The sequence below is a fragment of the Spiroplasma poulsonii genome (assembly GCF_009866525.1).
Lineage (GTDB): Bacteria > Bacillota_I > Bacilli_A > Mycoplasmatales > Mycoplasmataceae > Spiroplasma > Spiroplasma poulsonii.
In genome coordinates this window covers 1,888,351-1,938,611 of the sequence record NZ_CM020866.1, presented here as the reverse complement: position 1 = coordinate 1,938,611, position 50,261 = coordinate 1,888,351, and the positions used below count along the sequence as shown (strand labels likewise).

The following is a 50,261-nucleotide window of genomic DNA, read 5'->3' as shown; positions in this document are numbered from 1 at the left end:
TATTTCATCTCCATTAGTTTTTATCTTATTAATTATAAATAAAAGATGTGGAAAAGTCGCAAAAAATAATTTAATTTAAGAAATATTAAGGGTTTTCCACATATAATATTTTTTTATTTTTTTATAAAACGCTTATTTTTATTGAATAATTATATCTTTTTCCACATTATTAACAATTTTTGTGATTTAAAATTTTTCTTTGTGGAAAACAATTTAAATGTAGATTTTGTTGGTTCCTTTCTAATTTTTTGTTATAATCAATATAATTTAATACTATAATATATTTTCCTATATATACTAGAAATATGGTCTGGTGTCTCTACAGTTAACCCTAAATTAATTAACTATAGGTCTTAATTTATTTTTAATTTGTTAAGATCATGTTTCTTTTATTCAATTTTGTATTAAATCTTTTGGAGGAGAAAAACATGCAAATTAAAAAATCTTATACTTTTAATGATTTATTATTAGTTCCACAAAAATCAGATATTTTACCTTATCAAATTGATTTAAGAACTAAAATAACAAAAAATATTGAATTAAATATTCCCTTTTTATCTTCAGCAATGGATACGGTTACTGAATCAAAATTGGCAATTGCAATTGCTCGTGAAGGTGGAATTGGAATTATTCATAAAAATTTATCAATTGATGAACAAGCGGCAGAAGTTGAAAAAGTAAAACGAAATGAATCAGGTTTTATTATTAATCCAATTACTTTAAAACCAACAATGACTGTTCAAGATGCTGAAAATATTATGGCACAATATCGCATTTCAGGATTGCCAATTGTTGATGAAGAAAATAAATTATTAGGGATTATTACAAATCGTGATATTCGAGCTTGCCATGATTTATCAGCACCAGTTGCTGATTTTATGACAGTAAAAAATTTAATTACAACTCATGAAAAAATTAATTTAGAGCAAGCAAAAGAAATCTTATTAAATAATCGAATCGAAAAATTACCGATTGTTAATGCTAAAAATATTTTAAAAGGATTAATCACAATTAAAGATATTAATAATCGTGATGAGTATCCTAATGCTTGTAAAGATGATCAAGGACGGTTACGAGTGGGCGCTGCTGTTGGAATTGATGAAAACACTTTGTTACGAGTTGAAAAACTGGTTGCTGCTGCTGTTGATGTGATTGTTGTTGATTCTGCTCATGGGCATAGTCAAGGAATTATTACGATGGTCAGCAAAATCAAAAAGGCTTTTCCAACCCTGGAACTTATTGCTGGAAATGTTGTGACAGGAGCGGGAGCACTAGATTTAATAGCTGCTGGTGCTGATGCAATTAAAGTAGGAGTAGGGCCAGGAAGCATTTGTACAACTAGAATTGTTGCTGGTGTTGGAGTTCCCCAAATTACAGCTATTAATGATGTTTATGAAGTTTGTGCCCCAAAAGGGGTTCCCATTATTGCTGATGGTGGTATTAAATACTCTGGTGATGTTGTTAAAGCTTTAGCAGCTGGCGGTGCTGCGGTTATGATGGGGTCAGTTTTTGCGGCAACTCTGGAGGCACCTGGTGAAGAAATGATTGTTGAAGGTAAAAAATATAAAACATATATGGGAATGGGTTCTTTAACAGCAATGAAAAAGGGTAGTGCTGATCGTTATTTTCAAGATAAGAACCGTAAATTAGTGCCCGAAGGGGTTGAAGGTCGTGTTTTATTAAAAGGAAAATTAAGTGATATTCTTTTCCAATTTATTGGTGGGTTACGAAGTGGGTTTGGTTACTGTGGTGCCAAAAATATTGCAACATTACAAAAAACAGCACAATTTGTTGAAATCTCAAATAATGGTTTAAAAGAGTCACATCCCCATGACATTGCAATTACAAAAGAACCACCAAATTACACAAAATAAGATTAATTTTTAAAACCTGATTTTTTTAAATCAGGTTTTAAAATATCTAATATTTTTAAAAAAATATTATTTTAATTGATATTTCTTTTTAATTCATATATTATTTATATGATATCTTAATAATTTGTATCATAAGGAGGTGCTAGCAATGAAAAGAACATGACAACCAAGCAAAATTAAACATAAACGGACACATGGCTTTCGAGCAAGAATGCAATCAGCTTCAGGCCGTAAAGTTTTAAGTAGAAGAAGAGCGAAAGGAAGAAAATTATTATCAGCTTAATTTAGTTGGTAAGATACTTTATTTTTCTATTTGTGTAAAAATGTGAAAAAAAAAATTATTGTTAAAAAGAATTATGAATTTCAAAAAATAATAAATAATCGTTCTTTTATTAAAACTAACACTTATTTTATTTATTTTAAAAAAAATGATCTTAATTATCATCGTTTTGGAATATCCGTTGGTAAAAAATTAGGAAATGCTGTTGTTAGAAATAAAGCAAAAAGACAAATTAGAACTATGCTATCATTTGATTTTTCAACTACAGAAGGTTATGATCAAATTATTATTGTTAGAAAACCATATTTTAGTAGTAGTTACTTAGTTAATAAAAAAGTTTTATTAAACCAAATCAAGATGTAAAAAGGAGGCGTAATAGTGAACTATCGTGATTATATTTTCTCAGATGGGAAAAGAACACGAAAACCTTGATATTCAATTGCCTTAAAATGAACAAAATTAATTTTGTATCTTTTTTTAATTATATCAATGTTATGAGGCTGTGGACAAATGATGGTTCCTAAGTTTGGAACAGCCCAAATTTTAGATGTTTCTGGCCAAAGAGTATATAAACCAGGAGTTTTTTTTGAAATTATTTTAGGAAAAACTAATGTCGGAAAAGAACACTTTTTTCATTTTGAAAATGGACAATTATTTGAATATCCTTATTTAGCTATTAGAACATGGGCTGATGCTTTTGTAAAAACAACGTCACCGTTTTATGGTTGTTTTGTTTTTCCAATTGCCTGAATTTTAGTTAATTTAATTTATGGATTTGGTGGTTTAGATAATGGAGCTGGAATCATTGGAACACTTTTCTTAACTTCGTTAATTGTTCGGTTAATTACTTTAATGTTTAGTTGAAAAGCCCAGCGTAATCAAGATAAAATGCAGTTAATGCAAATTAAACAAGCAGAAATCCAAGCAAAATATAAAGGTTCAAAGGATTCTGCTGCTAAACAAAAACAACAAATGGAAATGATGCAATTATATCGGAAGGAAGGAGTTTCCCCCTTATCCACAATTGGTTCGTCATTCTTATCGATTCCATTTTTAATTGCGATGTATACCGTTGTGCGAGCAACTCGCGAGTTAAAAATGGCAACAATTGGGCAAATTTCTTTAATTGAAAAGCCCTGAGATATGATTACGAGTGAAAATTATGTCTATTTAGCGTTATTATTTGTTTATTTACCAATTCAAGTTGTGTCAATGATCTTACCAACGATTTTAAACCTTCGTAAAACAAAAGTTATTACAAAAGAACAGAAAAAGGCCCGTAAGCGTCAGTTTATCATGCAAGGGGTAATGATTATTGTTTTCTTTGTAGTTACAATTTCGATTGCGTCAGGGGTTGCTATTTATTGGATTTTCTCTGCGGTAATTCAAATTTTACAGACTTTAGGGTTTCATTTCTTACGAATTAAAAAACGTGGCAAAAAAAATAAAAATAGTGAATCAGTATGACAAAAAATTAAGAATTTATTTATTCGTAAACCAAAATTAACAACAATTGGTAATGCAGAAGTTGTTGAAGTAACAAAAACAAAACCAACAAAAACAAGTGAAGATAATAAAGTTTCTTATAACCCAATAAAAACAAAACCAAAAAAATCAAAATTCTCTTTACATAGTAAGAAGAAAAATAAAGAATAATGCTTTTTGTTAAAGAATTTAAATCACAAAAAAAATTCAAAAAATTTTTAAATAGTTCATCGAAAACATATTTTTATAAAACAGAATTATTTACAAAAAACATTTTTTTTGAACGATTACATGTAACTCTTTTTGAGATTGATGATATTATTACTTTTTGTGAAGAGCGTTTAAAAATTATCATTGAAGATATCTTATTATCAAAAGATTATGAGATGTCTTTTTCATATCATAATAAACAAATTCTAATTATGTTAGATGTCAAAGATTTAACCCTTAATATTAATGTCTTTGAGTTTATTTTTATCTTAGAAAATCTATTACATACATATATTAGTCGAAAATTTCAAAATAATTTTAAAATTACGATTGCTTTTAACTACAATGAATCAATTCTACTTGAAAGTCTTCGCAAGATAATTAATAAAGTTTAATTATCAAAAAAGATTATATTTTACCTGTTATGAACAAAAACCAACAAAAGTTAGTTCATAAAACTATTTTAAAGTTGCAAAATTTAATTTCAAAATCAATTGGGCCAGAAAATGCCCGTCAAATTGTTATTAAATATAGCAATAAGAAATAATGGTTAGGTTCTGTTATAAAGTTTGATATAATTTAGCACAGCAAAGAGGAGTTTTAAAAAAATGTTTGAAGATACAATAGTTGCCCCAGCAACGGCGATGGTAAAACAAGCAATTTCAATTATTCGCATGTCAGGGCCTGATAGTTATAAAATTATTAATAAAATCTTTTTAAAAGCAGTAGTTCCTAGTGGAAACCAGGTTTACTATGGTTACTTAATCGATGGTAAAGAAACAATTGATCAAGTTATTTTAGTTTGTTTTGAAAAGCCAAATTCATTTACTGGTGAAGATATTATTGAAATTAATTGTCATGGGGGTGTTTTGGTTACTAATAAAATTATTAAGTTATTGTTAAAGAATGGGGCACGATTAGCTAACCGCGGGGAGTTTTCCCAACGAGCTTTTTTAAATGGGAAGCTTAATTTAGTCCAAACCGATGCAATTAACGATTTGGTTAACGCGACAAATGATACGAGTGCTAAAATAGCTTTAAATAATTTACAGAATAAAAATACACACTTAATTAGTGCTTATCGTGATGAATTATTAGATATTATTGCCAACATTGAAGTAAATATTGATTATCCAGAGTATGATGGAGTTGGTGACTTAACAACACAAGAATTAAATCAACGGTTATTTGTTTTAGAACAAAAAATCAATGATTTAGTTAAAATTAGTAAAGTTGGGAAAATTATTAATCAGGGAATTAATGTGTTAATTCTTGGAAAATCAAATGTGGGAAAATCCTCATTACTAAATTCTTTAATGAATGAAGATAAAGCGATTGTTTCTGAGATACCAGGAACAACAAGAGATATTGTAGAAGGAAAAATTAACTTAGGACCGCTAACATTAAACATTATTGATACTGCTGGATTACGTGAAACAGTTGATAAAATTGAACAAATTGGAATTGAAAAAGCACGACAACAAGTTGAAAATGCTGATTTAGTCTTAGTTGTTGCCGATAATGTTTTGGATTTAGTTGAATTAGATGCTGACGTCAAAGCATTAATTAAAAACAAAGAGTATTTATTAGTTTTAAATAAAATTGATTTACCTAATGTTAATAAACCCAACGTAGATAAGCATTTAGTTGGTATTTCTGCTTTAAACCGGGATATTAAAGCATTAATTGATAAGATTTTAATATTATATAACACTGAGCATCTTATTAAGGATGATCAGTTAGTTTTGTCAAATATAAAACAAATTTCTTTGTTAGAGAAGGTAGCAAATTCAATAAAAAATGCATATAATAATACTACGAGTGGATTTCCGGTTGATATTATTAATGTTGACTTACATGAGGCTTGGGAAATATTAGGTGAGATTCTAGGCGAAAATTATGAAGATGATTTATTGACAACAATTTTTAGTAGATATTGCCTAGGAAAATAGGAGGAAAATATGCAAGGAATCTTTGATACACACTGTCATTTAATGTCACATGAATATGAAAACGAAGAGACTTCAGCAATAATTGCTGATGCCAAAATCAGTGGTGTTTACTGGCTTAATAATGTTGGATATGATTTAAAAACGAGTAAAGCAGCAGTTCGCCATGCAATGCAATATGATAATGTTTTTGCAACAATTGGAATTCATCCAACAGGTGTTGCTGAATATGGTGCGACAGATTTAACAAAATTAGATCAGTTATTAAATAGCGATAAAGTAATTGCTGTTGGTGAAATTGGATTGGACTATTACCATAAGAATGTTTCACCAGACTTGCAAAAACATTGATTTATCAAACAACTTGAATTAGCAAAGGAGCACAACCTTCCTGTAGCAATTCACTGTCGTGATGCTTATGAAGATTGTTATGAAATATTAAAAACACAAAAAATTAAAAATGGTTTGATGCATTGTTATAATGGAACAATTGAAATGGCAGAAAAATTTTTAGATTTAGGATTTTATCTTTCATTTGCAGGAAATATTACTTTTAAAAATGCCGACCGGTTACGTGAAGTTGCTAAAATGGTACCATTAAATAAAATTTTGGTTGAAACAGATGCGCCATATTTAACTCCTGATCCATACCGTGGGCAAAAAAATTATCCTAAATTCATTATGTATACAGTTAAAAAACTAGCAGAATTAAAAAGTATGCCAGTTGAAGAAATGATTCGTATTACGAATAAGAATGTCCGTAAATTATTTAATCTTGAATAATTTTTAAATAACAAAATTGAAACAAAAAAATATTAGATTGCTCTAATATTTTTTTGTTTCAATTTATTTTCTTTTTTTACCTAATGATGATAATAATCCTTTTTCTTGGAAATTATACAAACCATTTTCGATATTTTTCTTAATTGTTTTTTCGAAGATTTTTGTTCCTTCAATAACACAATTTAATGGATCTGAAGCAGTTTTTGTTGGTAATTGGAAGATATCAAAGAAGTATTTATCAATATTTCTAATTAATGCTCCTCCACCACAAACTGTAATTCCATTTCTCATAATGTCTCCTGCTAATTCAGGTGGTGTATTTTCTAATAGTTCAATTACTAAGTCTGTAATTTTAGAAAATGCATTTAATAAGACATTTCTGATTTCTTCTGAACTAATTTTTGCTTCTTTTGGTAATCCTGAAACAATATCACGTCCATAGATTTGCATTGATCTTTCGTTATGGTATTTAACTAATGAACCAATGAATTTTTTAACATCTTCAGCTGTTTTTTGCCCAATAGCAATGTTGTATTCTGAACGAATGTATTTACGAATATCATCGTCAAAGTGGCTTCCAGCAACTTTAATTGATCTTGAAACTACGATATCACCTGATGAAATAATAGCTAAGTCAGTTGTTCCCCCACCAATATCAATGATTAAGTGTCCTTGAGGTAATTCAATATTAATTCCTGCTCCTAAAGCGGCCATTTTAGCTTCCTCTTCGATAATAACTAATTCAGCACCCATTTCTTTAGCAACATTTTTTAAAGCTTCTCTTTCAAGTTCTGTAACTCCACTTGGACATGCTAATAATACAATAGCATTTTTTCAAATGTTCATCATTTTCATTCTTGAAAAGATGTGTTTTAATAAATCTTGTGCAGCTTCCATATCTGCGATAACTCCATCTACTAATGGTGTTACCATTCTAATATCCCCGTGTGTTTTTCCAACCATATCATAGGCAGCTTTTCCTAAGGCAATTAAACTATTAGTTTTATTGTTATAAGCCATTAATGATGGTTCATTGTAGACTACACCTTGTCCTGAAACATACGCTAAAACATTAGCAGTTCCTAAGTCAAGAGAAATAAATGGTCTAGTTTCTGGTCTCACGTTTTTGTCCTCCTTAACAATTTAATAACTATTCATAGTTATATTAATAATAACTTATTAATAGCCTATTTTAGTAATTTAATTCTTTTACATGCATTGATTCTAATCTTAAGATATCAAAGATGTCTGATTCGAATTTTTTAGTTCCATTAATAACGGCTAATAATGGTTGTTCACCGATTTTTGATGGTAACTGTAATGTATCTGTAAAGTAACGATCAATTCCTTTAATTAAGGCTCCACCCCCACAGATTGTAATTCCATTACGGAAAATGTCTCCTGCTAATTCAGGCGGTGTTTCTTCTAACACTTGTACTGTTAGGTCAATAATTCTTGACACAGGTACTTTTAATACTTCTCGGATTTCTTCTGGTGTTACTTCGATTTCTCTTGGTAATCCTGAAACTACATCACGTCCGTAAACTTTCATTCTTCTTTCATCAGGATATTTCGATAATGATCCGATTTCAATTTTAATTTGTTCAGCTGTTTTTGATCCAATTTCTAGACCATATTGTGAACGGATGAATTTTTGTACTTCATCGTTTAAATAGTTTCCAGCAACTTTAACTGATTTAGATAATACGATGTCTCCTGAGGCCATAACAGCAATATCTGTTGTTCCTCCACCCATGTCAACAACTAAGTTTCCAGCAGGTTTGTAAATATCAACACCTCCACCTAAAGCAGCCATTTTAACTTCTTCTTCAACGAAAACTTTAGATGCTCCTAAGTTCATTGCAATTTTTTTCAAGGCAGCTTTTTCTAATTCAGTAATAACTGATGGACAAGCCAATAACATAATTGAATGTTTTAATTGTTTTGTAATACGTAGTTTTGTAAAAATATATCTTAATTGTGCTTCTGTTGCACGAATATCGGTAATAACTCCATCAACCATTGGTCTAACAATACGAACTGACTTGTTTCCTTTTCCAATCATTTTGTAAGCTTCTGCACCTACAGCAATAATTCTGTTTTCTTTAATTCTGTAAGCAACAATTGAAGGCTCGTTATAAATGATTCCTGAACCCGAAACATACACCAATGTATTAGCAGTTCCTAAGTCCATAGAAACGAAAGCTGGTTTCTTTGTGCTATTATTAAATAAAGCCATGTAATTTTGTCCTCCTGTTTCTTCTTAATTTATTTCGTTAGATTAATATATTTGATTAATCAGTAAAAATGAATTGCAATTCTGTATTTGATTGTAAATAAAGAATACAATACAAAATAATTATAACATATTTTTAAACTTTTCTTTCAAAAATATTGTGATCGTTAGTTTTAGTAACGATTAGTATTAATGTTTAAGGGAACAACAAAAGTAGGGGACATAATTGTTAAAATGCGAATTAAAGTATTAACTAAATTTTTAATTCGTTGTTTTGCTTCTTCAATTGGTAAAAAATATGGAATTAATTTTAGATATTTAACTTGAACAGTTTCTTTATAAAAAGTAGTATATGTTTTGTTTAATGTTTCAATAGACTTCTTGCGATACCCTTTTTTATTAAAATATTATTATAAAATATAATTTATGAGGACATAAAAATATGAACAATAATAAATTTAATACTCTTAATGATAGAGAATGGTTAAGATTAACAGGAATAAAAAAATCCACTTTTAATAAAATGTTAGATATTTTAAAAGTTGCTGAAATAGAAAAATTTAAAAAAGGTGGTAAAACTAATAAATTATCATTAGAAAATAGATTATTGATGACTTTATTATATTGACGAGAATATCAGACTTATTTTCATCTTGGTAAAAGTTTTGATATTAGTGAGGCTAATTGTTATCGTAATATTAAGTGAATTGAAGATATTTTAATTAAAAACTCTGATTTTCAACAACTTGCTGGTAAAAAAGCACTAATAAATGATTATTTTAATGATAAAACTATTATTATTGATGCTACCGAAACTCCAATCCAACGCCCAAAAAAAGACAAAAACAATCTTATTCTGGTAAAAAGAAAAAACACACGATCAAAACACAAGTAATTATCGAACAAGAAACCAAAAAAATTATTGCAACAAGTTTTTCGCTCGGAAAAAAACATGATTATGCTTTATTTAAAGAATCAAAAATCCCAATTTTAAAAAATACCAAATTAATAGTTGATAGTGGTTATCAAGGAATACAAAAAAATCACAATAATGTTCTAATACCTACAAAGAAAACAAAGAAAAACCCTTTAAACAAAGAACAAAAGCAATATAATAGACTAGTTTCAAAAATGAGAATTATTATTGAAAATATTTTTGCTATTCTTAAAAAATTTAAAATTATTACAGAAAAATATCGTAATCGAAGAAAAAGATTTGGTTTAAGATTTAATTTAATTGCCTCAATTTATAATTTACAATTATTATATTTAACATAAAATATTTATTTAAAATTAAATAATAAATTAATTTTTCGTTGTGGAAAAATATTAAATTTTTAAATAAAAAACATAATTAATTAAAATTATATTTTTCTATTAGTATCTTTTTTACAAATATTTGCAATTTTTTAACAAGTAATGCAAGAAGTCTATTATACCGATGAATTTAAACAACAAATTGTTAGTCTTTATAAAACAGGTAAAACAGCAAAACAATTGTCCAGTTACTATCAGGTCGGTAAATCAACAGTTTGAAAATGAATTCATGAATTCAATAATTCTGGTTCATTTAAAGCAAAAGATAATCGAAGCCCAGAAGAAAATGAACTAATTCATCTAAGAAAAGAAATTAAACAATTACGAATGGAAAATGATATTTTAAAGCAAGCCACACTGATAATAGGCAAAAAATAGTAATTATTAAAAACAACAAAGAAAAATATGCAATTACTAATTTATGCAAAACACTAAAAGTTCCTAGATCAACGTTTTATTATCAATTGAAATCAAATAATCCTAAATCAAACCATACTATTGATAATGCTGTTATCAGTATTTTCTTAAAAAGTCGTAAAAATTATGGCACAAGAAAAATTAAAGTTATGTTAGCACAACAAAATATTTTATTATCACGAATAAAAATTAGTAAAATAATGCAAAGATATAACTTAATTTCCAATTATACAAAACTTAAATATAAATATCAAAGTAACAAAAACGCTACATACAAATATCATAATTTGTTAAATCAAGAATTTAATAATTATAAACTAAATGAAGTTGTTGTCAGTGATTTAACACAAGTTGCTATCAATAGCAAATGATATTATGTGTGCTTTCTAATTGATTTATTTAATCGTGAAGTTATTGGTTATGATGTTAGTTCTCATAAAGATGCCAAATTAGTTGAAAATACTTTTAAAAAGCTTAGTTTTTCTTTAGATAATATTAAAATATTTCACACTGATCAAGGCAGCGAATTTAATAACAATATCATTTACAATCTTTTAGCTAAAAACAATGTTGCAAAATCTTATAGTAAACCAGGCTGTCCTTATGATAATGCTGTTTCTGAATCAATCTATAAAATTTTAAAAACAGAATTAATTAAAAACAGAAAATTTAAAAATATTGAACAATTTAAATTAGAATTATTTGACTATGTTAATTGATACAATAATGTACGAATTCACAGCAAATTAAATTATTTAACATCAATTGAATATAAAAATCTTTACTCTACATAAAATTTGTCCAAAAAATCCTTGCCATTCCAATAATTGATAAATTTATATTATGTTTTCAATAGTTTCCTCAAGATATGGGCATTTACGCTTATATTATTATACTATAAATAAAAATTATTTCAAAATTAATACTTATTAAATAATTTTTTATCTTCGGCGACTCTTTTTATAACGATATTTATTTCATAAATAAGTCCCTAAACAAGATATCCCAACAGCACCAGAAGTACCTAAAAACACATAACCCAAAACTTTTGCAACAACCATGTCTTTTGGCTTAACAACTGGGTCAGGGATAATTGGTGGATTATAAATTTGAAATATAAAAGAACCCTCATTGTTATTAACAAAAATATTGGCATTAGCATCAACAGCAATGGTTTGAACTTCTCGACCAAATAAATTAGTTTTAATAACTTGGTCTGCTCCCTTTTTTAAAAAATAAACACCATCTAAAAAACTGCAATAATAAATATTATCATTAGCATCAACAGCAATTGAATATATACTTCGATCCCGTAAATTAATTTGATTTAACTCATTTGTTTTGGTTTGATAAATGTAATTCCCTAAATAAATATTATTGGTTTGGTCAATTGCCATTGTATAAATTAATTCATTTAAATTTTGAATCAACACTAGTGGGTCTTCTTTATTTCGTTGGTAAGAAAAAAAATCTCGTTTATTAGTTGTAAAATAAACATCATCTTGATCATCAATTATTAATGCAAAAATAACATAATCTCCTCAACTAACTTTTTCAACAACAGTTTCCCCTGCTGGTAAATAATAAATTCCAGCAAGCGTTCCCAAATATAAGTTATTCATACTATCTAAAGCAAGCGCAGTGACATCAGCCCCAGCCTCAACCCCTTCAATTTTAACAATTGAAGTATCATTCTTATAAATAAAAATATCATTATCTTCTGTTGCAAAATAAATGTTATTATCTTGATCAATTGTTAAAAAAAGGACTTTATCATCAATACCTTTAATTTTAGTTGCCTTAATATCATCGGTCGTTAAAGCATAAAGACCCCGTGAAGAACCAAAATAAGTTTTTTCCTTCCCAAAGGTAATTTGCATTTCGAAAAATATTATCAAGCCCTTCAATTCTCGTTCAAACATACTGTTTATTATTAAAAGAAAATGGAACATTTTGAAGAATATTATTTGAGTGTATAAAATTATGAAAAAAAACAGAATTTATAACTACTATCCATACAACTATTTTTCTCATTTTACCCCTGCCCACTTTTTTAATAGCATTTTAATCAGAAACTACTTTATAACAATAACTATATAATTAGTTTAGCAAAAAATAAGACATAATCTAAAATTTAATAACTTTTTAATAAAAAATGTTATCCATTTTTTAAATTGGATAACATTTAGTTTTACTCTGATGTAATATTTGTTAGTTTATTTTTCTTAATTTTTCAAATTCCAACCGTAATAACTAATAATAGAATTATTCCAATTGCTGCTGTTGCAATTGAAACAACATAAGCAGAAAAGGAAGGTATTAACAATATTCCGGTGCTTTTAAAGACAACATTAGCAATTAAACTCCATAATAACTGTGCAATCACGTAACTTAAGATATAACCAATAATGATAGCTAATAAATAAAATCCTAGCACAATTGAAATAATTTTTCATGTTGGATATCCAAGCACTTTTAAGGTCAATATTGTTCGTCGGTTTTCATCAAGCACCATTGAAATTAAAACAGCTAGAATTAAAGCAACAATAACAATCGTTAGTCCCTCTAATACATTAAGAACATCACGGACGGTTCGCATTCCTTGCGAATAATTTTCTCGTAATGTATCAAACGGTCAAATCTTATGCAACCCATTTAATAATTTTAAATTTGTTCTTAAATCCAGTGCATTAGTAAAATCAATCTTTTTATTATTATCAAACATTGTAAAATCATAATTATCTGTTAATGAAAACGAGGACATAATACGATAAGGTTGTAAAGCCATTCCGCTCGGACTGGCACGAGAAGCAACAACATTATAATATGAACCAAGTGGGAACACGATTCCCTTCCTTGTCACATTAACTCATTGGTTCATAACAGTAACTAACGAATCTTGATTCATATAAATATTCCCCGAACTAATATCGGCATCATCTGAACTAACCACTTTAAAAGCAACCGGAACATAGCCAATCGCATTTGTGATTCGGACATTTAATTTAAAAATATCTCCCGGATTAATATCCATTGATTGATAAACTCGTTTTGCTAAAATAACTGGGATTGGTTCATTAATTGTCATATTTAAATCATAATTTACTGGGTTGTCACTAATTTTATAACCAAAAACTTCTTTTTGGGCAACATCAACTGGCGTATTTTGAGAGCGATAGTTCAACAATTGATTTCGTTGTGTTTCATCACTTGATAAACCAACAACATTTAATTGTGAAACAGGATTTTTAGCATTTTTTACATCATCTGGACTTCAACCGGCCGTTAGAAAGACATACGGGAAATCATAAGCTAAATCATACACCATATATGGTCCTAAGTAAATATCAGGGTACTGACCATTAGTTGATGAACCCAAACTATTAATCATATTAATTCCAGTAATAATAGTTTGAATATCTGCTTCGGATAGACCTTGACTAATTAAACTTGGTTTTATAATATTTATTATTTCAATTAACCGATCTCATCCATTAATTCATTCCCCAGTTTTATTATCTTTAACTTTATAGTTAACAATTGCCTTAACTGTTTCAGAATTTAAATAAGGATATTTGTTAGTCTTAGCATCATATTTAATCTTACTTTCAACAAGATTTGGCCCACTTGGATCACCAATAATATTTAGTAAATCACCACAACTTTGTTGTGCCCTAGCGGAATTAGGACTTGATAATTTTAAGAAACACATTAATGGATCTGGAAAATTAAAAGTTTTATCACCCTCTAAGACTTGTGCTCGATAATAATATTGATCACGTTCATTGGTTGTAATTCAATTATAAGGTTTACTATTGTTTGCTTCTTGGGCAATATCTTGTTGATCAGAAGATGCAATTAAATACGATTTTATATCATCTTTAAAATATCGGAAAGAATCACCAACAATGCCTTGGGCCATAACACCAGCATCTAATTGGAAAATTAATAAGAAGGATGAAAAAGCTAAAACAACTAATACCATTACTCATTTTCCGAATGATTTTAAAGCAAAGGTAAATGATAAATGAATATTAAAGGATAATCCAAAGTGGACATATTTTCTTCCTTTTCTTACTCTTTTAGCACGGAAATTTAAATTTGACCCTTTTAAATCATAAATTAAATCTAAAGCTGTTCTGCTTAAAAGAACAAATGAAATTAAAAACGCCATCGCAACAAAGATAAGGGGAATAATAATTGTTGCGGTAATAAAAATAACTGGATTAAAATAAAAGAGTGACAATGGTAGACCAACTGAATATAAGTTTGAAGAAGTAAAATACATTTGTAATGGTAAACTCATAACCCACCCTAATAAACAACCAATTAGCGTTGTAAAGACAATATTAAAAATAAAAACAAAAGATAATTCCCAACGTCGATATCCTAAGGACTTTAAAACCCCAATTTGGCGTTTTTGATAAGTAATATCCTTTTTAATAAAAAAGGCAATAATAATTAAAATAATAATTGAACAGGCAACCGCAATTGAGGTATTAATAATAAAACCAGTATTTGTTAACATTACCACTTGGCCTGGTAATGATGATTCAAAAACAACAATCGCATTATCTGGAGCAACAAAATAATTACCTAAAACCTTGCGCAACAATGCAACTTTTTGAGGATCAGTTAAGTCGCCATTAACATTAATAAAGCAAGTAAACTTTTCTTCACCATTAGAAAAGTTTTGTTTAATCGTATTATAATTTATGTCATTCATAAATAATAATGAACCATTCCTTAAATCAATTATTTTACTACCACTAGCAACTGTTGATAAGCTTGCTAAACTAGGATAAATATTACTATACTTAGCACCATAACCTGCAATCTTAAATTGTAAATTTGAATTATTTCCTAAATTAAAATTTCCACCAACATTTAACGAATTATAGTCTGCATATTGCTTACTTAAAATAATATTGTTTTTTGCTATCTCAGTAACGGCCCCACCAATTGTTACATCATAAACACGATTAAATGGAGTATAAAAAATATCATTTCCTCGTCACCCATCACCATTAAATAATAAATTTTTATCTTTATTAACAGCAACAGCATTAAAATATTGGGTGTCTTTAGCTAAATTATTAACAACAAACTGATAACTAACATCATAACTAAGATCTAAAGTAACATTATCATTATCAATTAAAGCTTTTAACTGGCTTTTATCGGGATGATGAATAATATAACTTAAAAATGCCGAAGGAAGATTACCATTAAAATTCTTAACTAACGCAGTAAAAGATGCTGTCCCTGTTTGTTTATTTAAATATGATGGTTCTTTTGATCATGTACAAATTTGATTATTTGTTAAATCACAATTTAAACCTAAAACATCTGCCTTAATATTATTAAAAGTTAACCGATTAGTATCAATTTTAGTGTCATAATAAAATTGTGCTAAAAAAGCACGATTATTTCCATTAATTTTTCAATCCGGATTTCTCTTATAAACATTATTATCAATATTCAAACTATCCATCCCAATTTCATAATGATACGAGATACTATTTCTTTTAACATCATTTAATCCATTTTTAACTTGAAAAACAGTCGAAAAAAGTGCTGTAAAGGTTAATACTGCTCCAATGATAAACAAAATCAACCCAATAAATTGCGTTATTTTTTTTGTAAATCCCCGCGTAGCCTCTTTTGCAAGATTTAACATATGTTCCACCCATTTCAAATATATATTAAATTTATTATATAAGAAAAATAAAATATTTTTAAAAAATATTCCAAATCTTTAATCAACTAAATAAGCACAACTAAATCGTTTAATTTGGTAAAGCATTCGTACTAATTCAAAACCAATATCTGTTAACCGATATGAAGAATATGTCACATTATTTTTAAGATAGACCTTTTTCTCAACAATATTTCTTTTAATTAAATTATTAAGGGTTTCTGTTAACACTTTTCTAGTGCATTCTTTTAAATGGTGATGTAATTCATTAAAACCACATTCTTGTTCATTTAAAACATTAATTATTTTTAAAAACCATTTTTGTGAAATAATTTTAACAAAACTTTTAATCGTTGCCACATTGTGATCACAACAGCTACTCTCACAACGACAGTCATTTCCACAGCAAATTTCATCATTAATCGCACATTGTTTCATCATAATTCACCACTCTTTACAATATATTATAGTATATTATAAAACTTAATAAGACAATTTGCAATGCCCATTTTTGAACTAAATAAAAATAGTTAGTTAAACCCAACTATTTTTATCGTCCAATTAATTTGCGAATAGCATCATAACCCAACAGAAATAATAATAAAAGCCAGAACATTAGCTAACTGTGCTGCACAAACAAACGCAATTACCCGTTAGTTTCAAAATTATTGATCTTGTTTTTTGTTGATATAATACCAAATATTGACCCAATTAATAATAAACTACTACTAAATCCAAAAAAAATAAATAACATTATTAAAACAAAAATCATTAATTCGTCACTAATATTAGCACTTTTTATAAAGATTAATGGCATAAAAGAAATAAATAATAATAGTAAACCACTACTAAATCCAAAAAAATAACCCAATCTTTGTAGTCCTAATTTTGTTGAATTAATTAATATTATTCCTATAAGAATTATTGCTATAAAAATCAAAGAAAAAACAGCTAATATAATTCCAATATTTTGAATTGAAGTTAAACTAGCATGTAAACTATTTTTAATTCATTAGACTTCTTGCGATACCCTTTTTTATTAAAATATTATTATAAAATATAATTTATGAGGACATAAAAATATGAACAATAATAAATTTAATACTCTTAATGATAGAGAATGGTTAAGATTAACAGGAATAAAAAAATCCACTTTTAATAAAATGTTAGATATTTTAAAAGTTGCTGAAATAGAAAAATTTAAAAAAGGTGGTAAAACTAATAAATTATCATTAGAAAATAGATTATTGATGACTTTATTATATTGACGAGAATATCAGACTTATTTTCATCTTGGTAAAAGTTTTGATATTAGTGAGGCTAATTGTTATCGTAATATTAAGTGAATTGAAGATATTTTAATTAAAAACTCTGATTTTCAACAACTTGCTGGTAAAAAAGCACTAATAAATGATTATTTTAATGATAAAACTATTATTATTGATGCTACCGAAACTCCAATCCAACGCCCAAAAAAAGACAAAAACAATCTTATTCTGGTAAAAAGAAAAAACACACGATCAAAACACAAGTAATTATCGAACAAGAAACCAAAAAAATTATTGCAACAAGTTTTTCGCTCGGAAAAAAACATGATTATGCTTTATTTAAAGAATCAAAAATCCCAATTTTAAAAAATACCAAATTAATAGTTGATAGTTGTTATCAAGGAATACAAAAAAATCACAATAATGTTCTAATACCTACAAAGAAAACAAAGAAAAACCCTTTAAACAAAGAACAAAAGCAATATAATAGACTAGTTTCAAAAATGAGAATTATTATTGAAAATATTTTTGCTATTCTTAAAAAATTTAAAATTATTACAGAAAAATATCGTAATCGAAGAAAAAGATTTGGTTTAAGATTTAATTTAATTGCCTCAATTTATAATTTACAATTATTATATTTAACATAAAATATTTATTTAAAATTAAATAATTTAAATAATAAATTAATTTTTCGTTGTGGAAAAATATTAAATTTTTAAATAAAAAACATAATTAATTAAAATTATATTTTTCTATTAGTATCTTTTTTACAAATATTTGCAATTTTTTAACAAGTAATGCAATAAGTCTAATAAATTTAATACTCTTAATGATAGAGAATGGTTAAGATTAACAGGAATAAAAAAATCCACTTTTAATAAAATGTTAGATATTTTAAAAGTTGCTGAAATAGAAAAATTTAAAAAAGGTGGTAAAACTAATAAATTATCATTAGAAAATAGATTATTGATGACTTTATTATATTGACGAGAATATCAGACTTATTTTCATCTTGGTAAAAGTTTTGATATTAGTGAGGCTAATTGTTATCGTAATATTAAGTGAATTGAAGATATTTTAATTAAAAACTCTGATTTTCAACAACTTGCTGGTAAAAAAGCACTAATAAATGATTATTTTAATGATAAAACTATTATTATTGATGCTACCGAAACTCCAATCCAACGCCCAAAAAAAGACAAAAACAATCTTATTCTGGTAAAAAGAAAAAACACACGATCAAAACACAAGTAATTATCGAACAAGAAACCAAAAAAATTATTGCAACAAGTTTTTCGCTCGGAAAAAAATATGATTATGCTTTATTTAAAGAATCAAAAATCCCAATTTTAAAAAATACCAAATTAATAGTTGATAGTGGTTATCAAGGAATACAAAAAAATCACAATAATGTTCTAATACCTACAAAGAAAACAAAGAAAAACCCTTTAAACAAAGAACAAAAGCAATATAATAGACCAGTTTCAAAAATGAGAATTATTATTGAAAATATTTTTGCTATTCTTAAAAAATTTAAAATTATTACAGAAAAATATCGTAATCGAAGAAAAAGATTTGGTTTAAGATTTAATTTAATTGCCTCAATTTATAATTTACAATTATTATATTTAACATAAAATATTTATTTAAAATTAAATAATTTAAATAATAAATTAATTTTTCGTTGTGGAAAAATATTAAATTTTTAAATAAAAAACATAATTAATTAAAATTATATTTTTCTATTAGTATCTTTTTTACAAATATTTGCAATTTTTTAACAAGTAATGCAAGAAGTCTATTATTGTTCATATTTTTATGTCCTCATAAATTATATTTTATAATAATATTTTAATAAAAAAGGGTATCGCAAGAAGTCTAATGATTGTTATATAAAAAGCATTTTGGGAATGCTTTTTTGTTTATTGTAACTAGAATTAAATTGTCCATTGTTAATTTGCTAGAAAGAATAAAAAAGAAGATGAAAAAATTATTAATAGTGATATTAAGTAGTTCATTTATTTTGTTACCAACAGCGACAATTATTGCTTGTAAAAATACTGATGAGTTTATTTCATATAATGATCCAGATTGGATTTATCATATGAAAACAGAGGAATCAAAAGAGTTTACCGTTGGTTATGATAATTATTATTTATCATCGGCAAGAAGTAGTTTCGAACAAAACAATTGGTTAGACCTTAACCAAGAAAGCCATGCTTATGTTCATTTTAAGAATATTACTAATATTGATGAAGTTATGAAAAAGTTATCATTTTTTGATACTGCTAATATGCAACTCGTAACTCAGATTTATGAGCCAATAACATTTAGAAAAGCCGACAATGGTATGTATATTTCTAATCCCTTTTTAACGCAAAATACAGCTGTTGGTGGATATACTATGATGGCACAAGATAAATGACAAGACATTAAAAATAGTAAAAATATGAAACAACTAAATGATAGCTTTCAAAAAGAGTTTGATGAACGCGGAACAATTGCTGATTCGCATCCAGTTCAAGAAGTAAATGGAACAAAATTTGTATGATGAGATTCTAATAGTTGAGGAAACTTATTGCAAACAGATATTCAGAAGGAAATTTAAAGTGTCAAAAACAGGTGCCCACAATGTATTTCGAATTGATTTAAATTATCAAGAAGATTGAATAAATAATAGTTTTAACAAAGTAAAATATCTTCTAACTCACTGAGGTTTTTACTTTACAATTAAAGGTGATAATAATGCCCAATATATTTCACCACAACTAATTCCTGCAATTAATAATAACTTTCGTGCTTCCGATGTTTTGATATTCTTAAAATCAAAAAATTTTAATTCTTTTAATACTGAAGGTTATAAAAATGCCAAAATAATTTCATAATTTTCCGGTATAATTACTATAATTATCGAAAGGAGAAAAAATATGAAAAATTTGACATGATCAAAAATTTTAATGTTTATTGGCGCTACTTGAATTATTATAATTGGAATTTTGTTTGCGGCAGGTGTTCCAGCAAAAACTTTGATTTATGGCTGAGATACAAGTTGACCAGTCTTACTGATTTTAGGGGTTTTATATATTTTAATTTCCTTATCAGTTAAGCCGGGATTCTGATCATTATTATGAGCTTTAGCGATCACTGGTTTAGCAGTCATTTTCTTAATTGGATTCTTTGTTAACGCAGATTACCAATCACCCTGAACTTATTTAGGTTATTTAGGGGTCATTCCTAATCTTTTCATTGGAGTTGGAGCATTAGGATGGATTTTTGTCTATGAGTAAAAAATTAAATATTTATTAAAAATGACATTAACTATCAATAATGTCATTTTTTTTATTTAAGATGGTTATCAAGGTTCTAATTATATTAATGGTTGATAATAACTTGATTTGAATAATTATATTCCTTGTCTTTTTTTGTATAATCACTTCATATCCGATGAAAAAACTCATGGGAGGAAAAAACAAAAAATAAAAAAATTATTAGTAATGCTAGGGGTTTTTAATTTTAGTGTTGTTAGTCCGGGTTTGATTATTAGTTGTGTTGCAAAACCAAATACTGATCAAGAAGAAAATAATGGTATTGATTATCAAGGTGATTTAAAAATTTTAAATGAAATTACCAAAAAAGTTAGCGCTGCGTTTCAAAAATATGCGATGGAAAAAGCATTAGTTGATATTAACGATTATCCAACTAATGGTCTTGAAAAATTATTTACAATGGTCAGTAAGAAACAATCACAGCGACAATTGAATTTAAATGATGAAAATGTTGGTTCAGGGTTAAACGCATTAATAAATGGTTTTCTGACTATTTTTGATAATGTTAATCGTGAAATTGCTGACCAATATTCAAATTATTATATTAATACATTACCGTTAAGTGCTGATGTAAAAGGTTATCAGTTTATGTTAAACCACATTGACACTGAACAGTTAAGATCATTAGCAAATGTTGATGTTAACAATTTGCAAGGAGTTCGGTTGGATTTTAAATTAGAAGTTAAAATCCAATTTAAAACATTAGAAACACGTGTTCCATTTTTAGTACAATATACAGTTACAAATGATAAAGTAAAAATGGAAGAAATTTTGACGGCTGTGACAGGAACCGTTTCAAAAGCAATTGTAAAATTTTTTAATTCAATGGCAGAAAATATTATTGTGGATGAAAATCCAGCTTTTCGGAGTATTTATGAAAATTTTGATTTAAATTATGCCTTTGATCACAGCATGTTAGATGTAATTGTCCAAAAAGAATTAGATGCAGCATTATATGTGCTGACAATGAACTTGGTGAAATTCGAAATAGTATTACTTATGCTAAGGATGAACAAATTTTGGTTTTATTAAATTCAAGTATTAATCCAGATACAAATGGTGTTACCCCCGTTATTCCTGATGATGAAACATATACGTGGGTTAATACTGGTTATGCTCCTGATAAATTAACACCAGAAAACTTTTTAGAATATTATGGCGAAAAATTGAATATTTTAACAAGAACATCTAGCTCAAAATTGCAATTAGGGCAGTTTAGAATTAACTTGGCAAAAATTTTAGTTGCTGGGATCCCATTGTCGGGTGTTATTTTAAATGAGGGTAACCCCTTTTATTTAAGTGTCGGGATTACGCGTGATGGAATGATTGAAAAAATTAAAAATTTTGGTCGAATTATTAGTACTTTTTATCAATATTACAAAATTACTTGGGATATTAAAGTTTGAAAAGAAGGTGCCTTGTTTTTAGATGTTGATTATTGAAATGGTTTAGAAAAACACGTCAAAAATGAACGTTTATCACATCGTAAAATTTGAAGAACGCTGTTAAATAAATTTAAAACTGATCCACAAAATCAAAATTTACCAGATATTGATAAGTTTTGAGTAACAACAGAAATCGTTGATTTGGTTTCTGTTATTGGGAAGGATCGGTCATTAAGCGTTTATGCAAATAGAAAGTATAGTTTGCGCTTTAATTTTGGGGTTAATGCAACAACCAATAATAGACTTCTTGCGATACCCTTTTTTATTAAAATATTATTATAAAATATAATTTATGAGGACATAAAAATATGAACAATAATAAATTTAATACTCTTAATGATAGAGAATGGTTAAGATTAATAGGAATAAAAAAATCCACTTTTAATAAAATGTTAGATATTTTAAAAGTTGCTGAAATAGAAAAATTTAAAAAAGGTGGTAAAACTAATAAATTATCATTAGAAAATAGATTATTGATTACTTTATTATATTGACGAGAATATCAGACTTATTTTCATCTTGGTAAAAGTTTTGATATTAGTGAGGCTAATTGTTATCGTAATATTAAGTGAATTGAAGATATTTTAATTAAAAACTCTGATTTTCAACAACTTGCTGGTAAAAAAGCACTAATAAATGATTATTTTAATGATAAAACTATTATTATTGATGCTACCGAAACTCCAATCCAATGCCCAAAAAAAGACAAAAACAATCTTATTCTGGTAAAAAGAAAAAACACACGATCAAAACACAAGTAATTATCGAACAAGAAACCAAAAAAATTATTGCAACAAGTTTTTCGCCCGGAAAAAAACATGATTATGCTTTATTTAAAGAATCAAAAATCCCAATTTTAAAAAATACCAAATTAATAGTTGATAGTGGTTATCAAGGAATACAAAAAAATCACAATAATGTTCTAATACCTACAAAGAAAACAAAGAAAAACCCTTTAAACAAAGAACAAAAGCAATATAATAGACTAGTTTCAAAAATGAGAATTATTATTGAAAATATTTTTGCTATTCTTAAAAAATTTAAAATTATTACAGAAAAATATCGTAATCGAAGAAAAAGATTTGGTTTAAGATTTAATTTAATTGCCTCAATTTATAATTTACAATTATTATATTTAACATAAAATATTTATTTAAAATTAAATAATTTAAATAATAAATTAATTTTTCGTTGTGGAAAAATATTAAATTTTTAAATAAAAAACATAATTAATTAAAATTATATTTTTCTATTAGTATCTTTTTTACAAATATTTGCAATTTTTTAACAAGTAAGTAATGCAAGAAGTCTATTAAATAATCCATATCATTATAACTCTTGCTGAATATATTTACAAAAGAATAGAAAACAGGAAATGTGGGAGTGCCACACATCTAATAATTTAGTTTATAAGATTCGTGAGTTGGGGTATCATTTTAATTTTTAAATAATTTTTGATGAACTTTGCAAATTGTAATAAAAATAATAATTTGAGTATGAAAACTATGCTTAAATTACAGTAATTTTCCAATTTTCAGTATATAATAAAAATAGTTTTAGTAGAAAGAGAAGTGAGGAATTTTTATTATGTCAAAAAAACTGCACGGAATAGGTGCGAGTAATGGAATTGCAATTGCAAAAGTTTTTAAATTAGAAGAACCAAAATATGAGATTTCAAATAATACGGTTTCTGATTCAGCTAGTGAAATTAAGAGTTTAGAAACAGCAATGAAGAAGGCAAATGCTGATATTGAAAAATTACAAGAAATTGCCTTAGAAAAATTGGGAGCTGAGAAAGCGGCGATCTTCGAAGCCCATAGTCAGATTTTACAGGATCCAGCGATGATTGATGAAGCAAAAAAAATGATTAATAATGATAAAAACAATGCGGCGTATGCAATTCATACTGTTGCACAGAAATTTATTACAATATTTGCTGGAATGGAGGATCCATACTTTAAGGAAAGAGCAGCGGATATCAAAGATGTAACTGATCGGTTAATTAAATATATTTTAAATGTGCCGGTGTTAGATTTAGCAACAATTAATGAAGAAGTTATTATTGTCGCAGAAGATTTAACACCATCACAAACAGCGCAATTGGACCCTAAATTTGCAAAAGGATTTAGTTGTGATATGGGGGGAAGAACTAGCCATGCTGCTATTATGGCTCGTAGTTTAGAAATTCCGGCAATGTTAGGTCTAAAAGATGTTACAAAACAGGCAAAACATAATGAAGCGATGATGATTAATGGAACAACTGGGGAGGTTATTTTAGCCCCATCAGCTGACGAGATTAAAACTTGAACCGCAGAACGAACAAAGTTTTTCCAATTGCAACAAGAATTATTAGCATTTAAAGATAAACCCACCGTATCAAAAGATGGATACCAAAAATTTGTTTTAGAAGGTAACATTGGGGCCCCAAAAGATGTTCAAGGGGTGTTAGATAATGGTGGCCAAGGAATTGGACTCTTTAGAAGTGAGTTCTTATATATGGATAATGATCATTTTCCAACGGAAGATGAACAATATAAAGCATATAAAGGCGTGTTATAAGGAATGCAAAACCGACCAGTAATTATTCGTACGTTGGATATTGTAGGAGATAAAAAACTATCATATTTTAAATTCCCAGAAGAAATGAATCCATTTTTAGGTTATCGTGCGATTCGATTATGTTTAGATAAAACGGATGTGTTTCGAACACAATTACGAGCTTTATTACGCGCGAGTGTCCACGGGAAACTTGGTATTATGTTCCCAATGATTGCTACAATTGATGAATTTAAAGCAGCAAAAGAAATTACATTAGAAGAAAAAGCAAATCTAATTAAAGCCGGACATCAAGTTGCGGATAATATTGAAATTGGAATGATGATGGAAATTCCATCAGCAGCTATGTTGGCGGACCAGTTTGCAAAACATGCTGATTTCTTTTCAATCGGAACAAACGATTTAATTCAATACACAATGGCAGCTGATCGGATGAGTCAATTTGTTGCTTATTTATATCAACCATATAATCCATCAATTTTACGTTTAATCAAAACAATTATTGATGGAGCTCATAAAGAAGGCAAATGAGTTGGAATGTGTGGTGAGATGGCGGGAGAAGAACAAGCAATTCCCCTTTTAATGGGAATGAAGTTAGATTACTTTTCAATGTCAGCAACAAGTATTTTAAATGCCCGTCAAGTTATTAGCAAATTAGAAGTTCCAGCGATGGAACAATTAGTGGCAAAAGCTCTAACTTGTCAAACCGCTGAAGAAGTATTAGCTTTAGTACAAAAAACAACAAAAAGTGCTTTAAATGTTTAAATTTTTGATAAAATAACACTATTAGTATTATTTTTTTATTAAATAGATGATTTTAATGTTTTATTTAAATGCGCAAGCAAGTAATATTCCAGTATCAGTCTTAATTGTTTTGGTTGTATTGTTTACATTGTTATCAATTGCAAGTGGTGGTTGATGGTGACGACAGTCACGGAAAGCTCGTCAAAATTCACATAATGATGACTTTACAACCAAACAAAAATTAACAATTCGGGCTGCTTTTCGAAAAAATAAATATTTAATTCTTTTTTTATGTTGTGTTTTTTGTTTAATTGGTTTAATCTTAGTTTTAGTTAATCAACTAGCTGATTTGGAATGGCAAGGGTTTTTTGGACAAATTTTATGTAGAGTAAAGATTTTTATATTCAATTGGTGTTAAATAATTTAATTTGCTGTGAATTCGTACATTATTGTATCAATTAACATAGTCAAATAATTCTAATTTAAATTGTTCAATATTTTTAAATTTTCTGTTTTTAATTAATTCTGTTTTTAAAATTTTATAGGTTGATTCAGAAACAGCATTATCATAAGGACAGCCTAGTTTACTATAAGATTTTGCAACATTGTTTTTAGCTAAAAGATTGTAAATGATATTGTTATTAAATTCGCTGCCTTGATCAGTATGAAATATTTTAATATTATCTAAAGAAAAACTAAGCTTTTTAAAAGTATTTTCAACTAATTTGGCATCTTTATGAGAACTAACATCATAATCAATAACTTCACGATTAAATAAATCAATTAGAAAGCACACATAATATCATTTGCTATTGATAGCAACTTGTGTTAAATCACTGACAACAACTTCATGTAGTTTATAATTATTAAATTCTTGATTTAACAAATTATGATATTTGTATGTAGCGTTTTTGTTACTTTGATGTTTATATTTAAGTTTTGTATAATTGGAAATTAAGTTATATCTTTGCATTATTTTACTAATTTTTATTCGTGATAATAAAATATTTTGTTGTGCTAACATAACTTTAATTTTTCTTGTGCCATAATTTTTACGACTTTTTAAGAAAATACTGATAACAGCATTATCAATAGTATGGTTTGATTTAGGATTATTTGATTTCAATTGATAATAAAACGTTGATCTAGGAACTTTTAGTGTTTTGCATAAATTAGTAATTGCATATTTTTCTTTGTTGTTTTTAATAATTACTATTTTTTGCCTATTATCAGTGTGGCTTGCTTTAAAATATCATTTTCCATTCGTAATTGTTTAATTTCTTTTCTTAGATAAATTAGTTCATTTTCTTCTGGGCTTCGATTATCTTTTGCTTTAAATGAACCAGAATTATTGAATTCATGAATTCATTTTCAAACTTTTGATTTACCGACCTGATAGTCACTGGACAATTGTTTTGCTGTTTTACCTGTTTTATAAAGACTAACAATTTGTTGTTTAAATTCATCGGTATAATGATTCTTTGCCATAATTACACCTCCATTTATTAATTTAATTATAATCCTTACTCCACATTATTGTTGTCCAATTTATCTTAACCCATCCAACAATGTATTTCGAATTGATTTAAATTATCAAGAAGATTGAATAAATAATAGTTTTAACAAAGTAAAATATCTTCTACCCCACTGAGGTTTTTACTTTACAATTAAAGGTGATAATAATGCCCAATATATTTCACCACAACTAATTCCTGCAATTAATAATAACTTTCGTGCTTCCGATGTTTTGATATTCTTAAAATCAAAAAATTTTAATTCTTTTAATACTGAAGGTTATAAAAATGCCAAAATAATTTCATAATTTTCCGGTATAATTACTATAATTATCGAAAGGAGAAAAAATATGAAAAATTTGACATAACCAAAAATTTTAATGTTTATTGGCGCTGCTTGAATTTATTATAATTGGAATTTTGTTTGCGGCAGGTGTTCCAGCAAAAACTTTGATTTATGGCTGAGATACAAGTTGACCAGTCTTACTGATTTTAGGGGTTTTATATATTTTAATTCCCTTATCAGTTAAGCCGGGATTCTGATCATTATTATGAGCTTTAGCGATCACTGGTTTAGCAGTCATTTTCTTAATTGGATTCTTTGTTAACGCAGATTACCAATCACCCTGAACTTATTTAGGGGCCATTCCTAATCTTTTCATTGGAGTTGGAGCATTAGGATGGATTTTTGTCCATGAGTAAAAAATTAAATATTTATGAAAAATGACATTAACTATCAATAATGTCATTTTTTTTATTTAAGATGATTATCAAGGTTCTAATTATATTAATGGTTGATAATAACTTGATTTGAATAATTATACTCCTTGTCTTTTTTTGTATAATCACTTCATATCCGATGAAAAAACTCATGGTAGGAAAAAACAAAAAATGAAAAAATTATTAGTAATGCTAGGGGTTTTTAATTTTAGTGTTGTTAGTCCGGGTTTGATTATTAGTTGTGTTGCAAAACCAAATACTGATAAAGAAGAAAATAATGGTATTGATTATCAAGGTGATTTAAAAATTTTAAATGAAATTACCAAAAAAGTTAGCGCTGCGTTTCAAAAATATGCGATGGAAAAAGCATTAGTTGATATTAACGATTATCCAACTAATGGTCTTGAAAAATTATTTACAATGGTCAGTAAGAAACAATCACAGCGATAATTGAATTTAAATGATGAAAATGTTGGTTCAGGGTTAAACGCATTAATAAATGGTTTTCTGACTATTTTTGATAATGTTAATCGTGAAATTGCTGACCAATATTCAAATTATTATCTTAATACATTACCGTTAAGTGCTGATGTAAAAGGTTATCAGTTTATGTTAAACCACATTGACACTGAACAGTTAAGATCATTAGCAAATGTTGATGTTAACAATTTGCAAGGAGTTCGGTTGAATTTTAAATTAGAAGTTAAAATCCAATTTAAAACATTAGAAACACGTGTTCCATTTTTAATACAATATACAGTTACAAATGATAAAGTAAAAATGGAAGAAATTTTGACGGCTGTGACAGGAACCGTCTCAAAAGCAATTGTAAAATTTTTTAATTCAATGGCAGAAAATATTATTGTGGATGAAAATCCAGCTTTTCGGAGTATTTATGAAAATTTTGATTTAAATTATGCCTTTGATCACAGCATGTTAGATGTAATTGTCCAAAAAGAATTAGATGCAGCATTAAATGCTGACAATGAACTTGGTGAAATTCGAAATAGTATTACTTATGCTAAGGATGAACAAATTTTGGTTTTATTAAATTCAAGTATTAATCCAGATACAAATGGTGTTACCCCCGTTATTCCTGATGATGAAACATATACGTGGGTTAATACTGGTTATGCTCCTGATAAATTAACACCAGAAAACTTTTTAGAATATTATGGCAAAAAATTAAGTATTTTAACAAGTACATCTGATGCAAAATTACAGTTGGGTCAGTTTAGAATTAACTTGGCAAAAATTTTAGTAGCTGGAATCCCATTGTCGGGTGTTATTTTAAATGAGGGTAAACCATTTTATTTAAGTGTTGGGATTACGCGTGATGGAATGATTGAAAAAATTAAAAATTTTGGTCGAATTATTAGTGCCTTTTATAAATATTATAAAATTACTTGAGATATTAAGGTTTGAAAAGAAGGTGCTTTGTTTTTAGATGTTGATTATTGAAATGGTCTAGAAAAACAAGTTAAAACTGATGGTTTGTCACACCGTAAAATTTGAAAAATGCTGTTAAATAAATTTAAAACTGATCCACAAAATCAAATTTTACCAGATATTGATAAATTTTGAGTGACAACAGAAGTTGTTGATTTGGTGCCTGTAATCGGAAGCGATCGGTCATTAAGTATTTATGCAAATAGAAATTATAGTTTGCGTTTTAATTTTGGAGTTAATGCAACAACTAATAATATTTATTATACGCCATGACCTGTAAATATCTATGGAATTGCTTTTAAACCATCAGATTATGTTTATCCAAAAACAAGATAACATGATATTAAAATGAAAGAACTTTATTGGTTATTTCATTTTTTAATTAATGGTTAAAAAGTAAATTAAAATAAAGTTGCTTTTTCTTAACTTATTGTTATAATTAACTAGGCATTTATTCTACTTAGTAGAATATGCTTAAATGTGGTAGTAATGTTAATATTACGTTTGGACCACAGCGAGAATTCAAAAGGAGGAAATTGCTCGTGGCAAGGATTACTAGAATTGCAAAATTAGAATTTCAGGCTGGGCAAGCAAAACCGGGGCCAGAGTTAGCTTCATTAGGAATTAACATGCCACAGTTTTGTACTCAGTTCAACGATGCAACAAAAGACCGTATGGGTGATGTTGTACCAGTCGTGATTACAGCATTTGATGATAAATCATTTAAATTTGAATTAAAAACTACTCCGGCAGCGATCTTATTAAAGAAAGCTGCTAAAATCCAAAAAGGATCGGCAAAAGCAAAGGATGAAATAGTTGCAACTATTTCAGCAGACGAAGTTCGTAAAATCGCTGAATATAAGTTGGTTGACTTAAATGCAAACGATGTTGAAGCAGCAATGCATATTATTGAAGGAACTGCTCGTAATATGGGAATTGTTGTTGACGGTATGCCAAGTAAGAAGGAGAAAAACTAACAATGGCAAAATTTGGAAAAAAATATAATCAAGCTGTTGAATTAGTAGAAAAAAACAAAGTTTATCCAATTACTGAAGCAATTGAATTGGCAAAGAAAACAGCAACAACAAAATTTGATTCAACAGTTGAAGTTGCTTTTAATTTAAATGTTGATCCTCGTCATGCTGACCAACAAATTAGGGGAGCAGTTGTTTTACCAAAAGGAACTGGAAAAACACAACGAATTTTAGTCTTAACAAATAGTAAGGAAGCTGATGCAAAAGCAGCTGGGGCAAATTTTGTTGGGGGAAAAGATTTAATTGAAAAAATTCAAAAAGAAAATTGATTTGATTATGATGTAATTATTGCGACACCAGATATTATGGCTGAATTAGGGAAAATTGGGAAATTATTAGGACCAAAAGGTCTAATGCCAAACCCTAAAACAGGAACTGTTACACCAGATGTTACAAAAGCGATTGATGATGTTAAAAAAGGAAAAGTTGAATATCGTGTTGATAAAAATGGAAACATTCATTCAATTATTGGAAAAGCATCATTCAAAGCAGAAGATTTAAAAGCTAATTATGATGTAATTTATGAGACAATTCGGAAAGCAAAACCAGCTGCTGTTAAAGGAGCATATATTAAGAATATTGCTGTTACAACAACAATGGGGCCAGGAATTAAAGTCTTAATTGAATTATAAGATTTAAGAAACTAACGAGAATTAGTTTCTTAATTTGTCAAAATTTACCACTTATTATTGTATAATATTAGTAGTACAAAAGTACATTAGACTTCTTGCGATACCCTTTTTTATTAAAATATTATTATAAAATATAATTTATGAGGACATAAAAATATGAACAATAATAAATTTAATACTCTTAATGATAGAGAATGGTTAAGATTAACAGGAATAAAAAAATCCACTTTTAATAAAATGTTAGATATTTTAAAAGTTGCTGAAATAGAAAAATTTAAAAAAGGTGGTAAAACTAATAAATTATCATTAGAAAATAGATTATTGATGACTTTATTATATTGACGAGAATATCAGACTTATTTTCATCTTGGTAAAAGTTTTGATATTAGTGAGGCTAATTGTTATCGTAATATTAAGTGAATTGAAGATATTTTAATTAAAAACTCTGATTTTCAACAACTTGCTGGTAAAAAAGCACTAATAAATGATTATTTTAATGATAAAACTATTATTATTGATGCTACCGAAACTCCAATCCAACGCCCAAAAAAAGACAAAAACAATCTTATTCTGGTAAAAAGAAAAAACACACGATCAAAACACAAGTAATTATCGAACAAGAAACCAAAAAAATTATTGCAACAAGTTTTTCGCTCGGAAAAAAACATGATTATGCTTTATTTAAAGAATCAAAAATCCCAATTTTAAAAAATACCAAATTAATAGTTGATAGTGGTTATCAAGGAATACAAAAAAATCACAATAATGTTCTAATACCTACAAAGAAAACAAAGAAAAACCCTTTAAACAAAGAACAAAAGCAATATAATATACTGGTTTCAAAAATGAGAATTATTATTGAAAATATTTTTGCTATTCTTAAAAAATTTAAAATTATTACAGAAAAATATCGTAATCGAAGAAAAAGATTTGGTTTAAGATTTAATTTAATTGCCTCAATTTATAATTTACAATTATTATATTTAACATAAAATATTTATTTAAAATTAAATAATTTAAATAATAAATTAATTTTTCGTTGTGGAAAAATATTAAATTTTTAAATAAAAAACATAATTAATTAAAATTATATTTTTCTATTAGTATCTTTTTTACAAATATTTGCAATTTTTTAACAAGTAATGCAAGAAGTCTATTATTAGAAAAAATGAGAGGAGACGTAAGTTAATGCATTTATATTTACAAGCGGATGTTGGGCAAGCGGTTGTTGATACTTTAAAAGCATGGGGCTTTTGAAGTGCAATTATTGCGACGATGTTTGTGATTTTTTTGGGTTGATTTTTAACAAAACGGGGAACCTTTAAAAAAGACTGAGAAACAGTTTTAATTAAAATTGTAATGGTAGTTGGTTTACCATGTTTAGCATTTGATGGGTTTATGGCTGATACAACTGTTGAACAAGTTAAAACACAAGCAGCCATTTTATTAGTGGGATTTTTATTTTATATTATTTTAGGAATTGTTGCAAAATATTTTTACATTAAATATGATCAAGATGTTCGAGATACTTTAGCAATGTGTACTGTTTTTGCCTCAACTACTTTCTTCGGAATTCCAGTTGTGACTGCTTTATTCGGAGCAGGGAAAGCAGCTTTACCAGCTAATATCTTTAATATTCCTTATCGAGTATTCTTATATTCATTAGGGTTTATTGTAATGAGTAAACCAGTGGCAGGTCAGTTAGCACCAGTTGGGCAAACAACAGTTGAAACAGTTGTTGATGTCAAAATGGATCCAGCTGGTTATGCCCAAGTAAAAGCTGAAATGCGAGCTAAAAAAATGGCAACGGTTAAAGCAAACTTAAAACAAATTTTTGTTAATCCAATTTTAATTGCAACAATTATTGGATTTATCTTTTGAGTAACACAGTTAATTCCAGGAATTGCAGTTGTTCCTGATCAAAATGCGATTGGTAGTGGTAAATTCTTTTCACCATTACGATTAGATAATTCTTTTCCACCATTATTTAAAATAACAAAAACATTAGAAGGAGTCTGTACACCATTAGCTTGATTAGCAATTGGGATGACATTGGCGAAAGGAAAAATTCGCGAAGCAATGCAAGATAAAAAAGTATGGTATGGAATGATGATGAAAGTTATTTTAGCACCAGTGGTTGGGTTAGTGTTGGCAGTTATTTTTGCCGTAATTGGAAAACAAACTGGCGCATGAAAATTAGATTCAATCGGATTAGCGGTAATTGTTATTATGTTAGCAGCACCACCAGCTTCGGTAATTGTTGCATATTCAATTGGCTATAATAAACAACCAATGTTAACAAGTAACTTAACATTAGTTTCAACGTTATTTTCAATTATTTCGTTACCATTGTGAGTAATTATTACAACAGCAATTGGAGCAACTTCATTATTTACATATTAGGAAAAATAACAATTAATACAAATTAGGAGAAAATATTAATGAGTACAAAAATTAAAATGGTTTGTTATGGGGTTCGTAAAACTGAACGTCCATTTTTTGAACAGTTAAATGAAAAATATGGTTATGAGTTAACTTTAATCGAAGAATATTTAACAAAAGATAATATTGCAACAGCGAAAGGCCATAATGCTGTCATGGTGCGAGCTAATTGTGATTGTTATGAGGAAAACTTATTAAAGATGAAAGAATATGGTGTTAAATATTTATTGACAAGAACAGTTGGGTATAATCACATTGATTTAGCAAAAGCGCATGAATTAGGATTTAAGATGGCTTATGTTCCGGGTTACTCACCAAATGCTGTGAGTGAACTAGCGGTTGCAATGGGAAATGCTTTGTTACGAAATTTATTTTATATGGCGAATAATGAAAAAAATACTAATTTTAAGGTTGATGATTTTATGTTTGCAAAAGAAATTCGTAATTCAACAATTGGAATTATTGGAACAGGACGCATTGGATTTGAGACAGCAAAAGCATGACATGGGATGGGAGCAAAAGTTCTAGGACAAGATATCTATGAAAGTGATGCAGCAAAAGAAATTTTAACTTATACTGATTTAGACACATTAATTAAAGAATCAGATTTAATTTCATTGCATTGTCCATATATTAAAGAGGAAAATCATCATTTAGTTAATAAAGAATTTTTAGCAAAAATGAAACCAGGGTCCGTTTTAATTAATGTCGCACGAGGACAATTAATGGATAGTGAAGCTGTTTATGAAGCAGTAAAGTCAAACCATTTAAAAGGGGTTGGCTTAGATGTTTTAGAAAATGAAGGTGATGTTTTCTTTAAAGATTTTAAGGGTGAAAAAATGCCAGATGACATTACTAATAAACTATTAACATTATATCCACGGGTAATTATTACTCCACACGTCGGTTCATATACCGATGAAGCGGTTAAAAATATGATTGAAACAACATATGAAAATTTAAAAGAAATTTTAACAACTGGTGAAACAAAAAATAAAATCTAATTTAAGATAAATTTACAAACAGTAGGAAAACAAAATATTGATTCAAATAATTTGCTTAATCTCAGCAAATTATTTGTTTGTTTTACAAGAGTTAACTACAAATTATTTGATAAAAGACATTAGTGTCTTTTTTTTAATATAATAATAAATATATTTAAAAATATAAAAAATCCATTATAATGGTCGCATGGGAAAAAGAAGGGTTTTAAAAAATACATAGAAATTGAATAAGAATAATAAATTAAACCATTTACTAAAATGGTTTTTTTATTTGTAAAACCAAAATTATTAATTGATTCAGAGAAAGGGCAACATCTTAAGTTCTTAAAATAGAAACTTTTATCACAACTTTTTGATACCTTCTTTAAGTTATGTTACACATTTATTAAATATCTTAGAAATCTTTACAAAATGTCTTCTGTTTTTTCTCCTAATTTAAGGTGTTGTCCTTTCTCTGTTTCAGTTAATTATTTTATTAAAATTACAACTTAATGCAGTGTGGAACGGTTATTTTAAATAACTAAGTGTTTTTATTCCACAGGAGGCGGTCTAGCCCAGCGGTAATTAGTCCGGAAATAATAGACGCTTTAACAAGCGATAGTCGTGATAAGTCCAAGGTTAATATCAAACGACAATAAACCATAGAGATAATGACTTTATAAATAAATTTGCGATAGATATTACTTCTTAGAAGTGACAGCGGTTTAAAAACCACAAAGTCAGCATTAGGCTCTTCAAGGTGCAAGTAGATTTATTTTAAAAACTGAACGTTTTGACCTGAAATGGTGCGGATGAAGAGAGAGAAAACTCTCTGGCTCCAAAAGAAAAAAACAACTGTCGATTATTTAACTAACAACATACCGCCACCGCTCACCCGTAGTGAAGCGGATGGCGTAGTAAATAAATAGATAAATACTTAATTATATAACTAACTCTCGCTTTGGCACTTTCACTTTGGAGTGAGTGCCAGCGAGTTAAAAATAGGAGGAATTAAATTATGAATAAAAGATATTTATTAGTAATGAAAAGTAAATATGGTGATTTTAAAACTTTATTATTTTATACATTAGAAGAAGCAAAAATTACTGGTAATGTTGAAAATAAACAAGGATGAGAAACAACAATTATTGATTTAGAAGATAACAATATTAAATGACAAGGATGTGAATAATATGTGAAAAGATGAAAATGGTTATGTTTATACTGAAGATGATTTATTTAATTTAGCATTAGAAGAATGTCATTCAGAAGATAGTGCTTATGAATATATTGATAATTTAATTGAAGAAATGGAATTAGAGGAAATTTAATAATGAATAAATTTATTGGAATTGGTAGAACAACTAAAGATATTGAAATTAAAAAAACACAAAATGGTAAAGAATATACCATATTTCAATTAGCAGTAATAAGACCTTATTCTACTCAAAAAGAAACTGATTTTATATCTTGTCAAGTTTGAAATAAACAAGCAACTGTTTTACAAAAATATTGTCAAAAAGGTAGTCAAATAGCAGTTACTGGTGTTTTACAATCTTTTAAAAATAAAGATAATAAAACTGAATGAATAGTACAAGTTTCTAATTATGAATTTTTACATACAAATAATGATTTAAAAAGAGATATATTATTATCTAAAAAAACACCAGAAATAATTGCAGAAGAACAAATAAATTATAGTTCAGAAGATATTAAAGATTTAATGGGTGATAATGATGCCATCATGTGAGATTAAACCATTATATATTTATAATAATGAATTACATAAATATAGTATTTTAATCCCTAGTGTTAGTCAAATTGTTAATATTTTAGTGCCAAAAGATTATTCGCAAATTGATGAGAATATTTTAAAATTAGCACAAACTCGTGGAATATGTTTACATAATATGATTGATTGTTGAATAAAAAATAATTTTGATGATGAATTAATTGAGTTTATTAATTGTGATATAAAATCACACAAAGATATTTTTAATAATTTTACAAAATTATATCAAGAAACTTTTAAAGATATTAAATTTAAACATTATGAAACTGAAAAAACACTTTATAACCCTTTAATGTGTGGTACAACTGATTTTATTGGAATAACTATTGATAATGAATATATAATATGTGATTGAAAAATTACTAGTTCTAATGAAGAAACTGATATTAAACGCTATATTTGACAATTAAAACTTTATTATTTATTAGAAAAAGATTTTTGTATAGATAGTAAAAAAATATTAATGATAATTATAAATCCAAAATTAAAAATAGTAATTAAAGAAAAAGTTAATATTACTAAACAAGATTTAGAAAAAATTAAAGATGCCATTTTAATATGACAAGAAAGAGAGGAATGAGAAAATGCAACAAGAAACTAAAAAAACATTAATAGCAAGTATTGGTGAAATTCAATCTAATATAAATATTTTTGTTGGTAAAAATGCAAGGAATGATTTTAATAAATATAATTATTTTACTGAAAGTGATTTATATCAAACTTTAAAACCACAATTAAAAGAGCATCATATAACTTATACAATTCAAGCAGTTGGTGAACCAACATTTATTAATAATGATAAAATGGTAAATTATTATTCAAAAGGTTTATTAACACTTTATAAAAATGATGAAAAATTAGAATTAGGAATTATTTTATCAGCACAAAATTCAGATATTGCAAAAGCAGTTGGTAGTGCTTTAACTTATGGTGCTCGTTATTGATTGTGTAAGACATTTGGTATAGCAACTGATGAATTAGACCCCGATAGTACTGAAATAAGTAAAGAAAATAGTAATCAAGTTATTAAAGAAACTAATAAGCAACAAATTAATAATTTAAATCCAAATTGAATGAGGGAAGAGCATTTTAATAATATTAAAGATTTTATTACAAATACAAAAATAGAACAAGATATTATTTCAAAAGGTAAAAATTGAATAAAAGAAGAATTAAATGTTGAAAAATTATCACCAGTTATAATTAGAAAGCAAAGCGAAGATTTTTATTATCAATTTAAAGAAAGATTTTTAAGATAATGATAAAAATAGGTATTGACCCATCAGGAACTGGTACTACTGCTATTGTTATATATGAAGATAATAAATTAATTAAACAAAATGAATTTACTAGTAAATATTGAAAAGAACATTATAAATTTATTGATGAATTTATAGATGAATATTTATATTCAGATTATTATGTAAAAAATAAAGGTGAACTTTTTCCAAAAGGATTAAATATTGAAGATTGTTTATATACATCTGCTAATGCTAGTAAAGATAGAGATGATTTATTAAGATTACTGGGTGCGATTGAAAATACTTGAGTTAGTTATAATTGAGTATCACCACGCCATACTAAATCAGTTGTTAAAAATATGGAAAATTTAAGTAAATATAATGATAGTTCTGTATGAAAATATGAAAAAGATACTAATTTAACTTATGAATATGGTAAAGGTTGAAAATATAAGAATGAAAAAATAAGTAATCATTTACGAGATGCCATTATTATTGCTAATTATGAGAGTTAATATTATGAAACATTCATATAATCAAAAAACTGGAAAATATTATTCTTGCAAAATTAGGAATGTTAATATTTACTTAAATAAAAACGAAGAAAAAGTTTGAAATGAATTAAATTTTAGTACTTATTCTCAAAAAATAGAATATCTTATTAACTTTTATATAACACATGATAAAGGAAATAAAGAATATGAATAATTATATTTTATGTTATCGCTCTGAACAAGGTAATCGCCCTTGTAAAAACCCTCGTGGTGAATATATAATTGGGATTGATAAACAAGATGTAGATATTAATTCAACTGAATACTGAGAATATTATAAAAATAATTATGGAGAAAATAATTTAGTTATTTGTAAAGTTAAAAATTTATACTTAATATTAGAAAATAAAAAATAACCAATTAAGGTTATTTTTTTAAATACTATTTGTTAATTTTTTAATAGCATCTTTTTGTGCTTGCTTTTTATCATTTACTTTAACTTGTTTTTTAACATTTTTAATTTGACCTGTTTTTAATGCTAATTCTGTTGCATAATCAGGTCCTCTTAAATGCTTTTCGTGAGCAATAACAGCAGTTCTTAATTCTCTAATTTCTGCTTTATATTTTTTAATTTTTTTAGCAGATAATCCTAGAATACCAAGACTACCCATTCCACCAGCACCTGCTAATACAAGTAAAGCAATCATTAATGTTTCGTTCATTTTCTTTAATTCCTTTCTTATTCTTACTCAAACAGTGGCCATCTATCCTTTCAGAACAAAATAATTTATAAATTAAACTATATAACCACCCAAAAATATCAACCGCCCCTATATATAGTCTATTTTAAATTTAATTCTTTGTTATTTTCATTTTGTATATTTTTTAATTTTTCTTCTGTTATGCCATCTAAATTATTTCATTGTTTTGCTACTCTTGGTTGGATAACACGCGGATTAATCCGACAATCTAAACAATGTCTTAAATGGTCTTTTTTTCATTTTGATTTATCAATTCAAATAATAATTAAAGAAATTATTAAAGTAATTAAAGGCAATATTGTAAATACTAATCCCAGTTTAGAAACTTTTAATCGTGGTATATCAATTTTCATATCTATTTTTGGTTTACTACTAACAACAAATATACCTTGAATTCCATGTGTAAATAATGGTGTTAATAATATTGCAATGCCATTACCTCAATATTGACCATAATTATATCAATTAATATTATCTTTAATTGCATTAATCATTCCATATTCTAATCAACAATTTAATACTAAAAATATCAGGGTATAAAAACTAACTACTCAACTACGAATTTTATATTTTCTTTCTCATTCTCTAATATCTTTATGCGTTCAATTATAAGTTGGAATAGGGTCTTTTTTAAACCAATTTCAAGGTAATGCACCCTTTAATCAAGTTGTTTTATCTTGTTTCATTAATTAAAATCCTTTCTAACTATCTTTTCTTCTTTCAATGTGTAAATAAGAAATTGTTCCATCAAATTTACCAGTATATATAGAAATAATTCCGTCATCTTCCAATTCTACACGATGAGAAACAGGACTTTCTAATTCGGCAGACCCAATAGTTATTTTTCCTATAAAATTTTTGTATGTTGCTAAATAATAATTATTTTGATTACTTGTTTTAATTCAAATATTATATTTATAATTTTCTTTATCTCAATTATTTATTTGATAATCATACCTTGTATTATCTAAATCACTTGTATCAACAACTTCTCAATCATTTATATTAATCTTAATATATTCGTTATAATCAATTTTACTAAAATCATTAATAATAGGATAAGTAATATTTATTGAATTATCTGTTTGTAATCGTTCTTTTAATCAAAATAATAATGTTGGATAAAAAGTTTTTTTACTAATATGCTTATATTCTTCTTCTCATGGATGAGCATAATTATCTAAACTATAATTATAAGGTCTAGATACTGTTTTACTAGATATAATATCAATTATTTCACCTGCTAATTTTAAAGCATTTTTAACATCACGAGTAATATTCTCATTTGCTTCTGGGTCATTAGTTTGTGAATATGCTACACCACCTTGTGAAAATGAAGCACTACCAGTTAAATCATTAACTCCTTTTGGTAAATATCAATTTATAACTGCTAATAAGCAAGCAGATTGAATATAACTTAATCATTTATCATATTCAATTAAACCAGTATTATCTTTTTTTACTCAGGGAAATAAATCTTTTTTATTTATTTTATCGGAAATTGTTCCACCTGATAATCTATCCATTCATAAACTAGTTTTTAAAATAGCATTATAAATTAAATTATCATTATAAGCAGATTGTTTTCTATCATTAATAGGTTGTCAAAGTTTACTTGCTTTAACATCTTCAACTGTTATAAATAACAAATTACTTAAATTATTTTCCATATAAAACACCCCTTAATTGATTACGATATTTATTTTTTAAATTACGTGGCTTATAACTATTAATATTTTTTTGTGTTTTCTTAATTTTTTTAATAGTTTGATTAGTTTTGTAAAACATATTTTTAACTGGTGTTTTATATAAATTCTTAATATTTTTAACATCACTTCAGCGTTCACGATACCATTTTTTATTATTAATTTCACCAGCAAAATTAAAATTAAAATGTCCAATTTTTAAATTATTAATAAACTTTTTAATTTGTTGTAATTTTTGAACTGTTGGTAATGTTAATTTAGTATTTCCTTTGGAATATTTTTCTTTTAATGCTTTTGGCAATCGTTTTTTAATATAATTTCTTAAATGACTAGGTAATCATTTTCTTAATCAATAACGCCAAAACAATGTTCCAGCATTAGATACAGCATTACTTAATAATTTTCAAATTTCAACTGGAACACTAGGATAAACATATGGACCATAAAATTTCGGATGTTTTGCTGTTTTTGTATATATTAAAATAGTTAAATTACCTGTTAATGTTAATTTATTTGTAATATTAAACATACCACTATTAAGTCAACTACTATTTAAAGGCTGTCAATTAGTATTTAGATAATTTTCATTTTTAAATTGTTCTCTATTTTTAATATTATTATCTTTTTCTAATTGACTTAATATTTGTTGTATTTCTTTTTTATGACCTTTTTTAATTAAATCTAAATAAGTAAATGGATCTAATCATTTATAAATATCTTCAATCTTACTTGTAATCTTTTGTAAAGGATTTGCATAATATGAAGCAAATTTATTAACTTTATTAATTAAATTAACAAACTTATTTACTACTGTTTTATTACCTAAATTCTCTGCTAATAATGTTAAAATTCGTAATATTAATAAATTCATTTTTTATTAAGAGTTTTTAATTAATGCTTCAATGATTTTTGTTTTACCTACAGCATTATTTTTACCTTCAATTACAACTTCAACAATTTTATCATTTGTAATATCTATTGGTCAGTCACTACCTTTTGGTGTAATAGAATAATCAAAATCACTTTCAGTTAAAGAACTATTTACTGCTTTTACCGCTTTTAAAACAACATCTTGCAATTTAGGTTTTAATCATCCAGCACTAACATCTTTGGGGTCTGGCAAATTAACGATTGTGTCATCTAATTTATTAATTTTACTAATATCTATTTTAGAAATATTTGGTATTGGTGGTGTAGTTTGATTATTTTTTGGTTGATTAATAATATAATCCACTGGTACTCTAAATGTTTTGTTTACGTTATCATATGCTTGTTTAATTTCTGCTTCTGTTGGTTGTCTTTCTAAAATAATTTTACATGTTTTAGGATATAAAATAGTTGGTGTTGCATATTGTACTTTACCAATTCATTTAGGGTTAGCAGTATCATTATCTAAAACTTGTTGAATAGTATCCATATTAATTGGATAAGCTCATACTTGTTTATTAATAATTAAACCATTTACATTAGTAAAATTATAACCTTTATCACGGTTAACTTGTCCTTTTGTATATGTTTTTTCTAAATGAAAACTTTTTGATACTGGAATTCCCATTGCAGTATTTTCATATAATTCACCATTAACCATTGCTTTTAATTGAGCTTGTGAACCAATTACTTTTAAATAAGCAGGTGTTAATCCTAAATAGGCTCTTCGTCCTAAAACCATAAACATTTTATCAGTTGGCAATCCAAAATATAAATTACTAATTTGATTTGTTAATTCAATCAAAGTTTCATTTAATGTAAAGAATGCCTTATTTGCATCATCAGCATTTTCTGCTGTATAACTACGAAATGGAATTACTTCATATTGACCATCTGCTAAACAATAATCATAAATAGCCTGAATTAATTCACATTCTAAATTAACAAATTTATTCTGTACAACACTAGAAATAGCATCAGCAATAACACCGTTTTTAATATTTTGTTCTATTAATGCCAAGTCAAAAGCCTCATTCATTAATTTTAAATTAAATCTCTTATCAATAGGAACTGGAATTCTTGTTAATCCCATTGTTTGAGTTGCTCCACCATTTGGTAATGAATAATCATTTTGTCATACCACACGATGAGTTAAATTATATAATGCTTGTCCCGCATTAGATAATCAAGCAACTTGTTCAGCAGTTGCAGTTGCATATTGCATAATACTTGCATATTCATTATATAAAGGTCCACGCAATAAAGCATTAACCATATCAACATACGCTTTTTGGTCTGTTGTATTACCTTCCAATGTAAAAGGTACTTGTGGCAAATTAATTGTTGCCATAATTTCACTCCCTTATTATCTAAGGTTTTTAAGTGTATAATCAGTTAATTTTTTAATTTCATCAGGAGTATATGCTCCTTTTTCTTTAATAATTTCAATTTCATCATTTTTATTTTCAACTGAATTTTCAATCATATCTTTAATAAAATTAGTTGGTGAAATTGATTGTTGTTCTTCAACAAACAAATCAGGTTTTAATTCTTTTAAAGTTTGCATTCTTTCACTTAAAGAATTACCACTAACTTTATCTAAATTAGTTTTAATATCTTCAATTTTAGTTGATGGAATATCTTTAAATGCTTTTAATTCATCTAATTCATTAGATAATTTAATAAAGTCTTCTTTTGATATAACATCTTCGCGTTTTTGCACACTTTCTCTAATTTGTTTGGCTTCATTATTAAACTGATTTAAGATATTTTCTGCAATTTCTTCACTTAAACCTTGTTCTATTAATTGTTCTTTTGTAAGCGCCATTTTATAAACTCCTCTTTTTTTATCCTTGTTCGATTAACAAGTCAGCATAAACTCTTTTTTATGGAAAAAGATTAAACTCATAATTTAATTATACACCCATAGTTTATAAATACAATACTTTTTATAAACAAATACTAAACTTAATGTATTTTGTTGCTAATTTAAACCTTAAAACGTGTAATAAGAACTATTTTTCAAGATAAAATTTTTAAAATAATTCATAATTTTGCTTGTATATATATATATATATATATATAATGTCAATAGAAATTGATAAGAAGGAGAAATACAAGTATGAAAAAATTACTAAGTTTATTAAGCTTATTAACAATTAGTGGAAGTGCTGTACCAACAACAATTGCCGCTAGTCCTTATCAAAAAGAACAAACTATAAGAGGTAAAAGAGAAACACAAAATCATATTTTTAAAACTAATGGAGCTGATAAACCAACAGAACAACAAATCAAAGAAAAAGTAGTGGAATTAAATCCCAAATTAAATATTAATAAAATTAATGTTACAGAAATTACTGAAAATAGTGCCGTAATCGCTATAGATGGTTTTAGTGGTAAAAAAACAATTAATTTTACAGTTAATAAATCTGTACCAATAAACAAAGTTATTACAAATACTAATTTGGGAGAAATAGATTTTTCAATTGGTGGATGAACACCAAACCAAATTGTTCAAGAATCCTTAAAACTTTTTAATCCTAAATTAGATATTTCAAAAATTAATATTACAAATATTAGTTTAAATAGTGCCAAAGTTAAAACAAATGATACAAGTATTTATACTGGTGAAATAAATGTTAATTATAGTAACCCAGTAAAATCAGTTTTTAAAAACACTGAATTAGGATTAATTAGAATTAATGGTGTTAATAAACCAACAGAACAAGAAATTAAAAATAAATTAAAAGAATTAAATAAAAATTTAGAAAATAGTATAAATGATTTTGAAGTTAGTGATATAACAACAGCAAATGCAAAAATAAATTTTAAAAGAAAAGATATTTTAAGTGGTAAAGTAGTCGTTACTTTTATATCTAATGTTAATTTAAATAAAATTATTACAAATAATAATTTAGGTGAATTTAAAACTGAAAATTTATCTAATCCAACAAAACAACAAATTAAAAATAAACTAAAAGAAATGTATAGCAATTTAGATATCACAAAAATTAACGTTGAAAATATTAGTAATAACAATGCAATTATCAATTCTTTTGATACAAATACTTATACGGGAAATATAAATGTTAATTATACGGTTTCAATATACTCACTTAATTGATAATAAAAGAGGAAATAATCAAACGAAAAGATTATTAAGTATAATTGGCGTAATCTCATTAGTAGCAACAAGTACAACAAGTTTAGTTGGGTGTAAAACTGAAGATCAATTATGGTTAGAAAAATTAAAAAAAGAAAAAGAAGAAAACAAAATAAATACTACTAACCAAGAAATTAAAGATAATTTAGAATGAATAGCACCACAAGAAAAGCCATTTAATGAGATTGATGATAAATATTATTATGTAGTATGGTGTGGTGATAAAAATCAAAAATGATATTTAAGTAAGTTTAATAATGATACAAAATTAGAAGATGGAAATGAAAAAAAAATTGATAAATTAAATAATTCTACATTATCTTTATACTTTTATATCGATTCTAGTTTTCCAGTTTTAACAACAGATATTTTTTCAGAAAATATAAAAATCCCTTGAAGTAGTAAAAGTAAGTATATTAATTCAGTATATCGTTGAAATTTAACTAAACAAGAACCTGATTTAATTGTTGATAACGATGGTAATGTAAAAGTTAAAGGAGAATAAAAAAGAGATTTTACATTTCTTTTTCTTTTACCTTGGTGTAATTGTGATTTTAATAGGATTATCACTGTTATTTACGATATTTAATACACCCAAAGCATTAAGGTCTATTGTTATATCTTTATTATTACCTGCATAATTTAAGTTAATTTGAGCCAACAATAATAACTGAGCAAATAATACTTTTGATAATCTAATTTTTAATTTCATATCATTAGTATAATATGCTTGTAAATATGTTTCTTTAATTTTATTATCATCATTATCAGATAATTTTGTTATTTGAAGTAAAAAATTAACTGCTCCACTTTTTTCTGTATAATAAATGCTTTTATAATTTCCACTTGGTAAACCAGTAGTAGAAGCAGTAGAGAATGTTTGAACTTCATTAGTTATATTATCAGTATATAAAGTTATAGTATTATCAAAATTAATATTATCATTTTGTGGTAAACCTTCCCTTTTTAAAGTTATATTAGACAATAAACCACTATTAAAATCGCAACTATTAGCCCCGCCTAGAAGATTAATATTTCTATACTTAATAAATCGCTCTATTTCAGGTTTAAAACACCTAACTTGTAAATTATTAAGATTACTTATTTCTATTGTTTTATAAGCATCTTTAAATTTACTAATACTTTGAATTGTTGGGTCAATTTGTCTTAAATCAATTTCGATTTCACAATAACCTTCATTAAATTCATCAGAAAATAAATTAACAGTAGTACCATAATGTTGTGCTTTTTTACATTGTGGTGGTGCTGTAATTTTAGTTTTTAATGCTTGTCCTGTTTTAGCATCTCAAATATCTTTGGTATAAGGTTCATAGTTATATGGTACTGGTGGTAATACACACTGCGGATAATTAAATGTTGGTATTTCATAATCATGTGGGAGTAAAAAACTAGTTTTATAATTAGTTGTCATATCGCGTAAATAATTATTTAATGTACTTTTTGTTTTTCCACGAAAGCTTCATACTGATAATAGTAAATAATCTTCTTCATTATTAGTAAACGGATTATCCGCATAAAAGATAATTTCAAAATTACCTTTATATAATGCTTGAATTGAAAACATATCAATTATATAACTACAATTTGTACCATCTGGTGTTTGTAAAAATTCTAAATCATTATCTAATTCACTATCACTAACTGGTGTTTGAGCTTCAATTGCTTTGGTTTTTTCATTAATTAAATAAACTTGGTTAGTTTTTTGATTTAATTGTTTTAAATTATAAGTTGAATAAATTAATTCACTTGTTGGTTTACCATCTTTAGTTAAAACAGGACCTTTTAATTTATCAGTTAATAAAGTAGTAAAACTAAAACTAGTAGCATTTGCACCAAATATAGCACCAACTTTGTCGTTTCCTTGTTCTCTAAATATTTCAAAGGGTAAATAACCCTTACCTTTTGAATTTTCAGATCAAAATGCATCATTATAAAAACTATAAATATTAGCACTCATAAAGCCATTTAATCATTGAAAATTAGGTCATGATTTTTCATTTTTGTTAATTACTCATCCTCATGGAATACCAAAGGAAATAAAGTTTAAGAATTTACCAACACCGCCCGGTATCGTAAAAGGATTAAATAATAATTTTTGAGTATAGTTTAAAGGTAATACGGTAACTTGGCGATTAATAAAATTATTCATATTTAAAATATCTCAAACATTACATGAACCCATTTTGCTATATTCAATTTGAACTTGACCTACTGTATTACCAAATTCATCTTTTCTTCTAAAATATGATGATGCTTGAGTACTAATAATATTATCAACATTACCGCCATTTACTTTTATTTTGTTTGGTGGTGTTATTTTTCAATCTTTAGATCAATAAAATTTAGAGTTTTTATCTTCTTTATGAATATTTCTACCAACACTAGAATTAGTTGCTGATGTAGTAGTGGGGTCGGTTATAACAATGCCCTCACTATTTTTCTGTTTTCAAAAATCATATCTACTTTCCATATCTTTTTTTCAATCTTCATAACCAGTTATCATTGTTGGTTGAATACCTTGAATGTTATATCAGCTTACTTCTGGTGATGCATAATTATTAACTTTGTCGGGTGGACAAGGATACATGTTATACATTAATAAATCTCTTGAATTCATAACTTTTTTATTAAATTGACCTTTAATAATTGGTCGGCCAATAACGGGCATATCAAAAAAGATCGGATTACCATAAAATTTAACTGCCATTGCTCTAACCCCTGGGTCTTTTAATAAAACCTCATCTAATTCAACAATACCTTTATTTAGTTTTTTATTATAAGTTATTTTAGGAAAACAATAACCTTCGCCCGGGGCACTTGTTTGAATAAATTGTCTTACTGATAAACCACTATGACTAATTTTGTCATTAATACTTGAAAAGGTAATTTCTTGTCATAAAAAACTGCCATCATAAGGTGAATAATAATTAATAACATTTGATGGATATAATCATTGTCTATCTTGGGGTGCAGTATTTATATTACCCCCACCAATATTTAAACCACGGTCATTAAATACAGTATAAAAATTATAATAATCATTAATATTCAATTTCTCAGCATTTTCATCTAAAATTAATAAAGTATATTGTCTTTCGGTGGATTGCTGTGTAAATACTTGCTCAAATTTGGCTTCACCAAATTGAATTGAACTTCTATCATCAATCATATAAGCATCTCAATATTTACCAACCCTAACTTCTTTTGTATAAAAGTTATCTGCTTTATTATCATTATTCATAAAATAACTTAATTTATATTGCTTTAAGTATTCTAACATTTTATTAACATCATAAATGTTTTCACCATCAATTAATTTTCAATAAACATTATTATTTTCATCTTTTAATTTTATCGCAAAAGGTGTTTCATTATTGGCTCATATAGTGGAATTAATAGGTTGATTTTTAAAATCATCAACGGTTAAGATATTAATTTCTTCACCTTTATATTTTTGGACTATTTTTAAACTATCTTGTCATTGTGCAATAGTACTTTCCATATTATCAAATATGCGTGAATAACTACCATAATCACTTGGTTTAGCATTATTAGGTTTTCAACCTGTTTCAGTATCAGGAATATATGAACTATAAACATTAAAAGGAAATACCATTCAATGTCTGTTATCTCGTATATTTTCTCTAATATCTATTAAAGTATCATGGGCTTGTCTTCTTAATTCTTCGATAACCCCTGGGTTAATTCCACTCATTTGTTAATTCTCCTTAATTTCTGTTCTACCTTGTAAAGCATTTTGATTATTACCAGTTTCATCATATTCCATTAATTTATTATTATGTTCAATTTCTTTGGCTTGCATTTTATCTTGTCATGCTTCTATTTTTTCAAAATATTTAGTTGCTTCTAATTCATCAATATTATCATATTCAGTAATTGCTCTTATTGGTTCCATTGTGCCATTATCTAATCTAGTAGTAATTAATTCATTTTGTCGCATTTGGTCTACTAAACTAGCACTAACAAAATCAAAACCATAAGGTCTTTCACAAGTACCATCTCATAAATCATAATATTTTAAAACAGTGTCAAATATTTTTGTATAATATTGTTTACGATATGCTTGTAAATATGCTTGTTTTTCTAAATCTTTGGTTTTAGTTAATAAAGATTGTGTTTTATTTTGGTCATTATCTGATTTATCACCAAAAGGACTAGAAAAATGACATGCTAAATATACTTGTTCAATAATTGATTTTTCGTCTTCGGTATATGTTTCTAAGGTTGGTGTACCTTGTACTACTTGTAAAGATTGTGATAATTGACCATCTACTGCTGATTGACCTGATTGAATAAAAATATCATCAAAAGCATCTTGTAATACTTTTTTATTGCCTTTGTTATAAGCAGTCATTAAATCATCATCTAATACCCCATATCAATGAGTACGATTTGCTCATCTTTCTTTTGATTTAATATTAAAACTATCTTCTAAATCAAATTGTAATTTATAACAATTTGCCATAGTAGGCCATGGGTTTAATGTTGTTGAAGTTGATAAAAATAATGGATTAGGTTCATTAATCATTTCTCAAAAAGGGACAATACCTAATTTGTTTTTAAATTCTTGTACTAAAACAGGTCTAACATCATCTTTAATTTGTGTTTTACTTTGCCCAACAACTACTTCATTATTTTTTGGTCAACCTTTAATAATTATTTTATCTTTGGTACAAATTAAATTTAAAATAAAACCACTATCTGATTGATGATAATTTAATCAAATATCAGCACCTTGTTCAATTTCATTTATTTTGCTTACTCTTGAAGTAAAGTTAAATGGGTTAATTCATAAATCAATATTGCCATCACTAGTTTCTAATAAACCAAAGATAGTTTTACCCATTAAACTGGCTGTTAATTCATTTTATCTAATTTTTCTTTTATTTTATAAGTTTCATATCATCAATTTAATTTTTCTAAAATGTCTTTACGATGAGACTTAAATAAAATATCTTTACCATTTACTAGTCGCATTTGATGGCGAGCAATAATATTTGCTAAATTAATAGTTCAATCATAATTATAAAATTTTAAAAACACTATTAATATCATTTAAGTTTGGTAAACTAGGGAAAGTATTATTCATTGTTATTTTGCTCCTTTAATTTTAAAAATAAGTGCATAATTAATAATATTTACTGTTAATAAATTTGGTTCATTTGATAAAACTTGTACACATACTTTAATTTTTTGATATTTCTTAATATATTCGTTATATAAATTTAATTTACATATTGCTATATTATCTTTTTTTAATTCTTGACAAAGTCTTTTTTAACTTGTCCACAAACAGACATATAAGGTCTTTTTGCATTTATTACACGTTCATCATGTATTACATAAATATCTTTTTTCATTAAGTTAATCACTCCCTTTGTTGTCATAATTTATAATCGGATGAACTATTATGTTTAACCATTGGTATTAATTCAAAGTGTAAAGCATAAAAAATCACTATCAAATGTATCATCATATAAATCTAACATTCGTTCTTCTCTTACATCGGGTTTATCTTCTCATTGAATTAATTCATATTGGGTTTTACTTACAGGACATTTTTCTCATAATCATTTTAATTGATTAGTATTTATTAACATTGTAAATGCTTCTACACGATGTTTTATTTTAAACTTCTGCTTTTGTGCTGGTTTAAAATTCATGTATTGACCAAAAGTATAATTATATTTTCTCTATTTAAACTTTCTAATGTTGCATAAGCACTATCATCAACATTAATTGATATTCCTGTTGTATTAAATTAAAAATA

Annotated in this window: 59 protein-coding genes, 1 pseudogene and 1 riboswitch; of the genes and pseudogenes, 43 read left to right on the top strand and 17 right to left on the bottom strand. The window is 26.6% G+C overall.

What is annotated here, in order from left to right; all coding sequences use genetic code 4:
* The first annotated feature begins 268 nt into the window (after positions 1-268).
* A riboswitch (purine riboswitch) is annotated at positions 269-367 on the top strand.
* 61 nt (positions 368-428) lie between these two features.
* From guaB to MSROBK_RS10950, 8 genes are all read left to right on the top strand, one after another.
* Positions 429-1,874 (top strand): IMP dehydrogenase, encoded by a 1,446-nt coding sequence (guaB, locus tag MSROBK_RS10980; RefSeq protein WP_040094643.1) that lies wholly within the window; start codon positions 429-431, stop codon positions 1,872-1,874.
* Between the two features lie 148 nt (positions 1,875-2,022).
* Complete coding sequence (gene rpmH, locus MSROBK_RS10975; RefSeq protein WP_040094642.1) at positions 2,023-2,157, top strand: 50S ribosomal protein L34; 135 nt, start codon at positions 2,023-2,025, stop codon at positions 2,155-2,157.
* 42 nt (positions 2,158-2,199) lie between these two features.
* Positions 2,200-2,517 carry a ribonuclease P protein component gene (gene rnpA / locus MSROBK_RS10970; RefSeq protein WP_040094641.1) on the top strand — a complete coding sequence of 106 codons (318 nt, stop codon included), beginning with the start codon at positions 2,200-2,202 and terminating at the stop codon, positions 2,515-2,517.
* 15 nt (positions 2,518-2,532) lie between these two features.
* The gene (gene yidC, locus MSROBK_RS10965; protein WP_040094639.1) at positions 2,533-3,810 is read left to right on the top strand and encodes a membrane protein insertase YidC; all 1,278 of its coding nucleotides are present in this window, start codon (positions 2,533-2,535) and stop codon (positions 3,808-3,810) included.
* A complete protein-coding gene (locus tag MSROBK_RS10960) occupies positions 3,810-4,244 on the top strand; it encodes a hypothetical protein (RefSeq protein ID WP_227991293.1) in 435 nt (144 codons plus the stop codon). Before yidC ends, MSROBK_RS10960 begins: the two co-directional genes overlap by 1 nt.
* 29 nt (positions 4,245-4,273) lie before the next feature.
* Positions 4,274-4,396, top strand: a complete 123-nt coding sequence (locus tag MSROBK_RS11970; RefSeq protein ID WP_242441461.1) for a hypothetical protein — start codon at positions 4,274-4,276, stop codon at positions 4,394-4,396.
* A gap of 61 nt (positions 4,397-4,457) precedes the next feature.
* Positions 4,458-5,801, top strand: coding sequence for a tRNA uridine-5-carboxymethylaminomethyl(34) synthesis GTPase MnmE (gene mnmE, locus MSROBK_RS10955; protein ID WP_040094637.1), 1,344 nt, complete (start codon positions 4,458-4,460; stop codon positions 5,799-5,801).
* Positions 5,802-5,810: 9 nt separating this feature from the next.
* The gene (locus MSROBK_RS10950) at positions 5,811-6,581 is read left to right on the top strand and encodes a TatD family hydrolase (protein WP_040094634.1); all 771 of its coding nucleotides are present in this window, start codon (positions 5,811-5,813) and stop codon (positions 6,579-6,581) included.
* A 63-nt stretch (positions 6,582-6,644) separates the two neighbouring features.
* Here the strand turns inward: MSROBK_RS10950 and MSROBK_RS10945 are convergent, their stop codons facing one another.
* A complete protein-coding gene (locus tag MSROBK_RS10945; protein ID WP_040094631.1) occupies positions 6,645-7,703 on the bottom strand; it encodes a rod shape-determining protein in 1,059 nt (352 codons plus the stop codon).
* A 70-nt stretch (positions 7,704-7,773) separates the two neighbouring features.
* Positions 7,774-8,820 carry a rod shape-determining protein gene (locus tag MSROBK_RS10940; RefSeq protein WP_040094628.1) on the bottom strand — a complete coding sequence of 349 codons (1,047 nt, stop codon included), beginning with the start codon at positions 8,818-8,820 and terminating at the stop codon, positions 7,774-7,776.
* A 439-nt stretch (positions 8,821-9,259) separates the two neighbouring features.
* On the opposite strand from MSROBK_RS10940, the gene MSROBK_RS14525 reads away from it, so the two are divergent.
* The 4 genes from MSROBK_RS14525 to MSROBK_RS10925 all read left to right on the top strand — a co-directional run bounded on the left by MSROBK_RS14525 (position 9,260) and on the right by MSROBK_RS10925 (position 11,345).
* Complete coding sequence (locus tag MSROBK_RS14525) at positions 9,260-9,712, top strand: IS5 family transposase (protein ID WP_040092446.1); 453 nt, start codon at positions 9,260-9,262, stop codon at positions 9,710-9,712.
* Positions 9,697-10,095: a transposase family protein gene (locus MSROBK_RS14520; RefSeq protein WP_242441474.1), complete on the top strand. Its 399-nt coding sequence runs from the start codon at positions 9,697-9,699 to the stop codon at positions 10,093-10,095. The genes MSROBK_RS14525 and MSROBK_RS14520 overlap by 16 nt, the downstream gene beginning before the upstream one ends.
* A 141-nt stretch (positions 10,096-10,236) precedes the next feature.
* Positions 10,237-10,512, top strand: a complete 276-nt coding sequence (locus MSROBK_RS10930; RefSeq protein WP_040094626.1) for a helix-turn-helix domain-containing protein — start codon at positions 10,237-10,239, stop codon at positions 10,510-10,512.
* Positions 10,455-11,345: an IS3 family transposase gene (locus MSROBK_RS10925; RefSeq protein ID WP_206780859.1), complete on the top strand. Its 891-nt coding sequence runs from the start codon at positions 10,455-10,457 to the stop codon at positions 11,343-11,345. Before MSROBK_RS10930 ends, MSROBK_RS10925 begins: the two co-directional genes overlap by 58 nt.
* Positions 11,346-11,492: 147 nt before the next feature.
* Here the strand turns inward: MSROBK_RS10925 and MSROBK_RS10920 are convergent, their stop codons facing one another.
* The 3 genes from MSROBK_RS10920 to MSROBK_RS10910 form a co-directional block, all read right to left on the bottom strand.
* On the bottom strand, positions 11,493-12,431 hold the full coding sequence (locus MSROBK_RS10920; protein ID WP_227991292.1) for a ligand-binding sensor domain-containing protein: 939 nt from the start codon (positions 12,429-12,431) through the stop codon (positions 11,493-11,495).
* A gap of 311 nt (positions 12,432-12,742) precedes the next feature.
* Complete coding sequence (locus tag MSROBK_RS10915; RefSeq protein ID WP_040094622.1) at positions 12,743-16,231, bottom strand: ABC transporter permease; 3,489 nt, start codon at positions 16,229-16,231, stop codon at positions 12,743-12,745.
* A gap of 78 nt (positions 16,232-16,309) precedes the next feature.
* Positions 16,310-16,690, bottom strand: coding sequence for a winged helix-turn-helix transcriptional regulator (locus MSROBK_RS10910; protein WP_084218065.1), 381 nt, complete (start codon positions 16,688-16,690; stop codon positions 16,310-16,312).
* A 641-nt stretch (positions 16,691-17,331) separates the two neighbouring features.
* Here MSROBK_RS10910 and MSROBK_RS14515 point away from each other — a divergent pair.
* The 12 genes and pseudogenes from MSROBK_RS14515 (at position 17,332) to ptsP (ending at position 25,612) form a co-directional block, all read left to right on the top strand.
* Positions 17,332-17,784, top strand: coding sequence for an IS5 family transposase (locus MSROBK_RS14515; protein WP_040092446.1), 453 nt, complete (start codon positions 17,332-17,334; stop codon positions 17,782-17,784).
* Positions 17,769-18,167, top strand: coding sequence for a transposase family protein (locus MSROBK_RS14510; protein WP_416375433.1), 399 nt, complete (start codon positions 17,769-17,771; stop codon positions 18,165-18,167). Before MSROBK_RS14515 ends, MSROBK_RS14510 begins: the two co-directional genes overlap by 16 nt.
* Positions 18,168-18,402: 235 nt before the next feature.
* On the top strand, positions 18,403-18,774 hold the full coding sequence (locus tag MSROBK_RS14505; protein ID WP_040093092.1) for an IS5 family transposase: 372 nt from the start codon (positions 18,403-18,405) through the stop codon (positions 18,772-18,774).
* Complete coding sequence (locus MSROBK_RS14500; RefSeq protein WP_416375432.1) at positions 18,759-19,157, top strand: transposase; 399 nt, start codon at positions 18,759-18,761, stop codon at positions 19,155-19,157. Before MSROBK_RS14505 ends, MSROBK_RS14500 begins: the two co-directional genes overlap by 16 nt.
* Positions 19,158-19,543: 386 nt before the next feature.
* Positions 19,544-20,128, top strand: a complete 585-nt coding sequence (locus MSROBK_RS11965) for a hypothetical protein (protein WP_227991290.1) — start codon at positions 19,544-19,546, stop codon at positions 20,126-20,128.
* Position 20,129: 1 nt separating this feature from the next.
* The gene (locus MSROBK_RS11960) at positions 20,130-20,405 is read left to right on the top strand and encodes a hypothetical protein (protein WP_227991288.1); all 276 of its coding nucleotides are present in this window, start codon (positions 20,130-20,132) and stop codon (positions 20,403-20,405) included.
* Between the two features lie 42 nt (positions 20,406-20,447).
* Positions 20,448-20,807, top strand: coding sequence for a hypothetical protein (locus tag MSROBK_RS10890; protein ID WP_040094617.1), 360 nt, complete (start codon positions 20,448-20,450; stop codon positions 20,805-20,807).
* 207 nt (positions 20,808-21,014) lie between these two features.
* On the top strand, positions 21,015-21,878 hold the full coding sequence (locus tag MSROBK_RS10885) for a hypothetical protein (protein WP_052443565.1): 864 nt from the start codon (positions 21,015-21,017) through the stop codon (positions 21,876-21,878).
* Complete coding sequence (locus MSROBK_RS10880; RefSeq protein WP_052443564.1) at positions 21,866-22,573, top strand: hypothetical protein; 708 nt, start codon at positions 21,866-21,868, stop codon at positions 22,571-22,573. Before MSROBK_RS10885 ends, MSROBK_RS10880 begins: the two co-directional genes overlap by 13 nt.
* Before the next feature lie 26 nt (positions 22,574-22,599).
* Complete coding sequence (locus MSROBK_RS14495; protein ID WP_040094615.1) at positions 22,600-23,052, top strand: helix-turn-helix domain-containing protein; 453 nt, start codon at positions 22,600-22,602, stop codon at positions 23,050-23,052.
* Positions 22,983-23,435, top strand: a complete 453-nt coding sequence (locus MSROBK_RS14490) for a transposase family protein (RefSeq protein ID WP_416375022.1) — start codon at positions 22,983-22,985, stop codon at positions 23,433-23,435. The genes MSROBK_RS14495 and MSROBK_RS14490 overlap by 70 nt, the downstream gene beginning before the upstream one ends.
* A gap of 443 nt (positions 23,436-23,878) precedes the next feature.
* Positions 23,879-25,612 (top strand): annotated as a pseudogene (gene ptsP / locus MSROBK_RS10870) (phosphoenolpyruvate--protein phosphotransferase).
* A 358-nt stretch (positions 25,613-25,970) separates the two neighbouring features.
* Here ptsP and MSROBK_RS10865 read toward each other — a convergent pair.
* Complete coding sequence (locus MSROBK_RS10865; RefSeq protein ID WP_242441500.1) at positions 25,971-26,771, bottom strand: IS3 family transposase; 801 nt, start codon at positions 26,769-26,771, stop codon at positions 25,971-25,973.
* A 32-nt stretch (positions 26,772-26,803) separates the two neighbouring features.
* On the bottom strand, positions 26,804-27,079 hold the full coding sequence (locus tag MSROBK_RS10860) for a transposase (protein WP_040094612.1): 276 nt from the start codon (positions 27,077-27,079) through the stop codon (positions 26,804-26,806).
* Between the two features lie 413 nt (positions 27,080-27,492).
* On the opposite strand from MSROBK_RS10860, the gene MSROBK_RS10850 reads away from it, so the two are divergent.
* The 17 genes from MSROBK_RS10850 (at position 27,493) to MSROBK_RS10780 (ending at position 38,308) form a co-directional block, all read left to right on the top strand.
* On the top strand, positions 27,493-27,807 hold the full coding sequence (locus MSROBK_RS10850) for a hypothetical protein (protein ID WP_227991283.1): 315 nt from the start codon (positions 27,493-27,495) through the stop codon (positions 27,805-27,807).
* A gap of 189 nt (positions 27,808-27,996) precedes the next feature.
* Positions 27,997-28,275 carry a hypothetical protein gene (locus tag MSROBK_RS11955; protein ID WP_227991282.1) on the top strand — a complete coding sequence of 93 codons (279 nt, stop codon included), beginning with the start codon at positions 27,997-27,999 and terminating at the stop codon, positions 28,273-28,275.
* Positions 28,276-29,610 (top strand): hypothetical protein, encoded by a 1,335-nt coding sequence (locus MSROBK_RS10845; RefSeq protein ID WP_227991279.1) that lies wholly within the window; start codon positions 28,276-28,278, stop codon positions 29,608-29,610.
* 206 nt (positions 29,611-29,816) lie between these two features.
* A complete protein-coding gene (rplK, locus tag MSROBK_RS10840; protein ID WP_040094610.1) occupies positions 29,817-30,251 on the top strand; it encodes a 50S ribosomal protein L11 in 435 nt (144 codons plus the stop codon).
* 2 nt (positions 30,252-30,253) lie between these two features.
* The gene (gene rplA / locus MSROBK_RS10835; protein WP_040094608.1) at positions 30,254-30,940 is read left to right on the top strand and encodes a 50S ribosomal protein L1; all 687 of its coding nucleotides are present in this window, start codon (positions 30,254-30,256) and stop codon (positions 30,938-30,940) included.
* A gap of 156 nt (positions 30,941-31,096) precedes the next feature.
* A complete protein-coding gene (locus tag MSROBK_RS14485; protein ID WP_040092446.1) occupies positions 31,097-31,549 on the top strand; it encodes an IS5 family transposase in 453 nt (150 codons plus the stop codon).
* Positions 31,534-31,932: a transposase gene (locus MSROBK_RS14480; protein ID WP_416375052.1), complete on the top strand. Its 399-nt coding sequence runs from the start codon at positions 31,534-31,536 to the stop codon at positions 31,930-31,932. The genes MSROBK_RS14485 and MSROBK_RS14480 overlap by 16 nt, the downstream gene beginning before the upstream one ends.
* A 196-nt stretch (positions 31,933-32,128) precedes the next feature.
* A complete protein-coding gene (locus tag MSROBK_RS10825) occupies positions 32,129-33,343 on the top strand; it encodes an AEC family transporter (RefSeq protein ID WP_040094606.1) in 1,215 nt (404 codons plus the stop codon).
* 38 nt (positions 33,344-33,381) lie between these two features.
* A complete protein-coding gene (locus MSROBK_RS10820) occupies positions 33,382-34,386 on the top strand; it encodes an NAD(P)-dependent oxidoreductase (protein WP_040094603.1) in 1,005 nt (334 codons plus the stop codon).
* Positions 34,387-35,383: 997 nt separating this feature from the next.
* Complete coding sequence (locus MSROBK_RS10815) at positions 35,384-35,557, top strand: hypothetical protein (protein WP_157944220.1); 174 nt, start codon at positions 35,384-35,386, stop codon at positions 35,555-35,557.
* Position 35,558: 1 nt separating this feature from the next.
* Positions 35,559-35,696, top strand: coding sequence for a hypothetical protein (locus MSROBK_RS10810; protein WP_157944221.1), 138 nt, complete (start codon positions 35,559-35,561; stop codon positions 35,694-35,696).
* A 2-nt stretch (positions 35,697-35,698) separates the two neighbouring features.
* Entirely contained in the window at positions 35,699-36,121 is a 423-nt protein-coding gene (locus MSROBK_RS10805) for a single-stranded DNA-binding protein (protein WP_105628879.1), read from the top strand.
* The gene (locus MSROBK_RS10800; protein ID WP_105628880.1) at positions 36,102-36,758 is read left to right on the top strand and encodes a hypothetical protein; all 657 of its coding nucleotides are present in this window, start codon (positions 36,102-36,104) and stop codon (positions 36,756-36,758) included. Before MSROBK_RS10805 ends, MSROBK_RS10800 begins: the two co-directional genes overlap by 20 nt.
* Positions 36,742-37,416 (top strand): ERF family protein, encoded by a 675-nt coding sequence (locus MSROBK_RS10795; protein ID WP_105628881.1) that lies wholly within the window; start codon positions 36,742-36,744, stop codon positions 37,414-37,416. The genes MSROBK_RS10800 and MSROBK_RS10795 overlap by 17 nt, the downstream gene beginning before the upstream one ends.
* A complete protein-coding gene (locus tag MSROBK_RS10790; protein WP_105628882.1) occupies positions 37,416-37,913 on the top strand; it encodes a hypothetical protein in 498 nt (165 codons plus the stop codon). Before MSROBK_RS10795 ends, MSROBK_RS10790 begins: the two co-directional genes overlap by 1 nt.
* The gene (locus tag MSROBK_RS10785) at positions 37,903-38,106 is read left to right on the top strand and encodes a hypothetical protein (protein WP_105628883.1); all 204 of its coding nucleotides are present in this window, start codon (positions 37,903-37,905) and stop codon (positions 38,104-38,106) included. Before MSROBK_RS10790 ends, MSROBK_RS10785 begins: the two co-directional genes overlap by 11 nt.
* Positions 38,099-38,308, top strand: a complete 210-nt coding sequence (locus tag MSROBK_RS10780) for a hypothetical protein (RefSeq protein ID WP_040093953.1) — start codon at positions 38,099-38,101, stop codon at positions 38,306-38,308. The genes MSROBK_RS10785 and MSROBK_RS10780 overlap by 8 nt, the downstream gene beginning before the upstream one ends.
* Positions 38,309-38,326: 18 nt before the next feature.
* Here the strand turns inward: MSROBK_RS10780 and MSROBK_RS10775 are convergent, their stop codons facing one another.
* The 6 genes from MSROBK_RS10775 to MSROBK_RS10750 form a co-directional block, all read right to left on the bottom strand.
* A complete protein-coding gene (locus MSROBK_RS10775) occupies positions 38,327-38,656 on the bottom strand; it encodes a hypothetical protein (RefSeq protein WP_133165089.1) in 330 nt (109 codons plus the stop codon).
* A 77-nt stretch (positions 38,657-38,733) separates the two neighbouring features.
* The gene (locus MSROBK_RS10770; RefSeq protein ID WP_105629047.1) at positions 38,734-39,339 is read right to left on the bottom strand and encodes a hypothetical protein; all 606 of its coding nucleotides are present in this window, start codon (positions 39,337-39,339) and stop codon (positions 38,734-38,736) included.
* Positions 39,340-39,354: 15 nt separating this feature from the next.
* Positions 39,355-40,323 carry a hypothetical protein gene (locus tag MSROBK_RS10765; protein ID WP_105629046.1) on the bottom strand — a complete coding sequence of 323 codons (969 nt, stop codon included), beginning with the start codon at positions 40,321-40,323 and terminating at the stop codon, positions 39,355-39,357.
* On the bottom strand, positions 40,313-41,230 hold the full coding sequence (locus MSROBK_RS10760; RefSeq protein ID WP_105629045.1) for a hypothetical protein: 918 nt from the start codon (positions 41,228-41,230) through the stop codon (positions 40,313-40,315). The genes MSROBK_RS10765 and MSROBK_RS10760 overlap by 11 nt, the downstream gene beginning before the upstream one ends.
* Before the next feature lie 6 nt (positions 41,231-41,236).
* Entirely contained in the window at positions 41,237-42,637 is a 1,401-nt protein-coding gene (locus tag MSROBK_RS10755) for a hypothetical protein (protein WP_105629044.1), read from the bottom strand.
* 15 nt (positions 42,638-42,652) lie between these two features.
* On the bottom strand, positions 42,653-43,114 hold the full coding sequence (locus MSROBK_RS10750; RefSeq protein WP_105629043.1) for a hypothetical protein: 462 nt from the start codon (positions 43,112-43,114) through the stop codon (positions 42,653-42,655).
* A gap of 294 nt (positions 43,115-43,408) precedes the next feature.
* Between MSROBK_RS10750 and MSROBK_RS10745 the strand changes: the two genes are divergently transcribed.
* Both MSROBK_RS10745 and MSROBK_RS10740 read left to right on the top strand, forming a co-directional pair.
* Complete coding sequence (locus tag MSROBK_RS10745; RefSeq protein ID WP_105629042.1) at positions 43,409-44,413, top strand: hypothetical protein; 1,005 nt, start codon at positions 43,409-43,411, stop codon at positions 44,411-44,413.
* Positions 44,373-44,954 carry a lipoprotein gene (locus MSROBK_RS10740; RefSeq protein WP_105628887.1) on the top strand — a complete coding sequence of 194 codons (582 nt, stop codon included), beginning with the start codon at positions 44,373-44,375 and terminating at the stop codon, positions 44,952-44,954. Before MSROBK_RS10745 ends, MSROBK_RS10740 begins: the two co-directional genes overlap by 41 nt.
* Before the next feature lie 27 nt (positions 44,955-44,981).
* Here MSROBK_RS10740 and MSROBK_RS10735 read toward each other — a convergent pair whose 3' ends face one another.
* The 4 genes from MSROBK_RS10735 to MSROBK_RS10720 all read right to left on the bottom strand — a co-directional run bounded on the left by MSROBK_RS10735 (position 44,982) and on the right by MSROBK_RS10720 (position 50,154).
* A complete protein-coding gene (locus tag MSROBK_RS10735) occupies positions 44,982-48,185 on the bottom strand; it encodes a hypothetical protein (protein ID WP_105629041.1) in 3,204 nt (1,067 codons plus the stop codon).
* A gap of 3 nt (positions 48,186-48,188) precedes the next feature.
* Positions 48,189-49,337: a hypothetical protein gene (locus tag MSROBK_RS10730; protein ID WP_159373295.1), complete on the bottom strand. Its 1,149-nt coding sequence runs from the start codon at positions 49,335-49,337 to the stop codon at positions 48,189-48,191.
* An 11-nt stretch (positions 49,338-49,348) separates the two neighbouring features.
* Positions 49,349-49,546, bottom strand: a complete 198-nt coding sequence (locus tag MSROBK_RS10725) for a hypothetical protein (protein ID WP_159373294.1) — start codon at positions 49,544-49,546, stop codon at positions 49,349-49,351.
* Between the two features lie 359 nt (positions 49,547-49,905).
* Entirely contained in the window at positions 49,906-50,154 is a 249-nt protein-coding gene (locus MSROBK_RS10720; protein WP_159373293.1) for a hypothetical protein, read from the bottom strand.
* Between the last annotated feature and the right edge of the window lie 107 nt (positions 50,155-50,261).